At 33.9% G+C, this 57,043-nt stretch carries 64 protein-coding genes and 2 tRNA genes (2 of these 66 cut by a window edge); 29 read left to right on the top strand and 37 right to left on the bottom strand.

What is annotated here, in order from left to right:
* The 5 genes from ACW8TM_RS01805 to ACW8TM_RS01785 form a co-directional block, all read left to right on the top strand.
* A protein-coding gene (locus ACW8TM_RS01805) for a hypothetical protein (RefSeq protein ID WP_491531556.1) crosses the window boundary here: on the top strand, positions 1–242 show its 3' portion. Its footprint begins 145 nt before the window's first position; only the last 242 of its 387 coding nucleotides appear in the window; the start codon falls outside the window, past its left edge; it ends in the stop codon at positions 240–242.
* Entirely contained in the window at positions 217–885 is a 669-nt protein-coding gene (locus tag ACW8TM_RS01800; protein ID WP_491531555.1) for a hypothetical protein, read from the top strand. Before ACW8TM_RS01805 ends, ACW8TM_RS01800 begins: the two co-directional genes overlap by 26 nt.
* Positions 886–1,060: 175 nt before the next feature.
* Positions 1,061–1,585 (top strand): hypothetical protein, encoded by a 525-nt coding sequence (locus ACW8TM_RS01795; RefSeq protein ID WP_491531554.1) that lies wholly within the window; start codon positions 1,061–1,063, stop codon positions 1,583–1,585.
* Entirely contained in the window at positions 1,582–2,250 is a 669-nt protein-coding gene (locus ACW8TM_RS01790) for a hypothetical protein (protein ID WP_491531553.1), read from the top strand. Before ACW8TM_RS01795 ends, ACW8TM_RS01790 begins: the two co-directional genes overlap by 4 nt.
* Positions 2,247–2,669, top strand: coding sequence for a hypothetical protein (locus ACW8TM_RS01785; RefSeq protein WP_491531552.1), 423 nt, complete (start codon positions 2,247–2,249; stop codon positions 2,667–2,669). Before ACW8TM_RS01790 ends, ACW8TM_RS01785 begins: the two co-directional genes overlap by 4 nt.
* Here the strand turns inward: ACW8TM_RS01785 and ACW8TM_RS01780 are convergent, their stop codons facing one another.
* Genes ACW8TM_RS01780 through ACW8TM_RS01760 form a run of 5 tightly spaced genes read right to left on the bottom strand, consistent with a single transcriptional unit; the run spans position 2,670 to position 10,309 of the window.
* Complete coding sequence (locus ACW8TM_RS01780) at positions 2,670–3,095, bottom strand: Hsp20/alpha crystallin family protein (RefSeq protein WP_491531551.1); 426 nt, start codon at positions 3,093–3,095, stop codon at positions 2,670–2,672.
* A gap of 11 nt (positions 3,096–3,106) precedes the next feature.
* Positions 3,107–3,865 carry a proteasome assembly chaperone family protein gene (locus tag ACW8TM_RS01775; RefSeq protein WP_491531550.1) on the bottom strand — a complete coding sequence of 253 codons (759 nt, stop codon included), beginning with the start codon at positions 3,863–3,865 and terminating at the stop codon, positions 3,107–3,109.
* 31 nt (positions 3,866–3,896) lie between these two features.
* Positions 3,897–6,092 (bottom strand): ATP-dependent DNA helicase, encoded by a 2,196-nt coding sequence (locus tag ACW8TM_RS01770; RefSeq protein ID WP_491531590.1) that lies wholly within the window; start codon positions 6,090–6,092, stop codon positions 3,897–3,899.
* Between the two features lie 20 nt (positions 6,093–6,112).
* Positions 6,113–9,754 carry an LAGLIDADG family homing endonuclease gene (locus ACW8TM_RS01765; protein WP_491531549.1) on the bottom strand — a complete coding sequence of 1,214 codons (3,642 nt, stop codon included), beginning with the start codon at positions 9,752–9,754 and terminating at the stop codon, positions 6,113–6,115.
* Positions 9,755–10,309, bottom strand: coding sequence for a hypothetical protein (locus ACW8TM_RS01760; protein ID WP_491531548.1), 555 nt, complete (start codon positions 10,307–10,309; stop codon positions 9,755–9,757).
* 125 nt (positions 10,310–10,434) lie between these two features.
* On the opposite strand from ACW8TM_RS01760, the gene ACW8TM_RS01755 reads away from it, so the two are divergent.
* Complete coding sequence (locus ACW8TM_RS01755; protein ID WP_491531589.1) at positions 10,435–11,403, top strand: replication factor C small subunit; 969 nt, start codon at positions 10,435–10,437, stop codon at positions 11,401–11,403.
* Positions 11,404–11,434: 31 nt separating this feature from the next.
* Positions 11,435–12,697, top strand: a complete 1,263-nt coding sequence (locus tag ACW8TM_RS01750; RefSeq protein WP_491531547.1) for a replication factor C large subunit — start codon at positions 11,435–11,437, stop codon at positions 12,695–12,697.
* Here ACW8TM_RS01750 and truA read toward each other — a convergent pair.
* From truA to ACW8TM_RS01715, 7 genes are all read right to left on the bottom strand, one after another.
* A complete protein-coding gene (gene truA / locus ACW8TM_RS01745) occupies positions 12,692–13,540 on the bottom strand; it encodes a tRNA pseudouridine(38-40) synthase TruA (RefSeq protein WP_491531546.1) in 849 nt (282 codons plus the stop codon). The two genes, ACW8TM_RS01750 and truA, sit on opposite strands and share 6 nt — an antisense overlap.
* The gene (gene moaA, locus ACW8TM_RS01740; protein ID WP_491531545.1) at positions 13,516–14,451 is read right to left on the bottom strand and encodes a GTP 3',8-cyclase MoaA; all 936 of its coding nucleotides are present in this window, start codon (positions 14,449–14,451) and stop codon (positions 13,516–13,518) included. The genes truA and moaA overlap by 25 nt, the downstream gene beginning before the upstream one ends.
* Complete coding sequence (mobB, locus tag ACW8TM_RS01735) at positions 14,451–15,215, bottom strand: molybdopterin-guanine dinucleotide biosynthesis protein B (RefSeq protein ID WP_491531544.1); 765 nt, start codon at positions 15,213–15,215, stop codon at positions 14,451–14,453. Before mobB ends, moaA begins: the two co-directional genes overlap by 1 nt.
* Positions 15,216–15,218: 3 nt before the next feature.
* Positions 15,219–15,662, bottom strand: a complete 444-nt coding sequence (moaC, locus tag ACW8TM_RS01730; protein WP_491531543.1) for a cyclic pyranopterin monophosphate synthase MoaC — start codon at positions 15,660–15,662, stop codon at positions 15,219–15,221.
* On the bottom strand, positions 15,659–15,952 hold the full coding sequence (locus ACW8TM_RS01725; RefSeq protein WP_491531542.1) for a winged helix-turn-helix domain-containing protein: 294 nt from the start codon (positions 15,950–15,952) through the stop codon (positions 15,659–15,661). The genes moaC and ACW8TM_RS01725 overlap by 4 nt, the downstream gene beginning before the upstream one ends.
* Positions 15,945–17,147, bottom strand: coding sequence for an ORC1-type DNA replication protein (locus ACW8TM_RS01720; RefSeq protein ID WP_491531541.1), 1,203 nt, complete (start codon positions 17,145–17,147; stop codon positions 15,945–15,947). The genes ACW8TM_RS01725 and ACW8TM_RS01720 overlap by 8 nt, the downstream gene beginning before the upstream one ends.
* Positions 17,148–17,276: 129 nt before the next feature.
* Positions 17,277–17,792, bottom strand: a complete 516-nt coding sequence (locus ACW8TM_RS01715) for a THUMP domain-containing protein (RefSeq protein ID WP_491531540.1) — start codon at positions 17,790–17,792, stop codon at positions 17,277–17,279.
* 192 nt (positions 17,793–17,984) lie between these two features.
* On the opposite strand from ACW8TM_RS01715, the gene ACW8TM_RS01710 reads away from it, so the two are divergent.
* A complete protein-coding gene (locus ACW8TM_RS01710) occupies positions 17,985–18,173 on the top strand; it encodes a hypothetical protein (RefSeq protein ID WP_491531539.1) in 189 nt (62 codons plus the stop codon).
* 367 nt (positions 18,174–18,540) lie between these two features.
* Here the strand turns inward: ACW8TM_RS01710 and ACW8TM_RS01705 are convergent, their stop codons facing one another.
* The 3 genes from ACW8TM_RS01705 to ACW8TM_RS01695 all read right to left on the bottom strand — a co-directional run bounded on the left by ACW8TM_RS01705 (position 18,541) and on the right by ACW8TM_RS01695 (position 20,123).
* Positions 18,541–19,515 carry an MBL fold metallo-hydrolase gene (locus ACW8TM_RS01705; protein ID WP_491531538.1) on the bottom strand — a complete coding sequence of 325 codons (975 nt, stop codon included), beginning with the start codon at positions 19,513–19,515 and terminating at the stop codon, positions 18,541–18,543.
* Positions 19,512–19,928, bottom strand: coding sequence for a winged helix-turn-helix transcriptional regulator (locus tag ACW8TM_RS01700; protein ID WP_491531537.1), 417 nt, complete (start codon positions 19,926–19,928; stop codon positions 19,512–19,514). The genes ACW8TM_RS01705 and ACW8TM_RS01700 overlap by 4 nt, the downstream gene beginning before the upstream one ends.
* Positions 19,929–20,049: 121 nt before the next feature.
* Positions 20,050–20,123: transfer RNA gene (locus ACW8TM_RS01695), tRNA-Gly, on the bottom strand.
* Positions 20,124–20,521: 398 nt separating this feature from the next.
* Here ACW8TM_RS01695 and ACW8TM_RS01690 point away from each other — a divergent pair.
* Positions 20,522–21,277 (top strand): creatininase family protein, encoded by a 756-nt coding sequence (locus tag ACW8TM_RS01690; protein ID WP_491531536.1) that lies wholly within the window; start codon positions 20,522–20,524, stop codon positions 21,275–21,277.
* On the opposite strand, the gene ACW8TM_RS01685 is transcribed toward ACW8TM_RS01690, so the two are convergent.
* Positions 21,260–22,051, bottom strand: coding sequence for a class I fructose-bisphosphate aldolase (locus ACW8TM_RS01685; protein ID WP_491531535.1), 792 nt, complete (start codon positions 22,049–22,051; stop codon positions 21,260–21,262). The two genes, ACW8TM_RS01690 and ACW8TM_RS01685, sit on opposite strands and share 18 nt — an antisense overlap.
* A 55-nt stretch (positions 22,052–22,106) precedes the next feature.
* Here ACW8TM_RS01685 and ACW8TM_RS01680 point away from each other — a divergent pair, with 55 nt between their 5' ends.
* Positions 22,107–23,117: an alcohol dehydrogenase catalytic domain-containing protein gene (locus ACW8TM_RS01680; protein ID WP_491531534.1), complete on the top strand. Its 1,011-nt coding sequence runs from the start codon at positions 22,107–22,109 to the stop codon at positions 23,115–23,117.
* A 35-nt stretch (positions 23,118–23,152) separates the two neighbouring features.
* Here the strand turns inward: ACW8TM_RS01680 and ACW8TM_RS01675 are convergent, their stop codons facing one another.
* Positions 23,153–24,142 carry a methyltransferase family protein gene (locus ACW8TM_RS01675; protein ID WP_491531533.1) on the bottom strand — a complete coding sequence of 330 codons (990 nt, stop codon included), beginning with the start codon at positions 24,140–24,142 and terminating at the stop codon, positions 23,153–23,155.
* Between the two features lie 165 nt (positions 24,143–24,307).
* Here ACW8TM_RS01675 and ACW8TM_RS01670 point away from each other — a divergent pair, with 165 nt between their 5' ends.
* Genes ACW8TM_RS01670 through ACW8TM_RS01660 form a run of 3 tightly spaced genes read left to right on the top strand, consistent with a single transcriptional unit; the run spans position 24,308 to position 25,034 of the window.
* Positions 24,308–24,562, top strand: coding sequence for a HEPN domain-containing protein (locus ACW8TM_RS01670; protein ID WP_491531532.1), 255 nt, complete (start codon positions 24,308–24,310; stop codon positions 24,560–24,562).
* 5 nt (positions 24,563–24,567) lie between these two features.
* Positions 24,568–24,699 carry a HEPN domain-containing protein gene (locus ACW8TM_RS01665; RefSeq protein ID WP_491531531.1) on the top strand — a complete coding sequence of 44 codons (132 nt, stop codon included), beginning with the start codon at positions 24,568–24,570 and terminating at the stop codon, positions 24,697–24,699.
* Positions 24,681–25,034 (top strand): nucleotidyltransferase domain-containing protein, encoded by a 354-nt coding sequence (locus tag ACW8TM_RS01660; protein ID WP_491531530.1) that lies wholly within the window; start codon positions 24,681–24,683, stop codon positions 25,032–25,034. Before ACW8TM_RS01665 ends, ACW8TM_RS01660 begins: the two co-directional genes overlap by 19 nt.
* Positions 25,035–25,228: 194 nt before the next feature.
* Here ACW8TM_RS01660 and ACW8TM_RS01655 read toward each other — a convergent pair whose 3' ends face one another.
* The 3 genes from ACW8TM_RS01655 to ACW8TM_RS01645 all read right to left on the bottom strand — a co-directional run bounded on the left by ACW8TM_RS01655 (position 25,229) and on the right by ACW8TM_RS01645 (position 27,655).
* Complete coding sequence (locus ACW8TM_RS01655; protein ID WP_491531529.1) at positions 25,229–26,791, bottom strand: sister chromatid cohesion protein PDS5; 1,563 nt, start codon at positions 26,789–26,791, stop codon at positions 25,229–25,231.
* A gap of 226 nt (positions 26,792–27,017) precedes the next feature.
* Positions 27,018–27,425 carry a type II toxin-antitoxin system VapC family toxin gene (locus ACW8TM_RS01650; protein WP_491531528.1) on the bottom strand — a complete coding sequence of 136 codons (408 nt, stop codon included), beginning with the start codon at positions 27,423–27,425 and terminating at the stop codon, positions 27,018–27,020.
* Positions 27,426–27,427: 2 nt separating this feature from the next.
* Positions 27,428–27,655 carry a hypothetical protein gene (locus ACW8TM_RS01645; protein WP_491531527.1) on the bottom strand — a complete coding sequence of 76 codons (228 nt, stop codon included), beginning with the start codon at positions 27,653–27,655 and terminating at the stop codon, positions 27,428–27,430.
* Between the two features lie 288 nt (positions 27,656–27,943).
* On the opposite strand from ACW8TM_RS01645, the gene ACW8TM_RS01640 reads away from it, so the two are divergent.
* Entirely contained in the window at positions 27,944–28,090 is a 147-nt protein-coding gene (locus tag ACW8TM_RS01640; RefSeq protein WP_491531526.1) for a hypothetical protein, read from the top strand.
* 628 nt (positions 28,091–28,718) lie between these two features.
* On the opposite strand, the gene ACW8TM_RS01635 is transcribed toward ACW8TM_RS01640, so the two are convergent.
* Positions 28,719–28,991: a hypothetical protein gene (locus ACW8TM_RS01635; RefSeq protein ID WP_491531525.1), complete on the bottom strand. Its 273-nt coding sequence runs from the start codon at positions 28,989–28,991 to the stop codon at positions 28,719–28,721.
* Between the two features lie 165 nt (positions 28,992–29,156).
* On the opposite strand from ACW8TM_RS01635, the gene ACW8TM_RS01630 reads away from it, so the two are divergent.
* Both ACW8TM_RS01630 and ACW8TM_RS01625 read left to right on the top strand, forming a co-directional pair.
* Positions 29,157–29,897, top strand: coding sequence for a nucleotidyltransferase domain-containing protein (locus tag ACW8TM_RS01630; RefSeq protein WP_491531524.1), 741 nt, complete (start codon positions 29,157–29,159; stop codon positions 29,895–29,897).
* Positions 29,890–30,333: a HEPN domain-containing protein gene (locus ACW8TM_RS01625; RefSeq protein ID WP_491531523.1), complete on the top strand. Its 444-nt coding sequence runs from the start codon at positions 29,890–29,892 to the stop codon at positions 30,331–30,333. The genes ACW8TM_RS01630 and ACW8TM_RS01625 overlap by 8 nt, the downstream gene beginning before the upstream one ends.
* A gap of 559 nt (positions 30,334–30,892) precedes the next feature.
* On the opposite strand, the gene ACW8TM_RS01620 is transcribed toward ACW8TM_RS01625, so the two are convergent.
* Positions 30,893–31,156, bottom strand: coding sequence for a hypothetical protein (locus ACW8TM_RS01620; protein WP_491531522.1), 264 nt, complete (start codon positions 31,154–31,156; stop codon positions 30,893–30,895).
* A gap of 67 nt (positions 31,157–31,223) precedes the next feature.
* Between ACW8TM_RS01620 and ACW8TM_RS01615 the strand changes: the two genes are divergently transcribed.
* Positions 31,224–31,577 carry a winged helix-turn-helix domain-containing protein gene (locus ACW8TM_RS01615; RefSeq protein WP_491531521.1) on the top strand — a complete coding sequence of 118 codons (354 nt, stop codon included), beginning with the start codon at positions 31,224–31,226 and terminating at the stop codon, positions 31,575–31,577.
* A 1,231-nt stretch (positions 31,578–32,808) separates the two neighbouring features.
* On the opposite strand, the gene ACW8TM_RS01610 is transcribed toward ACW8TM_RS01615, so the two are convergent.
* The 3 genes from ACW8TM_RS01610 to ACW8TM_RS01600 form a co-directional block, all read right to left on the bottom strand.
* The gene (locus ACW8TM_RS01610; RefSeq protein WP_491531520.1) at positions 32,809–33,063 is read right to left on the bottom strand and encodes a hypothetical protein; all 255 of its coding nucleotides are present in this window, start codon (positions 33,061–33,063) and stop codon (positions 32,809–32,811) included.
* Positions 33,060–33,728, bottom strand: a complete 669-nt coding sequence (locus ACW8TM_RS01605; protein ID WP_491531519.1) for a hypothetical protein — start codon at positions 33,726–33,728, stop codon at positions 33,060–33,062. Before ACW8TM_RS01605 ends, ACW8TM_RS01610 begins: the two co-directional genes overlap by 4 nt.
* Positions 33,729–34,185: 457 nt before the next feature.
* On the bottom strand, positions 34,186–34,752 hold the full coding sequence (locus tag ACW8TM_RS01600) for a hypothetical protein (protein ID WP_491531518.1): 567 nt from the start codon (positions 34,750–34,752) through the stop codon (positions 34,186–34,188).
* Positions 34,753–35,319: 567 nt separating this feature from the next.
* On the opposite strand from ACW8TM_RS01600, the gene ACW8TM_RS01595 reads away from it, so the two are divergent.
* The 5 genes from ACW8TM_RS01595 (at position 35,320) to ACW8TM_RS01575 (ending at position 40,232) form a co-directional block, all read left to right on the top strand.
* The gene (locus ACW8TM_RS01595; protein ID WP_491531517.1) at positions 35,320–36,888 is read left to right on the top strand and encodes a hypothetical protein; all 1,569 of its coding nucleotides are present in this window, start codon (positions 35,320–35,322) and stop codon (positions 36,886–36,888) included.
* Positions 36,875–38,317, top strand: coding sequence for a hypothetical protein (locus tag ACW8TM_RS01590; RefSeq protein WP_491531516.1), 1,443 nt, complete (start codon positions 36,875–36,877; stop codon positions 38,315–38,317). The genes ACW8TM_RS01595 and ACW8TM_RS01590 overlap by 14 nt, the downstream gene beginning before the upstream one ends.
* Complete coding sequence (locus tag ACW8TM_RS01585) at positions 38,314–38,580, top strand: hypothetical protein (protein ID WP_491531515.1); 267 nt, start codon at positions 38,314–38,316, stop codon at positions 38,578–38,580. Before ACW8TM_RS01590 ends, ACW8TM_RS01585 begins: the two co-directional genes overlap by 4 nt.
* A gap of 341 nt (positions 38,581–38,921) precedes the next feature.
* Complete coding sequence (locus tag ACW8TM_RS01580; protein WP_491531514.1) at positions 38,922–39,521, top strand: hypothetical protein; 600 nt, start codon at positions 38,922–38,924, stop codon at positions 39,519–39,521.
* Between the two features lie 9 nt (positions 39,522–39,530).
* Positions 39,531–40,232: a nucleotidyl transferase AbiEii/AbiGii toxin family protein gene (locus ACW8TM_RS01575; RefSeq protein WP_491531513.1), complete on the top strand. Its 702-nt coding sequence runs from the start codon at positions 39,531–39,533 to the stop codon at positions 40,230–40,232.
* Positions 40,233–40,686: 454 nt separating this feature from the next.
* On the opposite strand, the gene ACW8TM_RS01570 is transcribed toward ACW8TM_RS01575, so the two are convergent.
* The 5 genes from ACW8TM_RS01570 to ACW8TM_RS01550 form a co-directional block, all read right to left on the bottom strand.
* A complete protein-coding gene (locus tag ACW8TM_RS01570) occupies positions 40,687–40,833 on the bottom strand; it encodes a hypothetical protein (RefSeq protein ID WP_491531512.1) in 147 nt (48 codons plus the stop codon).
* Between the two features lie 60 nt (positions 40,834–40,893).
* The gene (locus tag ACW8TM_RS01565) at positions 40,894–41,208 is read right to left on the bottom strand and encodes a hypothetical protein (RefSeq protein WP_491531511.1); all 315 of its coding nucleotides are present in this window, start codon (positions 41,206–41,208) and stop codon (positions 40,894–40,896) included.
* A gap of 229 nt (positions 41,209–41,437) precedes the next feature.
* Complete coding sequence (locus tag ACW8TM_RS01560; protein WP_491531510.1) at positions 41,438–41,632, bottom strand: hypothetical protein; 195 nt, start codon at positions 41,630–41,632, stop codon at positions 41,438–41,440.
* Between the two features lie 22 nt (positions 41,633–41,654).
* Positions 41,655–41,816: a hypothetical protein gene (locus ACW8TM_RS01555; RefSeq protein WP_491531509.1), complete on the bottom strand. Its 162-nt coding sequence runs from the start codon at positions 41,814–41,816 to the stop codon at positions 41,655–41,657.
* Positions 41,803–42,324, bottom strand: coding sequence for a hypothetical protein (locus ACW8TM_RS01550; RefSeq protein ID WP_491531508.1), 522 nt, complete (start codon positions 42,322–42,324; stop codon positions 41,803–41,805). The genes ACW8TM_RS01555 and ACW8TM_RS01550 overlap by 14 nt, the downstream gene beginning before the upstream one ends.
* A gap of 195 nt (positions 42,325–42,519) precedes the next feature.
* Between ACW8TM_RS01550 and ACW8TM_RS01545 the strand changes: the two genes are divergently transcribed.
* The 4 genes from ACW8TM_RS01545 (at position 42,520) to ACW8TM_RS01530 (ending at position 46,959) form a co-directional block, all read left to right on the top strand.
* Positions 42,520–43,779 carry a DNA methyltransferase gene (locus ACW8TM_RS01545; RefSeq protein WP_491531588.1) on the top strand — a complete coding sequence of 420 codons (1,260 nt, stop codon included), beginning with the start codon at positions 42,520–42,522 and terminating at the stop codon, positions 43,777–43,779.
* A gap of 61 nt (positions 43,780–43,840) precedes the next feature.
* On the top strand, positions 43,841–44,800 hold the full coding sequence (locus tag ACW8TM_RS01540; RefSeq protein ID WP_491531507.1) for a hypothetical protein: 960 nt from the start codon (positions 43,841–43,843) through the stop codon (positions 44,798–44,800).
* A gap of 586 nt (positions 44,801–45,386) precedes the next feature.
* Positions 45,387–46,397 (top strand): hypothetical protein, encoded by a 1,011-nt coding sequence (locus ACW8TM_RS01535; RefSeq protein ID WP_491531506.1) that lies wholly within the window; start codon positions 45,387–45,389, stop codon positions 46,395–46,397.
* A gap of 268 nt (positions 46,398–46,665) precedes the next feature.
* Positions 46,666–46,959 carry a hypothetical protein gene (locus ACW8TM_RS01530; RefSeq protein WP_491531505.1) on the top strand — a complete coding sequence of 98 codons (294 nt, stop codon included), beginning with the start codon at positions 46,666–46,668 and terminating at the stop codon, positions 46,957–46,959.
* Positions 46,960–47,150: 191 nt separating this feature from the next.
* Here ACW8TM_RS01530 and ACW8TM_RS01525 read toward each other — a convergent pair whose 3' ends face one another.
* The 5 genes from ACW8TM_RS01525 to ACW8TM_RS01505 all read right to left on the bottom strand — a co-directional run bounded on the left by ACW8TM_RS01525 (position 47,151) and on the right by ACW8TM_RS01505 (position 51,414).
* Complete coding sequence (locus ACW8TM_RS01525) at positions 47,151–47,933, bottom strand: DUF6602 domain-containing protein (RefSeq protein WP_491531504.1); 783 nt, start codon at positions 47,931–47,933, stop codon at positions 47,151–47,153.
* Positions 47,934–48,347: 414 nt separating this feature from the next.
* Positions 48,348–49,427: a hypothetical protein gene (locus tag ACW8TM_RS01520; protein ID WP_491531503.1), complete on the bottom strand. Its 1,080-nt coding sequence runs from the start codon at positions 49,425–49,427 to the stop codon at positions 48,348–48,350.
* On the bottom strand, positions 49,417–49,677 hold the full coding sequence (locus ACW8TM_RS01515) for a hypothetical protein (protein ID WP_491531502.1): 261 nt from the start codon (positions 49,675–49,677) through the stop codon (positions 49,417–49,419). Before ACW8TM_RS01515 ends, ACW8TM_RS01520 begins: the two co-directional genes overlap by 11 nt.
* A gap of 182 nt (positions 49,678–49,859) precedes the next feature.
* A tRNA-Phe gene (locus ACW8TM_RS01510) sits at positions 49,860–49,933 on the bottom strand.
* A gap of 554 nt (positions 49,934–50,487) precedes the next feature.
* Positions 50,488–51,414, bottom strand: a complete 927-nt coding sequence (locus ACW8TM_RS01505; protein ID WP_491531501.1) for a prenyltransferase — start codon at positions 51,412–51,414, stop codon at positions 50,488–50,490.
* Between the two features lie 121 nt (positions 51,415–51,535).
* Between ACW8TM_RS01505 and ACW8TM_RS01500 the strand changes: the two genes are divergently transcribed.
* Together ACW8TM_RS01500 and ACW8TM_RS01495 are read left to right on the top strand one after the other, a co-directional pair.
* Positions 51,536–52,753 carry a radical SAM/SPASM domain-containing protein gene (locus ACW8TM_RS01500; protein ID WP_491531500.1) on the top strand — a complete coding sequence of 406 codons (1,218 nt, stop codon included), beginning with the start codon at positions 51,536–51,538 and terminating at the stop codon, positions 52,751–52,753.
* Entirely contained in the window at positions 52,702–52,950 is a 249-nt protein-coding gene (locus ACW8TM_RS01495; protein ID WP_491531499.1) for a hypothetical protein, read from the top strand. The genes ACW8TM_RS01500 and ACW8TM_RS01495 overlap by 52 nt, the downstream gene beginning before the upstream one ends.
* 1 nt (position 52,951) lies before the next feature.
* Here the strand turns inward: ACW8TM_RS01495 and ACW8TM_RS01490 are convergent, their stop codons facing one another.
* Together ACW8TM_RS01490 and ACW8TM_RS01485 are read right to left on the bottom strand one after the other, a co-directional pair.
* Entirely contained in the window at positions 52,952–54,283 is a 1,332-nt protein-coding gene (locus ACW8TM_RS01490; protein ID WP_491531498.1) for a TldD/PmbA family protein, read from the bottom strand.
* Positions 54,284–54,287: 4 nt separating this feature from the next.
* On the bottom strand, positions 54,288–55,682 hold the full coding sequence (locus tag ACW8TM_RS01485) for a TldD/PmbA family protein (protein WP_491531497.1): 1,395 nt from the start codon (positions 55,680–55,682) through the stop codon (positions 54,288–54,290).
* 680 nt (positions 55,683–56,362) lie between these two features.
* Here ACW8TM_RS01485 and ACW8TM_RS01480 point away from each other — a divergent pair.
* A protein-coding gene (locus ACW8TM_RS01480; protein WP_491531496.1) for a matrixin family metalloprotease crosses the window boundary here: on the top strand, positions 56,363–57,043 show its 5' portion. Its footprint extends 168 nt past the window's final position; the window shows 681 of its 849 coding nt (coding positions 1–681); it begins with the start codon at positions 56,363–56,365; its stop codon lies off the right edge, out of view.

The raw sequence follows: 57,043 nt of genomic DNA, 5'->3' as shown, positions 1-57,043 counted from the left end.
CAGATGCAAATGGTGATTTAACAAGATATGTTTATAATGAAGATTGGGTCAAAGTTGAGAAGTTAATTTTGAATTTAATCCCTTATAATATTAAAATTTTAATAACGATAAAAGATGAATTTGACAATATACTGTACACTGTCAACCATGGTTTAACAGTTAATGAAGACATTATAGTAGTTTCCTATATCTTAATGTTTAGGGGGTCTATTAGAATTGTTATTCTTGAGGCTTCATGGTAAAAAGGGTCAAATAGTAATATTGTTTGCAATTTTATATGCTAGCTTAATACTAAATTTAGTACTTACACTTCCTCGTTATGTAGATGTTCCTCAAAGACCATTTCATCATGTTAGGTTAATTAACTTGATTCTGAAGCGAATAACAGATGCCTCTTTAGCTTGGGCTAATAATGGTGGAAATTTTTCTCAATACTTAACTTGGTGTCTAAGTAGTCTCTCGAATTATTATCCAATTATCGTAAGGGTTTTAAATTATTCATTATCTATGAATGAACTCTCATGTAAGGCTTCAGTAACTTATCTTATAAATTACTTTCCTTTTAATCTGCAATATCGTCTCAAATGTATATCAAGCTTTGGAATTTCAATAGTAGATATAATCTCTAATTCTTCTCCTTCCCCTTCTTTTAAAGCAAAAGTAATTAGATTAAAAGTTTTTTCAGATAACTTTTCTTCTCCAAGCTCGATTATTTTCTCTGCTCTTTATTTTGATGGATCAAGTTGGCATGAGACTTATGCTTCTATAAAGTATACTCAATCAATTTTTACAGTTTCTCTAACTGTCCCTCTAAATGCAACTTTATTAAGATTGATGATAGGTGATTGGCGTGGTATTATCATTAATATTTCGTTTAAAATCTAGTTTGCGTAAGGGAGTTTCTGAAATTTCAGTTAACATTATTGTTAGTTTTATCTTCATCTCTATAATTCTGATGATGTATACTTCAGGATTTAATTATGTCAATTTTCTTTATAGTAAAGGGAATAGGCAATCAACTAAAAGTTTCTCTCTCTTTCTTGCTAATAGTTTGGATGATATGATTTTTGTAGGTGAATCAAGAGTCTTTGATGCTGATAATAACGTCGTAATTTTTCAAGTGAAAAACTATTCACTTCTTTTGATAAATGATAACTATATTTTAGGGGGTTGGAGAGATTTTGAAGTACATATTGTTTCCAGCGTCTATAACCTATCTGGGAATGAATTTATGATTTTATATGGTAGTGGTAATGTTTTTTCATTTAATGATACTGGTTTTCACATTTTATTGAATGCATCTAGGATTATCCTTAAATTTAATATTCAAATTATCCATGTTGGTGAGCATTTATTTGTTAGAGTGTATAGCCTAAAAAACCGGGATAATGTCTTCTTAAATGATAGATTTTCAATTAAGATTTCATCTATTCATCGTATACTGCGTAGGTATTACTTACCCGATAGGTCTTTAAAGTTTTCATTTATTAGCGGCAGCTTCAAAAGGACTTGTTTATTAAGTTTGCCTTTACCTTTAATTTATGTTTTATTTGAAGTTGTTGAATTGGAGGTTGAAGAGATATGAGTATTTCACATGTTGTTGTATTGTCTATAATTATTTCTTCAGTGATCGTAGTTGGTGTTCTTGGAGTGCATCACTATTATGTTAACATTTTATATTCTAGTTCGAAATATGAATTGGATTATGTTAAAAGTCTCTATAAATCTATCTTAAACATTATTTCTATGGGTAGTGCTGAAGTTTTTCATGTTAGGCTTTCTACTGGGAGAATTTTCTTATTGAGTGATGGTTTTATCTTGATTAACTTTAATGATCAGTGTTTGTTTGCAACAGTTAATTATGCTATAACTTATTCTTGCAAGGTTAGACTATATAGTGTTGAGTCATTAATTTCTGAAGGGTTAACTGATAACTTTGCTTTTTCAATTAGAGGTTTAGGTGATAGTGTTTTGTTGCATTTTAGGCCATTAGTAAAAATTTTTAATGGGCGAGTAATTGTTAGTTGTGTTATTTTTTATGAGCCCAGCTTAGATGTTGTTGTCGATGGCTCCTTAATGGTTAAGAGTGAAGTGGAATATTTAGAATATAGATTCTCGTCATTGCAGAGTGGAGTTCACGTTTTAAAAGTTACTTATGGTTCTTCTACTGATGTGTTCAATGTATCTGTATCTCCACATAGACCACTCGTTATCTTTATAAAACTTTTAAAAGTCTGGTGGAATACATGAGGTATATTATCTCACATTTTATTTTGACATTTGCACTTTTTATTTCGCTTAACCTTATTTTATCTGCTTTTTATTTAGTTGTTTCTCCTTATCGTTGTTTAGAGTTTGTGGCTGATGAATCCCTTAATTTAGTATTAAATGCCATATTGAATTCTATTACTTGTATTAAGCATGTTGATTCCCCTTCTTATATGTGTGTTAGAGTAATTCTTCCAATTGAAGTTGAAGGTTCCTCTTTGAAAATTGATGATTCTGGACATTTAATTATAGTTTTTGGCAGTCATATTTTTTCAATTAAATTGCCATCTAGTTTTGATGTAATTTATATTCCATCTGACATCTTTATTTCAAAAAGTGTGGTAAGAGTTGAGGTTTGGAGTGATGGGAAACATGTCTATGTGAAGCTCTCTGATACATAGTTATTCTACTCTTATTTCTTTTCCGCTAACTCTTTTTGGTAGAATTACTTCTAATATTCCTGCTCTAAATCGAGCTCTTGCTTTTTCAGGTATAACTGGTGATGGAAGTCCAATAACTTTTTTGAAATATTTGAATGATGCCTTTCTCCTTATTACTCCTAATCTTTCAATTTTATATTCTTCCCTTAATTTTGCTTCAACTGTCAATGTGTCTTCTGTTGCGTATATTTTTATATCCTCTCTATTTACACATGGCAGATCAATGTTTACTATTATTACGTCTTCAAATTCTCTTATACTGACTAAAGGTTCTAGGCATTTTAAATTGTAATCCCACATAGGTCTTTCTCTTCCCTCATACATTTCATCTATAATTCTTTCAATTTCCCTGCTTATTTCATCAATTTCTCTAAAAATTCTCCACATCTTCCCATCTCCTAGCGATACATGAGGGGTACTTCACTTTCTTGGATTTTCCTCATTGTTTTTAATTGTCTTTGCGTCCTCCTCATTAGTTCTCTTGCCTTTATACGTATCTCCTCTGCTTGTTCTATTAGTTTTTTCGTGTCTATTTTTATCCCAGTTATTTTGCTAAAGGCCTTTAATATCGATGCAGCAGCTGCTGGGTCTGGAAATTCTGTGAATGATTCTGATAATAGAAGTATGGCTGGGACCCCATTTTTTATGCATTCTCTTAATATTAATGCATTAGCTCCAGCAATAAATCCTTCTTGTAGAATTTCAATTTCATTTGCCTCTAAAAGTTTTTTTCCTTCCATATTTGTTGCTACGCCATACACTTTTGGCTCTTCAATATCCATTCGATTTGGTACTCCGAGTCCAGTTAGCATTAAAATGTATTTCCCCTTCTTCTCTTTTACCCATTGTACAATTTTCTTTGATAAAGCTAGAATTATTGGTGTGGAAAGTGCTATTTCAGATATTATTGTTATTACTTTTTCATTTGCATAGATTCTAATTGGTGCCTTTAATTCTCCTTGATGAAGTAATATTACTGGTGGAATTAAGTCGTAGTAGGCGTATCCGTGCTCTGGTAATTTTAGTTCCTTTGTTAGGTGAACCGTTGCTATTGATCCAACTAATCCTATGTCTGGTAGGCCGATGATTGCGATTGGCTCTTCAAATTTTCTGTCAGTATATTCTATAAACTGTATTTCTCTTAAATTGTCTACCATATTTCTCCTCCAAGTTATTTTATTCTTACTGCTATATGTAATCTATGATGCGTTTTTGCTCTTCAATTTTTTCTTCTTCCAATTTTTCTTCTATTTTTTCTCCTAGTTGTTCTTTTATTCTTTTTATTGTTTCAACACCTATTGTGGGTATTCTTAATAGTTCAGATGGTTTAGCTTTTCTTAAGTCTTCTAGTGTTCGATAACCTGCATTATATAGCATTCTGGCTCTTATTCTACCGATTCCTCTTAAATGTATTATTGATAGTAATTCTTCCTTACATCCATATTCAACTCTTAGCATTAGTTTTTGTAGTGGTTTAATATGGTATTTTAGTCCTAATATTTTGCTTAGCTCTGCTGCTGAATATAATAGCCATCTAGCGGTTGATGCTAATGCGTATATGTCCCCAGATCCAATTTCATACTTCTCTATTATCTCGTCTTCTCTAGCTTCATTTATCCAATCTATCAATGTTAATGCAGTTTTTAGCGATGCCAAGAAGTATTCATATTCGTCATATTCTATTGATGAGTCAGGTATTGTTAAAAGAAATTCATTTGATCTAGTTAGCAGTATGCTTGTAAGTTTTTTTCGATCTCCTCTTCTTAAGAAGAGTTTTGGCATGTCTGGTGTTGATGCTATTAAGTGTAGATAGCCTAGGGTTGTGGATTCTCTTGTTTTTTCTAATCCCTCTCTTATGTATACTGCGCTTAATGGGTCAATATATAGTTCTGACACTCTTCTTCCAAGCTTAGTTGCCTTAATCTTATTGTTTTCTCTTTCAACCATTTCATTTATTGTGAGAAAGTTGATTATCCTGTTTAATACTTTTTTGATGTAGGTGCCACTTCCGTATTGATGATAGTAAAATGTATGTCTTAGAAAATCTATTATACCCTTAATGGATCTGGCAAATCCAGTTGCTATAATTGCAAGTATGTGTGACCTTAGTGCAGGTTCTGTTGCTAATTTTGACCATATTCTTTCTGGTGGTGCTTTAACATATTTTTCCATTAAGAATTCTTTTTCGTCTAGTGTTCTTGCAATTAATATTGCTTCTCCATATTTATCATATTTAGGTCTTCCTGCTCTGCCAGCCATTTGATGGAATTCTAGAACTGGAATATTTCTGTATCCCATTCCAATATCATACCTGCGATAATGCTTAATCACTACTCTTCTAGCTGGTAGATTTACTCCTGCTGCTAGTGTTGGTGTTGCGCAAATTACTTTTATTTTAAAGTTTCTGAAGGCTTCCTCAATTATCCTTCTATGCTCATATATTAAACCTGCATGGTGAAATGCTGTCCCACATTTTATACATGATGCTAATTGTTCACTTATTCTTGTCACTTCTCCAGTTTGAAGTATTTCATCTGAAATTAGCTTTAATTCGTTTTTCTCTTTTCTGTTTAGAAGTCTCGAGATTGTTGGAGCTAGTTTTAATGCTAGCCTCATTGCTCTTAATCTTGTATTTGTGAAGATTAATATTTGCCCTCCTTCTTTAATGGTGTTTATTGCGATGGCTTCACAAGGCTCTGAAGTTTTTCTTTTCAGCTCTAATATTTTGTCATCATTAAATATTATTGCTCCTTTCAAGTAAACTCCTTTTCTTAATGGGACGGGTCTCCAATTGCTTTTAATTAATTTTGCTCTAAGCCATTCAGCTATTTCATCAGCATTTCTAATGGTTGCACTAAGTGCAATTATTTGGGCTTCAGGATTTATTTGCTTTAATCTTGCTATTACCATTTCTAAGGTTGGTCCTCTGCTGGGATCATTAATAAGGTGTACCTCATCTGTTACAATGGTTGTTATATCCTCAATCCAATCTGCTCTATGTCTTAATAGACTGTCTGCTTTTTCATTTGTAACTACTATTAAATCGTAATTAGCTAACCAGGGATCACTGCTGTCATAATCTCCTGTGCTCATTGCAACTTTTATTCCTGCCTCTTCATATTTTTTAAATTCTTCATATTTCTCAGCTGCTAATGCTCTTAATGGAACTAAATAGAATGCTTTTCCTCCTCTTTCAAGTATCTGCTTTGTCATTGCTAATTCTGCAACTAGTGTTTTTCCTGCAGCTGTGGGTATTGCTAGAACAATATTCTCTCCTTCTAGTACTCCTGCTCTTATTGCTTGTTCTTGTGGTGGATAAAGCTTATTGATTCCCTGTCTAGTTATTATTTCTTTTACTATTCTAGGTATATCTAGCTGGTCTATGAGTATTTAGTGTCCCTCCGCTATGTAGGCATTATAAATCCTGGTCTCTGCTCATATAGTAATCCATCTCTCAACATTCTTTCTATAGCTATTTGAACAAATTTCCTGTCTAATCCTTCTTTTTCGGCTGTATCAATAATTTCATCAATTTTTACTGCTCCGCCAATCTCTCTTACTTTTTCTCTAATGATATCCATTAATTTTATTAGCCTCTCCCTTTGTGAGAGTGTTTTCCCTGTCATTATTGCGTCTATGTCTATTCGACCTGTTTCTCTATCTATTGCTGTTCTTTCAAGGACATATTTCATTAATCTAATAGCTGCCTCTGCATCTTCCAATGTTACTTCTTCTCGCAATGCCATTTTAGCTCTTGCTTCCGCCATTCTAACTAAAGCTTCTAATTGTCTTGGTGTTATCGGGATAGTTGCAGCTTCACTCTCTCTTCCTAAGCTCCTCATTTCAAGATAAAATTTTCTTATTCTTTCAGAAGCCTCTTGAGTTAATCTTGGAACAATATTTTTCCTTGCATATGAGATGTATTTTTTAAGTAGATCTGGAGGAATTGGAGGGGAACCAGCATAACTTCTTGACTGATGTAATTTCAGTATATGATCTGACATTTGTTCATCGAGTCTTGGTTCAGGCTTATCTTTTATTGTAAATATTAAATCGAATCTTGAAAGTATAGTTATGGGTAGATTTACATTTTCAGCAATGCTTTTCTGTTCAACAAATCTTCCTAAAGCTGGATTCGCAGCAGCTAAAATAGCTGTCCTAGCGTTTAATGTAGCTACTATCCCTGCCTTGGCTATACTAACTGTGTTGTGTAGTACGAGTCCATGACTCATGAAGTTTCTTGTGGGTTCAACTGTAACATCATAAACCCATTCTGTTTCAATTTCATCTTTGTTTTCCAGAATTTCAATTCTTTTTATTCTTAACCATCTGAACCGTTTTAGTCTTTCAATTTTCCTTATAATTCCCTTTGCATACTCAATTTCCTTTAATGCTTCTTTTTTAAACTTATCAAGCATTTTACTTCTTTTTTCAAAGCTATAGCCTCCTCTCTCTAAGTAGTCAATTTTACTTCTTGACACGCCGATTAATTTAGCAACTTTGTTTTGTGAATAGCCGAGTTTTTGTCTTAATTCTTTGAAATTAGTTATCTTCCTAGTAGCATTCTCGCATTCTCTTATTCTGTTTTTAATAATTTCTAGATATCTATCTATGACTTCAATAGTTATTCCATGATTCATTCTAAGGTGTCTGTGGAAGTAGCCATTATAAGGCAGTCCCAATTTCTTAAGACATGTAATTATCATTTTTCCAATATAAGGTGGCAAAACATCATGTTTCCTATTTTTCCTTTCGCTTCTTTCTATTAATTTTCTAACATTATTATTCACCATGAATTCAGGAATTATTGTTTCTACAAATTTTCTCAAACTGTCTCCAGTGATATAGACTTTAAATCGCTGTCTTCGTTTCCCATTTGAAAGTACATAAGTTTCCTTAACTATTCGTGAGTGAATTCCTAGGGTTAATAGCAAGTCTTGATAGTCTTCGGCAAGACCCCTTGAAGATGTCGTATACGCTAATGCCTCACTCTCAATAGATCCATCACCTTCAAAGGCAGCCTTAAGAAATTCTATTCTTTCCTTTTCTTGAAGTGTAAATACCCTTTGAGGTATTCGTTTAAAATTACTTGGCTTCATTGCTTCTGGAAAGTTTTTAGCCATATAATCATAGACGGCTTTTGATAATATTCTTAGGGTTCTGTTTTTGTCTATATAATCTATTGGCTTAAATCCGAAGGTCTCTTGTATGCTTAACTTCATTTTTGAAATTATTTCTTGATTTGTGTTGCTTAATCCAATTTCATTGCCAGTTACGTTGTATGTATAACCTTCCGTTACGAAGTATCCTAAAAATCTTGCAGCAGGCATCCTAATTGTTTGTGGAAGTTTAACTTTTTTCCTACCTTTAGCAACTTTAGTATCGAGTTTAACCATGCCTTTAAACTCAATTTTTCTGGCCGCTGGAACAAAAATTCCGGCCTTTAACTTGTCAGCTCTTATTGTTTTGATTTCCCCTTCTTCAAAAATAAATACTGGATGTTCTGGTGTTACAATTATTTCTCTTCCATTTGAATAAATGATTTTTATGAATTTATTTGGAGACTTATGTCTACTTACTCTATTAACTCTTGTCCTAAAGATCGTATTAAAATCTGTTGTAAGTATTTCAATATTTAAGTCTGATATTGGAAGTATTTCACAGTTTATTCCAATAATTTTTCTTTCAGGAAATTTCTCAAACAATTTATCAACTAATTCTCCGATTTTTACTTTTGTTCCATCTGCTAGTGTTATTTCAAAGGATGGATGATAGGATTGTTGTTCCATCGCTTCATGCATTGCAACTCTGTCTTCGCTTCGCATTTTATCTATTTCATCTACGCATGCTACACCTCCATCTGCTAAGACTAGTGCCCCTGCCTCTAAATAATAGTCTCCTGTTAATTTATCTCTCACAACTGCTGCTGTTAGTCCTGCTGCAGTTGAACCTTTCCCTGAAGTATATATTCCACGTGGCGCTATTCGAGCAACATATTGAAGTAGTTGGCTTTTAGCTGTCCCTGGATCTCCTACTAGTAGTATGTTTATATCTCCCCTTATTCTAACTCCATCTGGAAGTTGCTTTGGCACTCCACCAAAAAGCAGGTATGCTATTCCTTCCTTTATTTCTTCATATCCAAATATTGATGGGGCTATTGATTGAATTATTTTTCTATGTATAAATGGGTCTTTAGCTAATTCCTTTATCATTTCCTCATCTTCTGGTGTTATTTCAATTTCTTCTAATCCCTTTTCAGCTACATCAATTGAATTTATTTCTAATATTGGCCTGTATGTTGATAGTCTTCCTCTGGGAGTGAACTCTGGCCTCGGCTTTAATATTCCAACTACAATTACCCTGTCTCCTGGCCTCGCTACATCCACGATATCTCCCCTTGCAATGGCATCAATTGATCTTGGTAGTTGACCTGGTGGTAATTCTTCTGGTTTTTCTTGTATTGTCAGTCTTTGCCAATCCATGAATATTGAATCTTCAATTAGGAGTGTGAAGTTTCCACGATGTCTACAGTCTGGATTTGTACATCTTTCAGGTGGATTAATTCTACCTTCACCTTCTCTTTTTTCAATTTTCATTATATTTCCACATTTTGGGCATTCAAAGACTCCTATGATTAATTGTTGCTTAACTGATGAAGCTCTAGTTAGTATTCCTTCTATCATTATTAGTTTTCCAAGATGTTCTGCTCTTATTTTTCGAAGTGGTGTTAGCTCTGGTAATCGTCTAAATCTAGCTCTGAACTCTCGAACTTTTCTAGCGTAATTTAAATTTATTATTTTCATTACATCTCCAACTGCATAGGAAGCTGCCTCTATATACTTAGAGGGCTTTTCAATTAATGCCTCTGCAAGTTCATGATCAAATTTCATTAAATCTTCAAAATCTATTAAAAGTGATTTTTCTCCAGTTATGGCCATTTGGCTTAATCTTCGTCTATACTTATATTCACCTTCACTTGTCTGAAAAGATTTAAAGAATTGTGCGAATCTTTCTCTTGGATCTAATTCTATGAGTTCAAAGGTCATTTAATCTTCCTCCAAAGCTAAAATTTGTTTTTTCCATTTTTCTACAATTTGTGAGACTTCCATTAGTAGGCTTTTCTCTTCAATGGTCATTGCCTCTAAAACATTTGGGGGGAGAGCTTCACTTAAGGCTGCTTGAATAATTTTTTGTAATCTGCAACTTATAATGTCTCTTGCTGTAGTTTCAATTTTATGTAATTCTTGGATTAATTCTGGCAATGGTTCTTCTTTACATTTTTCTCTAAGCTTCTTTAAATATGCTCTTAATTTAGGATAGAAGTGAGGGTCAATTATTGTTAAGTTTATTTCTCTAGATTCCTTCCACATGATTCTTAAAAGTTCTCTTAATGATAATTCCTCACTAACTTTTAAGTCAACTATACCTAGTTCCATGAGTTTTAGGGCTATCCATCTTGGAATTTGAATTTCAAATCCAACACTACTCAAATCAATTCTACTTCCAGCCGCTTCAATTGAGGGACTAGCTTCTTTTATAACTGCCCTTATTAAGCTAGTGTCGTAACTTATGTGTGAAGCTTTTATTATTTGTTTGAACATTGGAAACACCGTGCATTTCATTATTACTCTTGGAGGTGTATTAAGTTTTTGCGTGTAGGCAAGTTAAACTTAATATTATAGGTTGAGAGATTTTAGGCTGGTGACGAAATTTGTTAAGTACAACTATGCTAATGCTTTGGACTGAGAAGTATCGACCAAGAAGACTTGATGATATAGTTAATCAGAAGGAAGTTATAGAGCGAGTTAAACAATTTGTGAAGACCAAGAACATTCCTCATATGCTGTTTGCTGGTCCTCCTGGAACTGGAAAAACTACTACAGCTCTCGCACTTGCATACGAATTATATGGTTCGAATTGGAGGCAAAATGTTCTCGAGCTAAATGCTTCTGATGAGAGAGGTATTCAGACTATAAGAGAGCGGGTTAAGGATTATGCTAGAACACTGCCAATTGGAGAAGTTCCATATAAGATAATAATCTTAGATGAAGCAGATAACATGACTGCTGATGCTCAACAAGCTCTAAGGAGAACTATGGAATTATACACTAGGACTTGTCGGTTTATATTAATTGCAAATTATTCAAGTAAAATTATTGAACCAATACAGTCTAGGTGTGCTATTTTTAGATTTCAGCCACTTAGTGATGATGATATTGCGGGTAGAATTAGATTGATTGCAGAAAAGGAGAATGTAGAATTGAAGGAGGACGGATTAAAGGCTATTCTCTATGTGGCTGAAGGCGATTTGAGAAGAGCTATAAACACTTTACAGGCAGCAGCCGCATTAGGTGTAGTGGATGAGAAATCAGTTTACAGAGTTGTGGGTAAAGCTAGTCCAGTTGAGATTAGAGAGATGATGGAGTTGGCATTGAATGGAAACTTTATAAAGTCGAGGGAAAAGCTTAGAGAATTAATGATAACTTATGGTCTTTCAGGAGTAGATATTGTTAGACAAATGCATAGAGAGGTGTTTGTACTTAAAATTCCAGAGGAAGCTAAGGTTAAGTTGGCAGATAAAATAGGTGAAATAAACTTTAGAATGATTGAGGGAGCGGATGAAGAAATTCAATTAAGTGCGCTACTAGCATTCTTCACACTTTTCGGTCAGCAATTAAAAGAAGGTAAGTTATAGTGGTAAGCTTACTGTATTGGGAGGATGACTAATGAGTTCAATTGACCTCTTATGGGTGAATAAGTATAAGCCAAAGAAATTTTCGGAGATAATTGGTAACCGTGAATCTATTTCAGAATTTAGATCTTGGCTTGAAAAGAGACTAAAAGGTGAGCCAGTTGAGAAAGCTGCTTTGCTTTGGGGACCTCCAGGTGTTGGTAAGACATTAACTGTTGAAGTAGCAGCTCTAGAGTACAATTTAGAGTTAATTCAAATGAATGCTAGTGATGTCAGAACTGCTGAGCATGTGAAGCGTATTCTTGGGATGGCTTCTCAATATGCTTCTTTATTTGAAACTAGAGGTAAGATTATATTGGTCGATGAAGTTGATGGTATAAGTAGGACTGAAGATAGAGGTGGTCTCAAGACAATAGTAAGTCTAATCGATGAGGCACTTTTCCCAGTAGTTCTAACTGCAAATGATCCATGGGATCCAGCATTTAGATCTCTAAGAGATAAATGTAAAATGATTAGATATAATAGAATTAGGTCCCCTACTCTAGTTGCCTTTCTGAAGAAGATATGCTTAAGGGAGGGTATTAAAGCCGAGGATAGTGCTTTAAGGTTTATTGCAAGAAGAGTTGAAGGTGATGTAAGGTCTGCGATAAATGATTTACAAGCGGTAGCTCAAGGTAGAAAAGTTTTAACTCTATCTGATGTTCAGTGGCTTTCTATTAGAGATAGACAGTTTGGTGCTTTTGAAGTTTTAAGAGGAATTTTTGCCGCAAGGACATGTAGGGGTGCTAAAGCTGCTTTTGCTCAATCTCTTGTTGACTATGAAATGCTTATGCAATGGATTCATGAAAACTTACCATTACAATATACTTCACCTAAAGAGCTTACAGACGCGTACGACGCATTATCTAGGGCAGATGTCTTTCTAGGTAGAGCTAAACGTTCTCAAGCTTGGACTTTGCTTAGCTATACTATTGATTTGATGACTGCTGGTGTGTCTATGGCTAAAAAGGAAAGATATCGCTTTGTTAAATATCAATTTCCTCAAAAATTGAAACTGTTAAGTCAAAGTAAAGAGGTTAGGGGAGTTAGAAATGCTATATGTACGAGAATAGCTAAGAAGTGTCATGTTTCACGTAGATCGGCGAGTTCCGAGTATCTTCCCTACTTGAAGTTTATATTTGAAAACAATGCTGTTATTGCTGCTGGAATTGCTAAGTGGCTTCGTCTTGACGATTTCATGATTGCTTTTCTAGCTGGAAGCTTTGAAAAGGCTAAGATGATTGCAGCTCACTTATAATTTAAATGTTGTTAATGTTTTTGTAGTTTCTAATAATTTTAAATAAACTTTATTGAATTCCGAGGAAATAAATTTGGATAGAATGTTTTTGTTTATGTTTTCTCTTAAAACTCTATTAATCTTTTTAACTGCATGTTGATTTACTTTAAAATTTAATTGATAGAATACATCTACTAAGAATAGGTTTTTGGCTGGTGCAGGCATAATTCCTCTTGGTGGAGTATATTTTGGGTTCAATAGTTTTGTGAATTCTTCTAAACTCATTTCTCCTAACCCAACACTTATGACTGCAGTAACAGTTTTTCTAATTAATCCACGTGCAAAACTTGCGCCATAAAAATCAAATAATAAGAAACCGTCCTTGCTTCTATTTATAGTTGCAATATAAATTCTCCTAATAGTCGATCTACTTGCTTTATAGCATAAGTTCTTGAAATTATGTATACCTACAATTTTCTTTATGGCTTTTCTTGCATCATCCAAGTTGACTCCAGGGTCTTCAATTACGTATTTATAATGCCTATATACTGCTTCTCTTCTCGCATTAAATTTTAATGGTACTTCTGTATAAGCCCACAGAACTATGTCTGATGGTAATTTGTTATTCATTTTCTCTAAGTCAATTTTCTTATTTGTTGTGAATGCTATTGTTTGTCCAATTGCATGGACTCCTCTATCAGTTCTACTTGCAGCTGTATACTTGAAATTTTCATTTATTAAACTTACTTCCCTAAAAACTTTCATTAATTCCCCTTCAACAGTAGGTACGTCTGGTTGTCTCTGAAACCCAAAATAGTTATCTCCTAAATAGAATACTTTTATGGCGTAACGTTTTTCTTCCAATATGGCTCCCTTCTCTTAGCAGCTTCTAGAAATGTCCTTTTTAATTGACTTTCAGTTGCTCCTTCTCTTATTTTAGATAAAATGTCAACTAGATTGTTATTTCTCATTAGACACGGTTTTAGCTTACCATCTGCAGTTACTCTCATTCTAGTGCAAGCTGCACAAAAACTTCCATTTTCTAGGGGTTTGACTACTTCAACTTCTATATTGCCAGGTAGAAAATACTTCCTTCTATTTTGCATGTTTTTTCTAACTATAATTTTAGATGCTTTCTTTCTAAGTTCTTCTTCAATTCCATCTAAATTTACATGTAATTCTCTAAATTTTTCGTAGCTTATTCCTATAGGTTCCAATTCTATTAGTTGTAGTATCACTTTAAGTTTTCCAGCTAGTTTAATCATTTCATTTATTTCGTTTTCATTTAACTTTTTTAATATAACCATATTGATTTTTATGGGTCTCATTCCATTTTTCATCGCTTTTTTTATGCCTCTTATTATTTTTTTAGGTTTGATATTGGATCCCGTTATTTCTGAGTATACTTCTTTATTTATTGATGGAAGACTTACATTTAATCTTGTGAGTCCTGCCTTAGATAAAGGGGTTGCTTTTTCTTCTAATAATGATGCATTAGTGGTCATGGCTAAATCCTTTATTCCATTTAAACTTGATAGCATCTCTACAATTTCTATTATATCATCTCGTATGAGTGGTTCTCCTCCCGTTAATTTTATTTTGTTTATTCCGAAGCTTGCAGCTATTTTTGAGATTGTGTATATTTCTTTTGGTGTCATTTCCATGGTGGTGAATACTTCTCCCTCTCTATGACAATAGATACAGTTAAAGTTGCATCTATGAGTAACTGTGATTCTCAGGGAGTGTAGTGGTCTTCCATAGCTGTCGTAAATCATTATTGTTCACGCTTTAGTTCTATCCTTATGTTTTTATATTTTTTATTGAATCCCTTTAGTGAAGATAGAAATCCTTCAATATTCTTCCGGCATACTAATTCTACATATGGTTTGATCTTTAATTCTCTTCCATCTATAGTTATTTTTACTCTAATTTTCATTGGGCATTCTTCAAGCTTCTCGCCATATATTACTGCTTCAGCATATTTTATGCATTTACGATATCCACATAAACCACAGTTAAGCTTAGGTAATTTTTCATAGATTTTAGTGATAGCATCTTCCAATATTTTATTTGCAATATAATCAACATCTTTTATCATACATGTCTCTAGGTCTTTATACTCGTCATTTATAATGTCTTTTATTTCTTCATTTTTGCATACTATGATAAATTTTGAGTTCAATTTTTCTATTAATTCAAGGTCATTATAGTCTTCCACTATGATTATTTTAGGATATTCTGACTCTTTGAATCCTTCAATTAGTATTATTCCATGTTTAGGCATGTATTTTTTAATTAACATTTCTATATTTGTTTCCCTTAAAATTAAAGCTGCATCCTGAGGAGACACTGCTAAGGTTATTTTAGCACCCGCACTGAGATGTCTATTGGTGTCCTTTTCAGCTAAGTCTATTCTTTTTGAGCTTTTCTTAACTGTATAGACTCTAATTCCCTTTTCTACTAGTTTCTCTATTATCTTCTCTATTAACTTTGTTTTCCCAATTCCTTTCCTAGCACCAACTACACAGTATACTTGCATTGATTATTTTTTCATTTTTAATTCTACTTTAATGTTTTCTATAACTGTTTCAGGATATTGGCCTTTTTCATCCTTTTCATACTTTTTAACCATATCCCATATGGTTATGAGTGCAATAGCTGTTGAGACTAGTGCCTCAATTTCCACTCCAGTTTTTCCATATGCCTTAACTGTACTTATGACATCTATTTTATCTTCCTTAACATTTATGTTTACTTCTATTTTTGTTAATGGTATTGGATGGCATAATGGTATTAGTTGAGGTGTTTGTTTTGCAGCCAATATTCCAGCTATTTTTGCAGCGGCTATAACATTTCCCTTTTCTATTTCATTACTTAGTATTTTCTTAATGGTAGTTGACTTCAACTTTATAGAGCCCTTAGCTATTGATGTTCTCAATTGATTTTTCTTGCTTGATATGTCTACCATTCTTATTTCATTTTTCATTTTGTTTCCTCCAATAGTTCTTCAATTCTATTAAACATTTCCTTTATGACTTGTGCAATTAAATTGTCTTCATTAAACTTAAATATACGTATTCTCCCAAAGCGTTTTTCAATGACAATCTTTGCTTTACATAGTTCTTCCAGATGCTCTTTAACTGATGTGTGACTTAACCTAGTTTTTCTTGCAATTTCTGAAATATTTAGTTCTCGATTTTTAATTAAGATTCTAAGTACTCTGACACGTCCCTTAGATGAAAATATTTTTTCAATTATGTTTATAGTTCTATGCATTTTCTCTTCCTCCAACAAGCTTTGAGATTTCCTTTTCTATAGTTTCTATTGGTATTTCAGCTAAGCCTATAGCAGTGCTTCTTCCTCTAGGTTTTACATTGAAGACGCTTGCTCTTATTAATCCGAGATTTTTTAGGTTTTGAATGTACTCCCATAACTTTGTATGTCCTCTTGGTTTTTCCTCCATTTCCTCACATACTAGCCTATATGTTTTTTCAACATCACTTATACTTACATAGGGTGTATCCCTTGATTTTAATGTTCTCGCGATGGCTAGCAGCAATATTTTCTCATGGAGTAGAAGATTTTCTAGGACTTCAATTCTAACAAAGGGATGAATATCAGATGCAGCTTTCCTAACATGCTCTAGCAATACCCTCCTATAACCCTCAATTTCAGCATATTTTGCAGCTCTCCAAAGAAGCTCCAATGCATATCTTGCATCTCCAATCTCTGAGGCTATATCTGCAATAAATGTTATTACATTTTCATTGACAACATTTTCTTCAAATGCCTCTTTAATTCTAGCTTCTAAAATGTCTTTTAATTGTTCTCTAGTGTATGGCTCAAATCTAATGATATTATGCATTAATGTGCTTCTAGTACTTCTATCTAAAGCAGGAAGAAATGTTGTTTTCCTAGCAATAAATATAAAGCTAATTCTCTGGGGGAGGTTTAATGTCTCGTCAGACATTCTAGTCAAATCATATAATGATTCTTCTCCAGCTGTTCTAATGAAATAATCAACCTCATCTAATGTTACTAGTGCGTATATGTCTTCTTTTTGAAGATAATCCCAAATTACGTGGAATAGTTCCTGTGCGGAAAGACCTCTCTCTGGAAAGGTTGGTATTAATTTTCTTATTATGCGATTTAAAACCATATATAATGTCCTGTCCTTATGGCAATTAACATGAATATATTCTAAATCTATTTCCCTTCTTTTCACATGTTGTGAGAAAACTTTTCCAAACAATTTGGAGGTTGCAGTTTTACCTGTACCAACAGGACCAATGATCAAGACTTTCTGACATAATCCTCCTGGATTTTCAATCATGAACCTAAAGTAATTGGCTAAAATTTTCAATTCTTTTTCTCTGTGAGGGAGATTGGAAGGAACATAGTCTATTGATAGCTTGCTTTCATCTTTAAATATTGATGGTTTTGAAAGTTCATTTTCAATTATCTTGGACAATATTTCACCAGTCACCTATATTAAATTCTTCTAATTTATAGATTATGTTCATTTAAACAAATTATTAGTAGAGAGATAAGTGAAAGTAATATTGATTAAAACTGCATAATGTCATAGCTTAATCCATTTTTAGCACAAAAATTCCTTTCTTCTCCAAATGTAATTTTTAGGGACTATGCAAATTCCAGTTTCTTCACCTAGGATTTCAAAATCCACAATATATTGGGGATTTTCAATTGATACCTGCCATTTTAATTCGCTAGTCAGTCTTTCTGCTATTCTCCTAATAACTTCACTACGTGACTTTACAACTCTGCCTCGCCTACTTCCTTCAACCCTAAATGTAACCTCCTTTAATTTAAGTTTCCTAGCCAATTTAACACATGCTTCTGCTATGACTTCTGGCGAAGCTTTAACCCATAGTTGAATTGGAACAATTTTATGAGTCAAGCTCACAAAGCATTCTCTCATAATTTCGATAATTTCAAGTGGTTTTAAGCTAGATATGATAACTATTATTCCAGGAAATTTTGTTTTAACATATTCAACATTATTATCATATGGGAATATACAGTCTAAAATCTCTATACCTGCTCTATCCTCCTTAGACACTTCAACTGATGCTACCGCTACGCGTTTCTTCATTTTCTTCGAATATTAGTCTAATAGGTTTTGGATGATTTATATTGTTGCATGGGGTTTTCCTATAAAGTTCTAAAAATATCCTAAAAATTCAGTAGATGGAATAGTCAAAATTAACTTGTTTAAGTAATTTTCATGAACAATTCTCTTTCCTATCTTTTGGTTCTATTTATAGAATTTTCGGAGGTTTATTATATGCCTTCTTCTTTAGAGAATCATCTAGTGTTACGAGTACACCAGTTTATGATTGAAGCTAGATATGTCGGCTATGACATAGTTGGAGAGATTGCGAAGGGAATCAACCTACTATTAATAGTTGTGAAGCACGTAAATATAGTAAGAGTGAGTTTTACTCACGGGAAGTTAAGATTATCAGGAAAGTGATTTTGGAAGAACTGTTAATCCATATAATCCATACGATGAAGTGGGGTAAAATAAAAATTAGTTTGAGAAGATAAGTCAAGAAATTGTTGGTAATTGTAGATGTAATAGGCCTATTATCCAAATTTAAAACGATTCGCACTAATTATACAACTAATCTATATAATTGAGAATTTTGGATGATCTGTTAATATTCACATATCGGGCCTTAATCATTCAGAGATTTTATAAAGGAAGGGTCAGCACTCAAGATCCAAATCATTCTCATGAATAGGTCATAGGGGCCAGAGTCATCATCCCAAACATAGTTTAGCCAGATTAACTAATAAATATGTCCATAAGTTATTCTTGCTTATAGATAGTTACATTTTTATAATGGTGGTGGAGTTATTCTCCTTTTATTTCTTGGGAGTTTTGTCCAGTTAATGAATTCTTTATTGGGACTTTCTTTTTTATATAGTTCTCTTCTTATACTTTCAAGTAGATTATTCTTTTTTCCTAGATACTCGGCTGCTGTTAAAATTTTATTTCCAGTTTGTTTTGCCTTTTTATAAAGTTCTTCAATGTGTTTTTTCCATTCAAGATCTCTTAAGAGATGATGGTCTAATATTGTTATTGGAACTTGATTTAGTATGGTTTTTAGGTTGTCTATTGCTGACTTTAGTATCTCTGGTTTTGCTTTGTATTGTGGTAGATAGGTGGGTGGCCCCCCTATGATTAAGATTTTAGGTGTATTTTCTTGGATGAAGTTTAAGGCTTCTTTTTCTATTGGTCCTTGAACATCTGATGCAAAGATTACTTTATCTCCATTATATTCAACTAGTATCATTAAAACCCATCCTAGAGGTGTGTTGGCTTCGCCATGCCACATAGGTTTGCTGACTTTAATTGTTGTCTCACCTATCTTGAAGGTTTTATTGTCTGCTATTTCAATTTTCCTAGCTAGTTTTCCAACTAGCTTATTGAAGATCCATCCTCTTTTTCTCTGGCTAAAATTAATGTGGTCTCTATAGTCTTTTACGAATAATATTTTGTCTTTATAGATTTCTTTTGCCTCATCTAATATATTCCATGTCCATGTATAGTCTGTATACCCGAGGGGTGTGTAGTGATCAAGGTGATAGTGACTTATAATTAAAATTTCACTTCCTCTAGCATATTTCAAAACTTTTCTTCTCGCGTTAATTAATGCTTTGTATTCCTTTGGATGGGGTAGTAGTCCAAATCTTTTGCCCAGTGATACTCCTGGGTCAATCATTATATTAGTGTTTGGGGTTTCAATGAATGTACACATTGATCTAACGCCTAGGCTTTCGAAGGCTAGTGGTTTAATTTTTACTTTCAAGGTTTAGTCCTACCAACTCTTCCAGAAGTGTCACCTATACTTTTAATTAGTCCCTTTCTTTTTAATTTTCTAATTATTTTTCTAACTTCTTTTGGTTCAATGTTTAGTATTTTAGCTATTTCATTAACAGTTATTTTTGGTTCATTTTCAAGAAGATTAAGAACTTTATCTTCAATGTTATCTTCAATTGTTGATTTTATCTTAATAAACTTAATATATCCAATGGAGGTTCCTGGTATAACTGTTATGGTTTCTTCACTCTCACTATCACTGACTTCTTCTAAAATTACATTTAAGTAGTCTGGATCTACACTGATAATTCTGCCCATAATAATTCTACCGTCAATTAAATGTACTCTAACAAGGGAACCAACCATGCTAGATATTTTTTCAATGTATTCTTCAGCAGGCACTCTACAACCACTCTCCAACTAATCATACTTAACACAAACAAATAAAGAATAGCCTTTTAAACATTATTGTTCTTTTCACTTCTTCGACAATATTGATGTTATTTTAATTGCTGAAAGGTAATGCGGCGGCCGGGATTCGAACCCGGGCTGTGGGCTCGGGAGGCCCATGTCCTGGCCTGGCTAGACGACCGCCGCTTTATTTTGGGGGCTCCTTCTAATGCCTTCCTATCATTATTCATCTTAACTCTGACCAGTCATTGCCCCCTATTACTAAAATACCTTTCAGTTGAATAAGTCTTTCTTTAGTTTTCTCATTATTTCTAATATTTATTTTTACAATGTTTAGGTAGGGTTATGAGTATATGTCCTATAATTGTTATGAATGGAGTAGGTTTTCTATTTATTCAGCTACGTTTTTAGTCTTTTTCAGAGATTTAAATTTCTTTCACATTTGTTGTACTAAGAATTCTTACTATAAGTATTAAGTAAGATTCATTAAAATATATCCAGTTAAGACTCGGTGTAGATCTAGCTAAATAGTTATTTATTAATAGTTTTCTAGAAATGTCTAGGAGTAGGTGGCCTTGGCTTTAATGCTTGAAAATTTAACTTGGAGTGAAGTTGATAAGCTTGATAGGGATAAAAGTGTAATTATTGTCCCGGTTGGGTCTATTGAGCAACATGGTTATCATTTACCCTTAAATATTGATTATATTCTACCATATCGTTTTGCTTTGATGGCTTCAGAAAAAGTTAAGGATTTCAGCTTAATAGTAGTTCCCCCAGTGACCTATGTTTGCTCTCAACATTACATGGCGTTTCCTGGAACTATATCATTGGAGCCTGATACTTTAAAGCTATTGATTAAGGATATTTGTAGAAGTCTAATATCTCATGGGTTTAAGAGAATAATTATACTTAACGGTCATGGGGGAAACGTTGCTCCCCTACAAATTGCGGCGAGGGAACTGAGAGGTGAATTAAAAGCTGTAATTGCATTAGTTAATTGGTGGGAGCTTGTAGCAGATGTTATTAGAGAGGTTAGAGTTTCAAAAATTATGCATCATGCAGGTGAAGTGGAAACTTCAGTTGCTCTGGCTCTTGGATTAAGAGTCATATCTGATAAAATTATCGACTTTATTCCAGAGTCTTTTTCAGATTATTATACTCTTGACTTATTATCTCCACCACCAAGACTGATGGTTTTTGGCTGGTTGAAAAGAAGGAATGGTGGTGGTGTTATTGGTGAGCCTAGTAAGGCTAATAAGGCAAAAGGAGAGCTGATTATAAGTAAAATAGTTTCGAGATTGATTGACTTAGCTGAAAAATTGTTAAGAGTCAAAGTTTAATTCATTTAATGCTTCATCAACACTCATATTTTCATATATTATTCTACCTATTGCTCTAATCATTTCATTTGGATTTTCATGTTGCCATATATTTCTTCCAAGGGCTACTCCAACTGCACCAGCTTTAATTGCTCCTTCAACCATTTCTAAAACTTTCTTTGTATTGTCTATTTTTGGTCCACCTGCTATAACTATTGGAACTGGGCATCCTTTAGTAACTTTCTTAAATGTTTCAGTGCTTCCAGTATAGTATGTTTTTATAATGTCTGCACCCAGCTCAGCTCCAATTCTAGCTGCAACCATAATATACTTTAAATCATATTTATCTTCAATTTCTGGTGCCGGAATCATTTCAGCTAATAGTGGAATATTCCACTCCCTACACTTTGAAGCTATTTTACCGAGAGTTTTAAGTGATTCTTCCTCTTCATTTCCGCCAATATATCCCATTGCTATAACTGCATCTGCCCCGATCTTAACTGCATCTTCAATTTCAGCAATTTGCCTAGTTATTCCCTTACCATATATTGTTCTTGCTCCATCAATCCTTAAAATTATAGATTTTCCATATGTGCCAATTAGGTCAGCGTATAGCTTAGCTATTCCTGGGCACAGTATTATTGCATCAAACCTTTCACTAATTATTTTTTTAATTGTCTCGCCAATGTTAACTATACCTTCAATTGGTCCAGTGAAGTTGCCATGATCCATTGCTACAATAATAACTCTTTTCTTTAATCCTAATATACGGCTTAATCTAAAATTTCCCTTCATTTCCAATCAATGAAGTTATTAAGTTTTAAGCTTAATTTATGCTTTGGTGATTAATTTGAAAGCCGCGCTCCTTTATGGTCCAAATGACATTAAAATTAAAGATATTCCTAAATACAGGGTTAAGAGAAATGAAGTTTTAGTTAGGGTAAAAGCATGTGGAGTATGCCAAGCTGATATAAGACTATATCTAGGTGTGAAAAGTAAGTGGGTTCCCCGATACCCTATAATTTTAGGGCATGAAGTGGCTGGAATTGTGGAAGATATAGGTGAAGATGTAAATAACATCTGTGTGGGGGATAGAGTAGCAGTCGATATGATGATTCGATGTGGAAGATGTCATTACTGTCTAATTGGTAAAGATAATTTATGCGAGAATAGAGGTCCATTTTATGGTGGATTTGCTGAGTATACAAAGGCACCTGAAAGAAACATATTCAAAATTTCTGGCAATCTAACCTTTCAAGAAGCTTCATTAGCAGAACCCCTTGCATGCTGTATAAATAGCGTTGAAAAATTGAATCCACAATATGGTGAAATTTTCCTAATAATTGGAGCTGGTCCAATGGGTCTTCTCCATTTACAGTTATTAAAGTTGAAAGATGTCTCAGTTATAGTAAGTGACCTGATTGATGAAAGATTGAAAGTAGCAAGAAAACTTGGTGCAGATGAGATCGTGAATCCACTCGAAGAAGATGTTAGAAAGAAAATAGAAAAATCAACTAACAAAAGAGGGGTTGATGGGATAATAGTTGCTGTCGGAAGTGAAAAGGCAATAATTCAGAGCATAAGCCTAGCTAGAAAACTAACTAGAATAGTGTTTTTCGGAGCAATATGGCCTAAAACAGAAATCTCTATAGACCCCAATCTCCTTCACTATAAGGAAATAATATTAACTGGAGCACATGGAAGAACATTAAAGCAATTTCTACAAGCAGTAAATCTTCTATCAATAAAGAAGATAAATGCAAGGTCAATAATAACTCATACATATCCATTAGAAAAAATTGAAGAAGCCTTTGAAACAGTAATCAAGAAAATTGGATTGAAGACTGTCATTACCATGTGATTTTGTTAAGATCAAAATTGCTTAACATTATTCTATTATGTGAATGGCCATGAAATCCAACCATAACCTGGAGGCCAATTTAATAGTAAAAATGGAAGTGAGCTTAAAGTCAATATTATAAAGTGAACTAAGAGTATGCAGGCTATTTCCCTAAGATTTTCTGGATGGTCTTTTTTAATTACTAGTTTAACTGGCCAACTTATAATATTTGAAACTTTTTTGGGGAGAGGAATTAAGAATGATGTTCTACTTTGATATTTAAGATAGTCTTCTCCAAGTTTATTTATCATTAATGCCTCTTCTCTTAAAGCTATAGCGATTATTGTTAGAGTCGAGATTATCCAAGGAAGACTTGGCCCTGGATTATAGCCTCCTTTGGGGAATGGTTGGAGAGTGCCCAGCAACATTAAACCATAACTCCAAACTATAAAGCCTAAATATTGAGGGTGCCTTGAATATCTGTAAATCCAGAAGTCAATTAAACTTAAGCCATTGAATTTTCCGTAAAGCCAGGTGGTGAAGCCTAAGGTTAATATACAGTATCCAAGCCCTATCATGATGTATGAAAATAACACTCTAACATCTATTCCAATAAGTGAGAATAAGTAAACTACTACCATATATGGTAAGTAGGCTATATCTCCCAGCATCAAAAGTTTAGGATTATAATCCAATAGCGGTATCCAAATAATTCTCAGAATACCTAAACCAGCCAAAAAGAACATTGAATATGCAAAGCTTCCAAAAACTGGAAGAAACAATGTTAATGAACCTAAAAAAGTCAATCCAGCTTTATCAATTAGAAATCCTAATAAGACTAGAAAAATAACTATAAAGAAGCATAAATAACCTACAGGCCTCACATGCATCATAAACTCTTCAATACGCTCAAATTGAAAACCTAAGTCGGGGAAATAACTAATCAACACTTTGTTTACAATGGTGATTAAACTTAGAGTAGTATAGGTTAGTGCGATAGCAAAAATAATTGAAAAAAGAAATGCAGTCCACACTAACTTATCCATAATTAATCGCCAATAATTACTATGTCAAGTTTAACACTAAATACTATAGCTTCGAACACATATTCAATTAATTAGAACACTCCTTAAACTTTCATATAGTTCTAACTAGAAATTCTACTATAAGTATATCAAATACAAGCGAGTATATTTTGATTGGAGGGATTGATGACAAACTATTACAGAGCTTTCCTAAAAAGAAGGGCACTAGCTTTCTTAGAAAGTGCGAAAAGCGACTTTATGCGAGAAAGTTATGACCTAGTTTTATTTCATGTAGAGCAATTTATACAGTTATACCTTAAATATCTACTATTTAGGAAGATAGGAGATTTCCCTAGAACACATTCGCTAATACATCCCATGAAAGATGTAATGAAAGTTTATGGCGAAAGTCTCCTAAAAAATTTTATGATGAAAACCTAGAGACATTGTATCTACTCAAGGAAGCCTATATAACTTCAAGATACCTACCAAGACAATATGACAGAGAAATAGCTGAAAGAATCCTTAATTTCTCAGAAAAGATTCTAGAGGTGTTTAAATGGCTAGAAAAACATTAATAGACTTAAAACTTGAAACCATGAGAAAATGGAAAAAATATTATATAAATACTAAACTCTACCTAGAAAGAATAAAGAAAATTGTCAAGGAACATGATAAATCAGCAAAGATATTTCTATTCGGAAGCCTAGTAAAGGGGGCTATGAAACCAGACAGCGACATAGATGTATTAGTAGTATCAAGACTAGCAAAAAGTATTAGAAATCGGCTAAAAATAAGGATGGAAATAGCAAGAGAAATTGGAGACTTAACACCCTTTGAAATACACATCATAACTCCTGAAGAATATGAGGGATGGTATAGAAAATTCATAGACAAACAGGTGGAAGTATAAAAATTGAAAACTTAAATTGCAATTTGAATAATTGTACTCATATTTCGATGCTTAAGTTCTTCTCCTAAATCATTATAAATGTTGAAATTGGATAAGCGGCCATTATTGAGGCTACTTAAAGATTCCTTTGTATTGTTATAAACTTTAGAAGGGAGTTTTTTGACTATGAATTAAGAGGTGACTAAAATTTTAGGCTATACTATTTTCCCTAAACTTAGTGCAGCTGTATTCTTCACTCTTTGCTCTCTATCTTCAAGTAACTTTACCAGCCTTGGTAATATGAAATCTCTAGTTTCTGGAAGGTAGTTCACAATTTCTCCTAATAGTGAAGATGCCTCCATTCTGATAAGTCCATCTTTATCCTCTAGGAGTTTTAATATTTTTGGAATATACTTTTTTTCATCCTTAGGGAAGACTGAAACTAAGTTTTTAAGTGCTAGAATTGATCGAACTCTTACATTTGAATCTTTATCTTCTAAGAGTCTAGATACCTCATCTAAAAGATATTTGTCAATATTGGAATAAGGAAAATTGGAGACCATGTGAAGAACAAATGCCGCGCCTCTACGGACATGTATGTTTCCTTCTGCTACTCGATCAGAAACTTCTTCAACTATATCACTTACAATGTCAGGGGCAACCATTGAGACTAAACGAAGACTCATAGCTGCAAATCCTCGTACAACTTTGTTCTTGTCTTCAAGCATCTTAAATAATTTTGGCATTAGCGCTTCAACGTGTTTAGGTGAAATTGTAGCTACATATCTTAGGCTGAGTGCCGCAGCACCACGCACTGTGTCATTTCTATCGCTAATCAGCTTTATTAGTTCAGATGTCAAAGTCTCCGTTAACTCGCTTAAACTATTACATATCCTACCTAGAGATAAAGCTAGAAAGGCTCGTACATAGGATTCTCTGTCTCCTACAAGACTAATCAGTTTAGCTATGTATTTCTTCACTAAATTTGGATGTCTAACTCCTATTTCACCAATCAAGTACACTGCAGATGCACGTGCAAAACCGTTTTTCGAATTCAATAACTCTTCCATATTGGGCAATATTAATTCCTCAGCAAGTTCAGGTGAAACATGAGAAAGTCTAGCTAGTATGAGTGCTATTTCCCAGCTCATTGAAAGATCTTTCACCTTCTTAATGACATTAATCAGTGGAGAAGCTGTATCTCTAAGTATAGCTGGGGAACTGAGACTTATACGACTAAATGAAACTATTAGCTCAGGCTTCTTCTCTAAAAGTTTAACCATAACCGATATCACATCTCTAACTAGGATAGGTGTTCTAAATCCTATTTCCCCAAGAGCAAATGAAGCACCAGCTGAATGAAGTTTATGTTTTCCTTCAAGTAGACTAATAATTTCACTCATTAAAACCTTCAAATGTTCTGGCGCTACAGTGGCAATTCTTCCTAGAAGACCTGCAGCATAAAAAACCATAACTGGATCCTTATGTCTAAGAAGTCCAACAACTTGCTTAACGAGTTCTTCATGATATTCAGGAGAAATTGAAAACAAACCCGAAAGAATGAAGGCACATCTCGTTCTCACGCGTATATTTCGATTATTCAGCAACTTCGGTATTTTCGGGAGAAGGTATTCTCTAATTAGCCATGGAGAGATGGAACATATAGCTGTAATTGAGGATACAGATGACATACTTTCACTCAGGTTTTTAGAAGCCATTAACGAGATATGTTTCTCTAGCTCTTTTTCCTCAGGACTCTTCTTTCTCCTCCAAAGCATTATAATCAACACATAAAAAAGTGAAAATAAGCATATTAACTTATTGTAACAAATCGGATATTATTAAAAGTATAACCTGTACATCAAGTTAGCGTCTAGAATAATTGAAACATCAGACTAAAACTTATGCCGATATAATCAACCTAAAATATACTTCACTTAACCTTTTACTGTCTTTAGTCAACAAAATATTTAGAAGTATAATTGTTAGAGGCTTAATAAAGTTTTAAGATTTGTATTTGGAAGCTAATTCACTACTAGTAATTATTTTTATGTGTTTTGATGCTTTATCTTTAAGTCTTTGATCGTCAGTTACAAGTATAAATTTATTTTCTATGGCAACATGTAAATAAGATGCATCATATATTGTGAGATTTTCTTTAGAAGCTAGATTAAAGACTTCTTTCTCTATACCCCTTATGGATATTAACCTAATTACATTGAATATACTACCTATAATATCTATAAACAACAGCGCAGTATCTTTATCAATTTTCCCTAATAATTGATACTCTTTCCATATGGCATTTAGAGATTCATAAAGGGCTAAGTCAATAGTTGCTCCATCAGCAAACGGTCTAACTACCCCTCTCTTAATTAAATTTATAATTGAAGTGGCATCAAAAAGATACACAGCTACTTTCTCTCCCTATCTTCACGTATAATTTCGACAATCTCTTCATCGGATATGTGAATGACTCTTTCACTTAACTTCTTAGCCTTCTCCTCAACTTCATCAAGCATTCGTCTTTTCACCTCATCCTCTAAAGCTCTCCTGATGATAGGACTAGGCTTAATACCATACTTATCAAGCAATTTCTTTAACTTACGAGGAATCTTAGCAGAAACAGTAACATACCTCACAAGTACCACCTAGAGATATTACATTTAGGTAGACTCTTATAAGGTTTACTGATATTGATAAAATAATCTTGTAATACCGTTTAAACATTCTCAATAACGCTTTCTTCATTACCTCGAATACTTCCTAGTTAATATAGCTTCAACAATATCATTTCTCTCTCAGAGTATGTCTGCTATTGAAAGAACTAAGGCATTATTTGCGGACAATCGTGCTAACAACAAATCAACAATAGTAATATCAACTGGTATAACTTCAAATAAAATTTGACATGTTAATTGTAGATTCAATTGGAGTCTATGATTAATATAGGCTTCATGTATGAGGCTGAGCTCTACGACTTAATTGTAGGTGAGGGTGAAACTGTTCTCTTAATATCTGATGTTCATGGAAGGATTATTGAATCTGGATTCGAGGAGTTTATAAGTTTTATATAAATTTCTCCAACTCATTTGGTCTTGCTTGGCGACTTCTTCGACTTTAAATATGGCGACTTTTCAACTAGCCAGCTAGACTCACAACTCAGGTTGCTTCATGAAATTAACTCAGTTGAGCTTCAACGCAAAGTTAAGGATATTTGGCTTTTAAAGGTGATTAAAAATGTATCTGATTGACACCAACATTTCCTTAAAGTAATGCTTTCAAGAAAGAGAAAGGAGGAATGCAAACTTCTTTTAAGAATGCTCAGAGATGGAAAATTAAAAGGAATTATAACAGATTTCACAATACACTCCATAATAGTCTTGCTAGATCATTTTAGAAAATTAAATCCATTAAAAATTTTTAAGCCTAACAGCCTACAAGGGACTATATATACACTACGTCTTTAATTGATGAAATAAAAGCCATTAAATAGGTCGAAAAACAATATCGACATAGATGATGCAATTCAATACTTCACGCCCAATCAATCAAAGCCAAAGCAATAATATCCTTTGACAAACACTCTGATAACCTAAAAATACCCGAATAGACCAAAACAAATAATTGAATCTCTCTGAATGTATAAACTCACTTAATATCTCTCTTATATTTAAGAATCTTAGCGATATTGTTTATGGATTTTTATTCATAGTACCAGTCATAATATACATTAAAGTGTATGTCGTAGTTTGCTGTAGGATTCCATACTGAATGAGAATAGCGGGCTGGATACGACCAAGTATAACTTGTATCCCAAGCCGGCGTCTCAGAATAAAGGTGGTATACATACCAAATTAATGGATCATCCCAATTCCATAATCCCACACCAATACGAGGAGTATCATTTAACCCACTCACAACATTCCAATATGTAACGCTCTCAAAGACAGAAACACCTTCAATATAAAACTTCATATCACGATGAGCACAGCCTGAGACAATGTTACTTCATATATTGCAATTTAAAAATGCTCAACCCATAAATGAACTAATATTATTCACTCTTAATTGTAAAGTTTACTTTGAGGAAATTGATATTTCAGGTTAACTATTTATATAGGTTAACAATTAGTTTACTTAATGTGGATTCCAAGGTGGCTTGGAGAAGCGTATGCTAAATTATATGTTGAATTTGGTTATAGTCCATTTAAATTTAAGGATGCAAAGTCGATTTTAAATTTAAATGAAGATAGGGTGAAGGTGATTTTAAGTAAACTTCACACTAAGGGTATTTTAACTATATTTGATAGGGGTAGGCCTAGGATTTATAGGTTAATTTCACCTGAAAACTTTCTTTTGCTAGCATCTGGGAAAATTAGGAAGATGGAAATTAGACAGGAGAGATATGTTCCATTAATTTATGAATGTTATAGAGTTTTAAGTGAGACTATTAATTTAACTTCTCTGGTACTATATGGATCTATTGCTAGAGGAGATGCATCTAGGAATAGTGACTTAGACTTACTTGTAATTTCAGATGATTTTGAGGGTAGTTTAGGGAGAAGAGTTGAATTTCTAGTTAGAAGAGTTAAGCCAAGGTTGAGGGGAGAATTAAGTCTTTTAAGGAGATATGGATATAACACTTTCTTAAGCTTTTATCCGTTAAAATGTATTGAAGCTAAAAAATTTCCAATAATTCTGCTCGACATCATATGGGATGGAAAAATAATTTATGATAGGGGTTGTTTCTTCGAGAAATTGGCTCTAGAATTAAAATCTAAGTTGATGAAGTTTGGAGCGAAGAGAATGAAGGTGAAGAAGGGTTGGTATTGGATTTTAAAGGATAAGTATAAGCCATTAGAGGTGATTCCATTTGAGTAAACTCATTAAGCTTGCAAGCTCATTTTTAAGGCAAGCCAAAAGTAGGCTTAAAGATGCAAGGGAAGCCCTAGATGAGGGAAACTATCCATACGCTCTAAGGTTAAGTCAGGAATGCGTAGAGCTATCCTTAAAGGCAGCATTGAGACTTGTAGGGATTGAATATCCAAAGGTTCATGATGTATCAGATGTTTTGATAGAGGTGAGAGATAGATTTCCAGAATGGTTTAACAGAGAGATAGACTTCATGGCTAATGCTTCTACAATACTAGTAGCTAAAAGAGAACTAGCATTCTATGGTGGGGAAGAGGATCTTCTAGCACCAGAAGAAGTAATAAGTAGAGAAGAGGCAGAAGAAGCAGCATCCTTCGCAGAGAAAATTTTCCACCTCTGCGAAAAGCTTCTATCACTCTATAAACGCAGTAATGATTCTTCTTAAGGAGTTTAACTCGCTTTTTCATAGGTCAATATGAACTGGTTAATTAATGATACTTAGGTGATAATATACATGCTGTTTTTGTAAAAATAAAAAGAGGGGAGAAATAGGAGAAAGAAAGTCGAATTAAACAGTAGAGACATCTCTAACATCTATGCTGTAGGGCGGAATTTTAAATGTGCATCAACTATCCACCTCTAAACAGCGAGATCATAAATAGAGAAGCAAAGGTTTTATCAACCATTACCGCCATGGGAGGTAAAGCTAGGTTCTTTAGATTAAGGAAAATCACTAGATATCATCAAGAAGTGATTTTTATGGAAAGATGAAAAAGGAGTTTACCGCATATGCTGTAAAATACTACGCAACCAAAAGAGACTCAAAAAATATTGCATAAAAATTCACAATAATTTCTCAGTTATGAGGGTGGGAGCTCATAAACATCTGTTATCCACTATTTTTCCTTCAAGATAGAATTACTATATAATATTTATACTGAGCATGATGCTTATTGGGAAGAGTTCCTCTTGATGCTCTTAGTTATATTTAATAGGAATGCAAATTAAATTGATTTTATAAATTCTATTACTTCTCTACTTCTTGCTGGATTTAGAGATATTGCCTTTCCCTTCTTATGGAATAAAATATAGCCTTTTCTTACTAAATTTCTCATACATTTTCTCACTCTTTTGCCATTTCTTCCAATTTTTCTTCCAAGAAAATTTACCAAGGTATCCGTTGGAAAGTAATATGATCCCCATCTCCCCTTCTTCACTAAGAATTCTATTATTGCTGCCTTAACCTGTTCATCAGTTAAATATTTCATAGTACACTAATAAAACTTTGAAAGTAAATATTTAAATACCCTAACGTTAAATGCTTATTTGATCTCTATGGCTAAAAAAGTCAAGTATAAAGATATGGATGATTCAATTCTCCTAAAAGTCTTTGGACGGTCACCGAAACTTAGGATACTCGATATATTCCTTACAAATCCATACTTTGACTTCAGTAAAAATGAACTTGTAAGAGAACTTGGAATGAGTAAACAAAACCTCTACAAGAATCTTAAAGACCTAGAAGAACTTGGCATAATCAAAATTTCAAGAAAGATAGGAAGAGCTACAATGTATAGAATAAATAGAGAACACCCATTAGTAAAGAAAATCAATGAACTAATAAATGAAATTTCCATGCAAATAGCTAGATTAGAAGCTGAGAAAATGTATGTTCAAGCAGAAAGTTAATTTTCATTAACTATTATCCTCCTCGCAAGAGGATAGGTTATCTGCGATTACACTTGTAACAATTTTATTATATAAGCCTACTTAAATCCATGGAGTATGTAACGTAGCTCGTAGATACGATATAGATGTAACCCTATGTAAAACCTTCAGGAGAGTAATGAAAGTTTAATAATTATGTTACTCTGGTTCTCCATCTAGTAAGTCTATGTAAATTTCCAGTTAATTTACTATTTCCTCTCGATTGTTTATGCTTTATCCTTAGCATAGTAATCTTAATCCTAAATCTCCTAATGGTTTGAAATGTTTCAAGTTAAATACGTAGAGTTTATCTTCAGAGTTTATAGTGGTAGTAGCTATCATGACATCTGTTCTGCAGATCATCACTCCCTTCTTTTAAGCTTCCATTTCCAGCTTAGCGGCAAGTTCTGCATCCCTCTCCATTTGACTTATCGCTGGAAGTCTAAGACATCTTCTGAGGCCTGATACTCGCACATTTAAGAAGACCATAAAAGTATTTCATATAAATTGATAACTGTAATAGTAAGGCTCTCTCCCCCACTTATTATTCGTTCTAATGCCTCATCATCCCTCCTAGACTTCTTATCAAATCAATTATTGGTTATGAGTTATCTTTAGTAGTAGGTTTAAATCGTTAGTATGCTCCATAAGATCAACGAGAACCCAATAACAATTAGAAAGAGTAGAAATATAATGAAAATGTAATATGCCTTGCCCTAAAAATATATGATTAATCGGCCTAATTGAATTTTAGGGATAGGTCCATAGGTTATGGGTCCAATGCTAATAATCACCTTTTTCGTTTGCGCTATAAATTCTGGTAATGTAAAGATTAATATTAGTACTCCAAGTGTCAATATTGAAATGTTGACTATCATTATTGATTAAACCTCTCACCTTTCTACTTCAATTATATTAATTAAATTGTATTCATAAATATGTTAATCATTCTTAATCTAATAGTGTTTCATATAGTAGAAATTAATCTTATAATAAAATTCCATTGAATTTAAAGGTTAAACTTTGATTAACAGAAAGTTTTTGTTTTCTCCGATAATATTTGTATACGGTGAAATATTCGCCCCTTAAACCCTTAAATTCTGATACAGAAATTCTGTAAATATCTATTAAAACTATATTCTTTTTAGAAGTCTTTTTTCATTGTCTTAATGCTCATTACTTGGTAATTTCATATGCTTCTAGTGCACGTGTTTCATTGTCTTTCCATTTCTTTGTGGATGTTGCTCTGCTTTAAGGTTACTGTTTTAAGAAGTGATTGCCTTATTCTAGGATCTCTCCACATCTCCCTATCTCTCTCGAATGATTCCTCCAGCCACCTATCTCTTATCTCAAACCATTTCTCACCCATTTTCTTAACCATCTCAGCATTCCATCTAGCTTGACGTATAATGTCCTTTAGGTTCCTCTTCCTATCTTCCATTATGCTTCTTCTAAGACTAATTTTCAAGCATGCAGCGCCTCCAAATTCACGTTTAATTCTCTGCACCATTTCTCAAGTTCTTTAAGATTTATTACCTGTTTAAATAGCTCATAAAGGAATACTGCATCACCTATATCCTTGTCTGAGCCCAACCATAGCTTGTATGCTATTTGTAGTTCTAGTTGAGCTATCCTCATCCTGAACTTGTTATTCAGTATTACTGTATGGCTATGCCTAATGCTGTAAAGGTGATGTCTTCCCATCCCAATCTTAAACTCTATGTTTGGCAATATAATATCCTTATATGTAAACCTAATACTATATCCTAGGTGCAAGTACTCCCTGTAAACTCTTCTTAGGGAGCTCTCCAATGAGATTTTTCCTTGAAGTAGCTTGAAGCCCGATTCCCTAAGGTATATGCATATTTCTACGAACTTATCCTCATCTACGTCCTGAACTATAAAATCTATATCATCACTTCTCCTAGACCTACCGAAGAGAATTGCGACGTATCCTGCTACAATACTATAGTTTACATCTAACTTCTCCAGAACAGCGGCAAACCTTGTAGCTATCTTGTCCTCAATTGTGAGGCTCTTTTTTGAGATATAGATCTCCCTAATAGCCTTATTCACCAATATATTCTCACTTATAGGGATAACGATAGTTTCATCCCTCTTCACATCTATCATGTACTCTCTAACCCTCTACTGCAAACCTTTAAGGATTATTTCTACTAAAACTACGGTTGAACTAATATAAATAGACATATCACGTAGTGTTTCATGTACATGAGGTGTTAAACTATTGACAGTTAGTTTTTAGAGAAATTAAAAGATTAATCAAGGATAAAGCTTCATAAGTCCACAGTCCAATAATCAATCTAAAAGTTAGATTTAGTAGGTTTTTACATTTGGATAGATTAGTTGTCGAATTGATTAGATAAACATAGTCAATTATTACAACTTATATCTTGTCTTGATATATCTGTTAAAATGAGAATATATGAAACCTTATTTGAAAATGAATAATCTATCGTCATAAGTGTGTTGGAATTTAAATCAAGATTGCCTTTTAGAATCATCAATTGAATTAACTCTCCTAGACAAAAACGTTATTAAGGCCGGTGGAATTTTGGTGGCTTTCACTCTATTTACTGGTTTTTAGGTTGATTTTATATTCAATTGTTTGTATTGGTAGGTATCCTATTGGCATTAAAGCATATATTTTGAATTTTATGGTTATGGGTAGAGTATATTTTTCTGGTGGATTTTCACATTTAGTTAAATATATTTTTAAGAGTATGTGGTCATCCATATTCCACCAGTAATTAGTTGGATATCCAATGCTAAAATACTTGTCATTACATGATACACCTATTATTTCAATGGTGAATCCAGTCACTATTGGAAGAGAAATATTTTCAGAGACTTTCCCAAGAATTATTGTATATAGATACGGTGAACCCTGCACAAGTTTTGAGGCATTAATATAACCTGGATGAACACCTAAAATCAACCTAAATGATCCAGCATACGTCTCAATAGTTTTATATTCAAAAAACCAAGGATAAAAAGAGTCCATATCTAATAACTTGTCAATTGTACTTTCTCTAATAACATTCAAGCTCCTAGGAGAAAAGTAGTTCCATACGAAAAGAGACATAATAAAAGAAAGTGTTAAAAAACTAGTGAAAATTTTAATGTGTTTTTTCAATTCTCCTACCCCTTTATATTTATGGCGTTGTAACGTTCACAATGATCTGAAAGCTCAACTATTTCTTTTTAATATTATTCAGTACAATTAAATAATATGTATAATTTCTTTGTTTCATAACCATAACTTTCATGAAGAATCATTATGACTAGGTTCTCTATACTAATTGTATAATTAAATGAAAATTAAGTTTTCCTTAGTTTTCTATTATTCATGAGCTTAGCGTCAATATCAGAGTTATCTTTGCTCAAGTAACAATTGTTTAGAAATTAAATATTATTTGTCAGTTATCATATATATGGGAGGAACTATTATTGCTTCCTCTCTGTGATAGAGCTTGTATATACTGTTATTTTAATGTTTTTGTGATTTTGCTGGTAGGAGTGAAGGTAAATATTTATGTACAGGCAACCTTCACTGTAGGGTTAACGGTGACGTATTAGAAACTATTAATAATTGTTCTTTTTCAAAGTCTAAATTTTATTGTTTTGATTTGAATGGAGGTGAGGTTGAGTTTCTACTTGACTGGCTTATGGATGTTAGAGGGTGTGGTGCTAGAAATATTTTTTGCCTAGGTTGGTTCCAATTGTCTCTTTAGAGGATAGAGATTTAATTAAATTTTTAGATGAGTTGGGTGTTGAGGCTGTTATTGTTTCTTTTACTGATCTTTTGAGGCCTAGAATTCTAGATGAGGTTGTTAGGCTTGGTGTTCATGGATTTCTAGGGTTTGATGGCAAGGTTATCCTTTCATCTATAATGCCTGATAGGCTTATTGTTTCTAGGGATGTTTGGGAACTATTCTTTCATGCTGCCTTGGTTGGTGGTTTTGATGCGGTTATTGGTTGGGATGTTCCAGTCTACTTTGATATGCCCTATTATTATTCACGGGTTAACTTGGTTAAGGGTTTGGAGTTGACTTATTGGCTTAGTAGATTGGATTTGCCTGTCATTGCATTAGTTAAGGGTAATACTCCCAATCAAGTTAAATTTAGTCTAGACGCTTTACAGCGTATGGGCTTTAAAAACTATGCTCTACATGCTTCTGAATATTTGATGCGATTTAATTTTGATCCATATGCTAGGAATATTCTTTATAGGATTGCTGGTGAAGTTGACCGCTGGATTGAGAGTTTACTTGTTATTGGTGCTTTGCGACCCGAGTCTTTAAGGTTTATTCATGATGTTTTTATGGATGTTGAAAATTTGAGTTTTGGTGGTTTCAGCTATTTTCTTGATGCTGAGGCTTTTAGGCTTTACTTGGATGAGGGTGTTATTGATGTTTCAAATAGGTTTTTAAATTGTAGGTGTCCTGTCTGTTCACGACTTAAATCTAAGGAGTTTGTTGGGGATGTAAATTTAAGGGCTACTCATAATCTTTATCAGTTGAAGTCTATGCTTAATGGAGGCTTCATGTATGAGGCTGAGCTCTACGACTTAATTGTAGGTGAGGGGGAGACTGTTCTCTTAATATCTGATGTTCATGGATGGACTGTTGATTCTAGATTTAATGAATTCTTAAACTTTATACGTAAAATCTCTCCTACACATCTGGTTTTGCTTGGAGACATTTTTGACTTCAAGTATGGTGATCCATCAACTAGTCAGCTTGACTCGTTGTTCAATTTGCTTGGTGAAGTTAAATGTACAGTTCATTTGGCATGTGGTTGTAGTGATGGTGAGCTGGAAGGTCTTTTAAGAGTTTTGGACAAACTTGTCTTTAAGGGGAAACATAAATCTCTACCCTATATTGAAGATGACTTTGAGAGTGGGCCTCTAATTAAATTCTACAAGCTCTACCGTTCAGTGAAGAGTGAATTGACAATTAAGCTTCCAGATAACAGTATGTTAACTGCTCTTCATGGACATAGGTTAACTTTAAATCCAGCTGAAAAGCTCAGCATTGTTAAGAGTTTAATGCTTGAATATAAGGCTTCAGTTGATGCTGACTGGATAGTTATAGGTCATATTCACAGAGCCTTCATAGACTATGGAAAAGGTTTAGCTTCAACTGGATGCTGGCAACTCCCACCTAGACATCTCCAACGCACAGTAAGCAGAGAAGATCTATTCAAGGCAATCCTAGTTGATGAAGATGGAAACCTAAACCTAGTAGGTGAAGGATTTGGGACAGTATAGCTTCGAGCTAAACTCGAGGCTTTACATAAAGAGGTTAATGAAGCTACAAGAGAAAATATTTAGAGAGAAAGGTATAGTATTAACCTTAAAGGAGCTTGAGAAGAGACTTGAAGAAGAAACGAGAAGAAACCTAGCCTACATGAAGGAAAAGTTGGAGGAAAACCTATACCACTGGTATGACGAACCACCAAACACATTTATAACAGTGAAGTCAAGCAAAATAAAACTAATCCTAGAAAAATTAAAATTCAAGCTGAAAGCCAAAAGCATTGAAGACCTACTATTAAACAAGCTTAAAATCCCAGAGAAGCAAGCGAGAAAATACCTGGAAATCCTACAAAAACCAACAGCAAAAATAAAGGTAAAAGCACTACTACAACTCTGCAAACAGTTAAAGATAAATCCAAACCAACTGGAAATAATAGATGCATTCACAAGGAAATTCCCAGTAAACCTAAAATCACCAACCATAACAAAACTAATAACCCACATGATAAATGAAGGAAACATATCAAAACGCAAAAAACAAAAACATCCAAAAGCAACCTACGAAAACAAAGACCCAACGCTCCACATACACCTAAGAAAACTACTAGAAAAACTAGGAGTCAAATACAAGAAACCACCAACCTACAAGAAAAACGCATATACAACATACATAGACGCAACCACAACAAGAATACTAGTAAAAGCAGGACTAAAACCAGGACAAAAAACAATAACAAACCCAACTCTACCACCACAAATATACACAAACCCAAAACTACGCAAATACCACTTCCAAGCAACACTAACAGAAGAAGGATCAACCACACTAAGAATAAAAGGAAAAAAAGTAGTCATGGAAATAACATGGGACAGATCAATAGACATAACAGACAAACTAACACCAAAACAAAAACAAACACTAAAACAAATACTAGGAAAAGAAAGAAGTGGACCTGTAAAAGAAACGATACATAGAATTAAAGACAAGATTTTAGCGGCTAAGCTCGCAGAAATCATAGAGAATAATTTGCCTATGTTATTAGAAGAAGAAATTGCCCTCCTTAACAAAATATACCAAAAGCAAATAAAACCAAAATTTGTAAGGCCTTATGCGAAGAAAATTCAGATAAGTAAGAATGGTAAATTTACTGTCACATGGCGTGCATATATTGCAAAGCCAGAAGCTGTAGACATTATAGTAAAAGAATATGGAATGCTTCCAAAAACATGGAAAGAAGAGAGATTGAAGAGACAATATGAAATCTATCAAAAATATAGACAGAGGAAGTTGAGCTATAAGGAATTGGAAGAAGTAAAAAATCAAATAAAACAAATACCCAGTAGAATTCCATTGAATTGGATGAAAAAGAAATATGAAGAAATCTGGGGCGAGGATTTAAAATATAGTCCTAAATCTAATAATTTTGAGGAATTATCATGACTAAAAGGGTTGAATCTATAAACTTAAAAGAATTGAAAAAACTTGTTAAAGAACTTTTTAAGCATTATGGACGAAAAGAAGTATACAAAGACGAATTCATTGAATACTTCAAAGCTAAAGGTTTTAGCGAAGAAGATGTGAACATATTATGGGCCCGCATCATAGGAGAAATCAAGAATATAAAATGGGGTGTAGATATAGAAGCAGACCAACTACCACCTAAAAAGATCAAACGCAAACCGTTCATAGAACTAATTAAATAAAACTAGAACTTTTTAAAATATGTCTTTCATTAAATATGTTATTGATTTGATAAGGTGTAAAGCCACTATTTTCAGTTATGTCTGAATATTCTTTAAGATGCTTTCATTTTCTTCATGCAAAATTACAGTAAAGTCGCGATAGCCATGATTGGTCAGCTCTAGCAGAGCTCTCGCGACTTCCAAGTAGCTTAAAGAGAAGCTTGCCAGATCATGGCTTCGATGCTCACTATTAACTTTAGCATTACACAAATTTATAGGCAGCGATCCGATAGTGCAGATAAGTATTTAAATTATTACCGCTATAGTAATAATTAATGTCATACTATGACTTATGGGCTGTATTGTGGAGCTGGAAGAGAGAGTTTACGGTAGCCGAGTTCAAGTCTACATTCCCGAGCCCAAGCCCGAATAAGGTCTTGCACGACATGGTCAAGAAGGGGTTATTAGAAAAGGTGGGCTGGGGCAAGTACAGGGTTAACTCTCCAAGGGAGTACTTGAAGTTGAGGTTTAACGTCAAAGACTCGTATGAGTTAGTTAGGGAAACAGGGATGGATTATGCCTTCACAGGGCCAGACGCGGTCTTCTTCTGGACTAAGGGCGGTTATAACGTGGACCGGTTCTTCGCCTTCTACCCAATTCACTTGAAGGTCAGAAAGGGTGATTTAGAGAGGTGGGAGAGTTTCTTTAAGTCCAAGGGCAGGAGGTTCCACGTGAATGGCGAGCTGGTCAGGAGGACCTTGTTCGGAACCTTCTACGTCTTGTATCCTGAGGACAGCTTCAGGTTTGAGGATGTTGAGGGCTTCAAGGTTATACCATTAAATGAGACCGTCGAGTTCTGCAGGAGAAACATTTACAGCTACGAGCCGGCCTTAGAGATATTGGATGAGATGTACGGATTAGGATTAGGTGCCAAGTACAGAGAGGCTGAAACAAACCTTTAGTGGTAAGCTATGGCCGCTCTCTTCGTCGATAGGGAGAATGAGGTAATCAAAACCATCAGAGGCTTAGCTGAAGCTGGTCTCGAGTTCGTTGTGGTTGGCGGTTACGCTGTAAGCGGTCTTGGGAGACACAGGTTCTCAGTTGACCTCGACGTGGTGATTGACGAGAAGGATTTAGATGCCTTCACTAGAGTTCTCGAGGAGAGGGGGTTTGAGCGGCATGTTGAAAGGGCAGGCTTTGATGAAGTTTACGGGGGCAGATTTGTAAGCTACATCAAGAGGATAGATGGTCTACCGGTGACGGCGGATCTCTTAGTCGGAAGCCTGGTTTGCAGGGCTACAAGAGCCTCGTGGAGCTACGAGTATATAAGGAGGCATTCGATAGTGACGGAAGTGTCTGGAATAGAGCTTTCGGTTAGGTGCAGGGTTCCGAAGAGGGAGCTCCTCATAGCCCTCAAGATTCACTCGGGTAGTCGGGCTGATTTAAGGGACGTAGTTATGCTGATGGAAGGAGCTGACGTCGAGGAAATAGTTAGGCATCTGAGGAGGGGGAATCTAGAGAAGCTTAGAGTCCAGGTAAACAGTATGCTGGAGATGCTCGGCGATCCCAGGCTCGTGGACTCGCTTAAAAGCGTGTTCACCATACGCCAAGACGTTACAGGGGAAATCAAGAGGGCGCGTAAAGCCTTAGAGAAGATTCGGGAAGCGATTTAGGTAAATTCTATCATCTTTTCGACGGCCTCCTCCATCAACTCCCTAACATTGTCACACTTCAAATTGATGGATCTGACCCTGAAAACTTTTTCCCTACCCACTTGTTTAACAAGATGCAGCCGTACTTTATTGCTGTCCATATCCTCGTATTGGTCTTGGATATGAGCTTCCATCTGGCCATTCGCCTCAACTTCTCGAACTCGTCAAAACAATTAAAAGCTCGTCAAGGAGCTCTCTAAGCATTATGGAGAAGAGAAGTTTATGAAGATGAATTCCATAACTATTTTAAAGCTAGAGGATTTCAGACGAAGACATCAATATGCTATGAGTTACTTTAGCATATGATAAGTAACTAGTGATTATTCTTCAATTTTGAAATTTCTACTAGCTCTCTCTTTAACCACTTTAATATTTCTTCAAATTCGGTTAATTTGTTTCTCCAAATATCAATGCTTTAATATGGAAATCTATTCATATAGTTTTCAGGTAATTTGAAGCCTAATTTTATTAATTTATTTGCTAATTCTCTCAGTATTTTACTCCTCAATTTATCTTTAGGTATATGGCCGAAGCTTATCCATAGTCTTCCTTCATCATCCACACCGAATAGGTTTCGGCTTGGATGTAAATGCTTAAAATATACCTTAAAGCTACTGATTTTTCACCTATGCCCCATTTTAACTTCATCTGCATATCTAGTGAATAGCTCATATAGTTTCTCAACTTCTCTTTTATTTTTCTCTCCAATCTTATTTAATGTTGATTTGAAAAAGCTTTTGAAGTCCCATTTCTTCTTAGGTCTTGAAATTAGCTTTTCCATCGATTCTATTTCAAATAGTTTGGGTATAAAGATCTCATATCCCTTTTCAGCTATTAAATATCTCTGTAGTTCTAAGGCGTAAAAGTTGAAGTTGGAAAACTTATTTAGGAATAGGAATAGGATTAATCGCTTTATTTCATCTGTTATCTTGTCCATTACAATTATAAAGTTGAAGTTTGCATTAGTTATGTTTCTTGCTAAATTATCTTTAGTTTGTTTGTCAAATGGTATGGTTTCAGCGCCTAGATTTCTTAAGAATGCATTGATATCACTAGCATATGTAACCCAGAGTGAAAGGGCATAGTCTAGAACTTGTGCAATTATTCTTCTTTTATCAGGGTTTTTGTAGAGTTTAGTTTCGATAATATATATTCTTCCTTGGTCATCAATGCATAGTTATGTCTATTGCTTTAAACTCTTCTTTTATATAGACAATGTTAATGTTTTCGTTGATTTCTCTGAAGGGTATGATTTCATTGGGATTATTCTTAATGTATTGTTGTAGAAATCTTTCCATATCGAAGCCAGTTTCCCTTATTGACTTCATTATTTTGCCATTCTTAGCAATTAAAATGACCATTCTATTACCCCTTTAAATAATCTTATATGCTTTCTTGCTTTGTTTTAGCTATAGCTTTCATAATGGCTTTAGTAAGTTGCTCTACTGTCGGTAATGCATCTAAATCTTCCACATCTATTTGTATGTAAATTTGATTTTCTTCACACTCAACACTTGCTTCACCCAAAAATCTACTCTTCTTCATCCTCCAGTAAAATTTCCTCAATTCTTCCGGCTATCTCTCCAATATGCTCTAATATCCACTTAACATTTGTATTAGGATGCATTTCAGGATAATAAACTGCCAGCATTTGAATTTCACTAGCGTCAATCCATAATGCAATCTCATCAACTAAGTATCGCTCTCCCCATCCTAAACAATCAAACTTTAGAAAATACTTAAATTCAAGAAAATCTAATTGTAAATCCTCAAGAGTATAATCTCCATAAACTCCAAGCTTCTTTAATATAATTTTTATATTTGCATAGAAAAGATCCTTACCACCAATGAAGACCTGTCTAATTAATGAACGAAGTTTATTTTTCCTACTAATTTCTTTTGGCATAACATTCATGGATTCATTTATTGAATTAAATTCAGACGGGAAAAGTAGAACAGCCTCTAATATAGCTTCAACCACTTCCTTATCATTTAAACCAATTTTCTTAGCCACAGTGGCTAAACTTTCTACATAAAAATCATCCTTAAACATGCGAGACTTAAATATAGCATTTAAATAACAATTTAGCCTCAAGATTAAGGGTTTAATACGGATTGTACTTCGGTTGGATGATTTGTATGTGGAGAAGTTGGCAACTTTACGGTCTTAAGTTCTATAATTCTCTTTTACAATATTGTTATATGTGAGATTGGGTGAATTTAATTTGAATGAAGAGGACGATTGACAATGGAACGAAGTATCGTGGAGTTCATTCCTGGCTTTAATATGAAAAATGAAATAAAGGAAATATTTGTAATTTTTAGGAAGCTGGTTAAAGAGATTCCATCAACTACTTATGCTACATTTGCGATTTATAGGTATCCAGCAAAGTTTATTCCACAAGTTATAGCATATGTACTTAAAAAGTACACTAAACCTGGAATGACTGTTTTTGATCCATTTGCAGGATATGGAACTGTTGGTGTTGTTGCTAGGATTTATGGGTGTAATTATGAGTTGTGGGATTTAAATCCAATTTTGAAGGTTATTCATGACACCGCAGTGATGCCGCCGCCTTCTATTAATGTTCAGGAGTTAATTAAAGAACTTAAAAAGTCAGGGGAAGAATTTATTCCCAATTGGTCTAACTTGAACTATTGGTTTCCAGAGGCGTTTATTTCTCTTTTATCCAAGATTTGGGGTTATGTGCATAGCTTAGAGGATAAAAATAAAAAGCAATTAATTTTAATTCCACTGTTAAAGATTACAAGGTATTTCTCTTATAGCGATGAGAAAATTCATAAATTGTATAGATCTAAACGTGCTAAAGAGAAGGTTAAGAGATTACTGAGTAGAGATTGGAAATCATTACTTTTTAGAATGTTAACTGATGAAGTTAAAACTTTACTTTATAAGCTTAGGGAGTATCAGAGGCTGGGACCAAAGAATGTTAATTGTATTGTAAGGGAAGGTGTTGATACATTAACTTTAAAGCTTGAAAGGGAAGTGGATGTTCTAATAACTTCGCCACCATACTTACAAGCACAGGAATATATAAGGTCAACTAAGTTGGAATTGTTTTGGCTTGGTTACAGTGAAGATTATATAAGAGAACTTTCCAAGAAGGAGATACCATATAGAGAGATTGAAAAAATTAAAGTTGAATCAGAAACATACTATAAATTTAGAGAAATGATACATGAAAAGCATCTATTAAAGTTGTATGATAACTATTTCTTTTCAATGCTTAAGGCCTTTACAACATTACAGGAGAAGGTGGCTGACTATCTGTTTATATTTGTGGGTCCTGCGAAAATAAGGGCTATACCTATTCCTATAGATAGAATTATCATTGAACATTTAATTAATTTTGGTTGGAGTCATGAGGTGACTTTTATAGATAAGATAGTTTCTCGTGCAATGTTTGAATCAAAAATTAATCCTGCAACTGGGTTAAAAGATAGTAGAATGAAGACTGAACATCTCATCGTTTTAAGAAGAGTTTGAGGAAAAAATTATAAGTTTACTGAAGAAATTTTTGAACATGATTTTAAGAATCTCCAGGAGATTGCTAAGTAGTCCAACTAGATTTAAAAATAGGTTAATTCCTCACCTTCCCATCATTAAAGATAGGATAATTAGCGATTTGAGCATAAATATAAATAAATATTTCTTTGATGAAGATTTTGCAGAACTTATTCTGTCTGCTTGTAGGACAGGTGATTTTCAAATAGTAGATCGACAGAACTATTTGAATATAGATAATCTTCTATTATGGGTCAAAGAGAAATTGCTTCCAAATACTATAGTTATAAGTATCGATGAAGAGGATATGGTTAGATTACTCATCTTCTCAGTTGAAATGACATATCAAATGTTTTCAGGTGGAACAAGAGCAACAATAACTCAGAGAGGATTTAGAGAAAGAAGAAGAACCTTTGAGGCTATAATGGTGGATCAATTCGTAGGAAAGCTTGGAGAAATAGTGGTTAAGAAACTACTAGAAAGTAAATTTAATGTAAAAATTGAATTGGATTGGGAAATCTCAACCGAAATTGAGCGCTACAAATCTGATATTATAAATGCAAGTAAAAATATAAGCATAAAGACAGCGCAAAGCCTATCAAGCATCTGGGCAGAAGCAGATAAAAATAGAGATTATGGAATCTATGTAAAAGTTTCAAAACCATTACACCCAATCCTTCAATTTTTCATAGAAGTCTGTGGTTTCACAAGTCTCCTAGATTTTGCAGAAAGAAAACTACCACCAGAAGACAGTCGTTTTATGAATTTCATTAAAGACCTACGCCAAAGAGTCTCAGAATATAAATGCGGCGAGTTCAAAACAAAATTTACTGGACATGTCTGTGGATACTTTAAAACATCCGACTATAAACCAATTAAAGAAGGAGTCAACCTACCCTACCTAGGTGTCGTAAGAGAAGAAAGATATCTAGTAAAAATTAGTGAACTAAAATACACCAAAAATGATTGGATACGTTTCCTCAAAGATTGCAACTTAATATAAACATCCTTAAAACTGCCAAAACTTAAACTTAAAAACAAAGGCTAAACGTAAGCAGGAAAATCGAATCACTAAGCATTAAAGAATTTAAAAATCTCATTAGAGAAGTCTTCGAGCACCATAATAGAAAGAAAATCTATAAAGAAGAATTCTACAACTACTTCAAAACATCGACAAAGAGGAGGTTCTCAAAGATGAATTTTTCTAATTCTTCAGGAAAAAGGGTTACAATGACGAAGAAATAGAGGTACTAGGGTTCCCCATAATAAGTAGAAGTGGAGTAGTAAAATTAAGTGTACTTTTTGTAGGTGAATATCTTCCTCTCAAGAAGATTATAAACCGGCTATTCGTCGAATTAATTAAAGCACCATAATAAACAATTCCTTAACCATTATAATCTATTAGGTAATCTCAGTATTCTTCAATTTCAATATAATATGCCTACCCACTTTAATCCCTATAAATAGAATTAACTTGCTTCCATCAGAAGTTACTTCTCAAGTAGTAACTATTTTGTAAAAATTCTTATAGTTATCTTTTTCATAATGAATTTTTGAAATCTTTGAAAAATCAATTTGGAGGGTGTTATTTGGTTCAAGAAGCTTCTTCTATAAAAGTGAAAGTATCAACTATCATCTCAATTATATTCATAATTTCTACAATAATCTTTGGCGTAGCGTATTTCAGTTCCGAATCTAAATATAACAGTCTTTTAAATGAGTACATTCCCCTTAAAGATGATTATAATTCTCTCAAAATGCATTATGATCAACTAAAAATGAATTACGATAATTTAGAAACCGACTATAATCAGCTTCAATCTTCATACAATGACCTTCAATCCATGTTTAATATCATAAACACTAAATATTCAGAGATTGTTAATATTCTAACTTCAATAGACGTAAAGGTAGAAAATATGGAGGAACTAAGAAAACTTTCAGAGGTCATGATTTGTAGAACTTTTATGCTATATGATTATGAGACGGGAGATAGGTGGTATAGCTGGCTCTCAATTAATATGCCATGGTATTTCAGAGAGAGAACAAGGATAGTTCATGAACCAATGACTATTGAGGTACGTATTGATTATGTAAGTAACTTAGTTAGCGAGTATATTGATAATGAGCTAATGAGAAGTGTCGCAGATACTTTATGGGATTGCGCTAATGGCGATCTTGAAAAATATGCGAACTTCGTACTCCAACTTGTTCATCAACTACCCTATAACGAAACACGTTACGCAAAATCGCCAATGGAAACATTTATTGAAGGTACAGGAGACTGCGACAACCTAGCGGTCTTGGCCGCCACACTCCTCGAAATAAAGGGATTAGACACCATAATTATACTTGGAAAAGTACCTGACGGTTATCATGCACTATTAGCAGTACACCTGCCCAATCCGCCAGATGATTTATATGATTATGGTAGAGATAGCTATTGGTACATAAGTCATAATGGGTTAAAATACTACATTGCTGAATGCACATCAAGTGATCCTAGAGACTGGGATGACCCAATGTTCCTTGGCTTCTTTATAGGCGACAACCCATGGGAAGAAGACTTTGAAATAATAAAAACAATTGAAATACCTTAGCAATTCTTAGTTTTTCATTTTTTATTAAACTACATTTTTTCAACTTATTAAAGTGCAAATGCTAGGAGTTAAGTTATTATTTACATTTGAATTTCACTTCTTTGAAGCCGAGTTTTTGAAATGTTTCTTTAATTTATCCTTTGACTTTGCTGAAAACAATCTCATATACTGAGTTATTTCCAACTTCTTCTTCAGCCTGTTCATTACTAACTTTTCAAGATTGCTGGCAGTATTTATAGTAACTCGATATTCTATTGAGAAATCATAAATGGAGGTGTCAAGGGATACGTCAAAGCCTCCATTTGAAGAAGTTTGGAGAAGAATTTTAAAACATGAGGGGGAAACTTTCTATACAAAGACCGGACTACCCTTTACATACACGATAAGGGGGAATTCGCTTATCCCTAACAGAACAAGATACCCATTGCATAAATCTAATTTCGAAACAGCTTATGAACTAGTTCCAATAGATGGACCTGGAAAAATTAATCGAATAGTACGGGGACCTGCTTATATATGGGCCATTCTACATGATCCTAGAATTTCACAAGGAAAATGGTGAATTTTACGGTAATATTAAGAATATAAGAGCTAAAAAGGAAAGTAAAAGAGCCTCTTGTGGCAAAGGGATTGTTCATATGAACTTTAATATTCATCTGTCTTAAGTAGATACGAGATTTTTTAATTTCAGATATTTCTATTCCATTATTGACCGATGTAATTTCTCCAATTGAAGTGTATTTCTCTTCTACTTCATCTATTCTCTTCTTTACAGCCACCTTTTGCAATATTAAGCATTTTTAGGAAAACTTGTAAAGTACTCACAATTGGAGAAAAAATTAATGAAACTTGTGAAAATATCATAAAATAAAGAATTGAATAAGGCTTAGAAATAACTATTTTATCTTCATTAGCCGTTAAGTGTTTTATTATAGGTAACAAAGGATTTGAAATTAGAAGATCTTCAGAAAATATTAACAGTAAATCCCATGAATCCATTCTCTCGCTAAGTAATTCGAATAACAATTCTGAATTTATTTTACTTTCATAGTAAAAAAGTGTCTTTAATGGTCGGTTAACAGAAAAGTCGCCAGTCCAACCAAAACGTTTAGCATATTTAAATAGATTTAGCTTTTGAAATTTTTCGAGGTCATTAATTAAATTGTTTTTATTTAAAGTCTGCTTAACTTCTATTAATAATGCTACGCTATCAAAAGGTATGTATTTGACATCACCAACTTTTAGAACTATTCTAGGTGAAGCAGACTTGTAGGTAGCAATTACATCAAATTCATTTTCGCCATAACTAAAAACTTCAAGAGCTTTTAAATCACTATCGATTAAAGCAGCACGGACATGAAAATCAAGTATACCTCCAAGATATTCCTCAAAAAATTTTGCAACAATTTTCTCATATTCATAACCTTTAGTATTTGGATTAAAATGTTGTCTTCTTATTTCATTAAAACGATTTCTCAATGTAAAATCAATATTATCTAAAATTTTTGTAACTTCAATTTCGACCTTACTCGTCAAACAATCCCCAAAATATCTGATTTATATATGAAATTTTAAATTTAACTCGAAATTATACTATAATTAAATTCATTAAATTCTATCGAGGTATATGTATAATTTCAAACTTCTATATGCACTATAAATTCCTCAGTAAGTAAATAAATCAGGCATGTAATATAATAGTACCTCTAACACTAATACTTCTCAACCAATCGTGAACTAATATAATTTTCATTAAAATTAAGAAAACTCCTTATATAAACTATTATGATCTTATCCTTACCCTTACTTCTCTTCCAAGGGCTAGCTTTACTTGTGGCTATAAGTAGATTAAGAAAACCTAATAGAGAGCAACTCCATACCATACTTGGACTGCCTATGATATAGAGTGCTAAGCTAATGCAATTCATAAACTTATATTAATAGATAATTTTAAGATGTAATTATAGATAATCTTCCAACATAGAGCTTCATTTTAGGTACATCTCTATATTTTCCTTCATATACGTAGTGTTTGCATGTCACTCTTAGTTTCATACTACTTCTCAGTTCATAGACTAAACGATTAGCACATGTAATTCCTGCTGCAACATTTCCACCTGCAGCTAAAACATATATTCTTTCAATGACGCTATAGCGACTAAGTATATGCTTTGCAAACTTGATGTGGGGTTCTAAGAATGCATTTATTTTCTCAGGCCTAGCCACAAGAATGAATGCTACCCTAATATACTTACCATAAACTACTGGTTGTTCAACTTTCTCTCCTCTAGCGAGGTTACACAGTAATTTAATTAATTCTTCTATCTCATTATCAATACTTGGATCACGTTGTGGATAACGGATTTTGGCTATTCTAATTAATTCTGGGACTAATACTCTAGAAAGCAATGACTGGTCATCTATGTCAATGAGAGCTTCAGCCAATTTCTTAAAATTATCTCTTTCAGAGTAAAATCGAATTACTTTATTTATTGAAGTAACTACCGTTGGATATTCACTAGCTATGTTTCTAGCTATGTGTGCTGATAGTAAGTCGAGGATCTCCTTTGCATAAACTGCCTTCATCTCTGGTGCCAATAAATCGGGAATGCATGCAATTAACGCTCTTGCTAAATTTTCATAGCGGTCATGCTTTCCTCTCAATATTATTATCAATTTACCTTTCTTAATATCGTAGATAACTTTCTCTTCATCACTCCATTCAATAGCTATCTCAGGAACTTCGCTTAACTCAAAATTTTTAACAAATCTTGTGAAGACTATATACTTTACTTCCTTACTTATAGCTCTCTTTTCATAAGCTCTGCTAATGCGAGATAGTAACCAAGAGATGTGAATTGCTATTTTTTCAAATTTCTCTGGAGCGCGAATATACATTATCAAGGTAAGCAAGATTACCATCAATATGGGACCAACATAAGACCAAAAATTTTTCCATATTTCATATATTTCTTCAAGCTTCTGAAATGTAAAGGCTAGGAAAATGAAGAGAGCTGTATTAGTGTTCAAATCTCTCAGCACTCATCTTAGCTGCTTTAAGTAAGCATATTGGACTACTGCATATTATTCTAATTTCACCATCAATTTCCATTAAACCACCAAGATTGTCCATAGAGATTTCTCCACCACAAAAATAACACTTAGCCTTTCTCTTAGCAATCACTTCATATAATCCAAGCCTTCTTAAAATTGGTTCAATCTCATCAATATGGATAGCTGTGATAGGCATTTTTCTTTTCACAATAGCTTTAGAAACCATAAAACATCACACCGAACAACAATTACTAAATCCATGCTATATTTTTTACTGTAAACTGTAAACACTAGAAGCAAAAATATCATTATGACAAAACCAGATAAGAAACTATCAAATTTAAATCGCCCAAAATTTTCTACTCCCCCATTAAATAGTTACTTCCATAATACTATCCCACAAAATGATGCCGGGGGCGGGACTTGAACCCGCGGCAATCCGGTCTTCAGCCGGACGCTCTCCCAGGCTGAGCTACCCCGGCTTTCTTCTGGTGGTCTATTTATTTTTGTTGTGTTTTTTGTATTTATGTTCTTCGCGTCTTGGTTGTTGGTGTGTTTTGTTATTTATTTTTGGATTTTTGGGTGGTTATGGTTTTGTTGCTCTTGGTTTGAGTTTAGTGTTGGTGGTTTTGATCTTTATTGTGTGACTGTTGCTGTTAAGGGTGGTGTTTCGAGTGGTTTAAGGGTTTGGTAGTGCTTTTCATTTTGCTGATAATTTTACTGTTGTTGGTTTGGGTGTTTTGCTTCTTATGATTATTTTGTTGATATGTTGTGTATTCATGTTTCATGTATGTTTTGGTTGGTGTTGCTATTGTTGTGGGTGGATTGAAGGCTAGAAGCTTTATTAGGGGTTGGTTATTTTTGGTGTAGTTAAGTGAGGATAACAGATAAGGTTTCAGGTGAATATTGAAAAGTGTCTTCTAAATTACTAGTGTATGGTTTATTAGGCTTGGTTGTATAGGGTTAGTAGGATTGTTATAGATTAATAGACTATGAGTTTTCAAATGCAAGTTAGGTTTCACTATTTAAGTTTAAGTTAAATTGGGGGTATATCTCCTAAAATATATCCTACTGATAGGAGGAGGGTTGCTGAAATGAAGAGTAATATTGTTCCTTTCATTGTAGGGATAAGCTCTTTAGGTTTATTATAGTATTTTCTTGCTGAGGCTATGTTTTTATAGGTTAGAGGTAATGTTCCAAGTATGATTAGGGTTGTTGATGGTAAAAGTTTGGATATGATTCCCAAGACTGTTACTAGGTAGGGTGTGGTGAGAAGCAAATTATATATTTTAATAGATTTTTCTCTTCCTATTCTTACAACAAGATTTCTTTTTCCAGTTTCCTTGTCGGCATGGTAATCTGGAAACTGGTTTATCCATATTACAGCAGTTATGAATAAGCCGGGTATTAGTGAGGATAGAAGTGTAGTTTCTAGTGGTGGGTTTGGAAGTTGAATATAACAGCTTCCAAATGTTATGAGTGGCCCGTAGGTTAAACCAATTAGGAATTCACCTAAACCTCTATAAGCCCATTTAAATGGTGGAGATGTGTAGAATGCACCAGTGAAAAAACCTGCTAAGGCTAGCATTAATATTGGTAGTCCTCTCATAAATGTCAGATAAACTCCTATTATGAAAGCAAAAATCCAAAAAACAATACCAACTTTAAGTATAGAGGAAGGCTTCATTAAGCCTTCAGGAAGTACACGGCTTCCAGCACTAAATGGAGTTATATCTTCCTTTCTAACAATCATATCTACACCGCTTTTAAAATCAAAGTATTCGTTAAATGTGTAACAGCCAATCATAGCAAATATAATGCCAAAAAATGTTAATAGGAAGCAGGTTGGGTTAAAAGTTTTGGCATGATACCAAGCAATAACTGTTCCAAGGACTATTGGCGGTATACCTGCTAACCAAAACTTTAACCTTACAGCTCTAACCCAAACCTTAAAGTTAGCCATCCTTAGCCCATAGAATTTTTTACAAGTCAACTTAAAATTTTTGATACTTCAAAGTTCCAGTTAGTCTTCAGCTTTTAACATTTATAATTAGTAAGACCATTAAGGTTTTGAGGGATAGAATGTGAAAACTAGAGTTGAAGAAGGTTCCTACTTTTCAAGAAAAAGGTTCTCACCCCAACTTGTCATAAGGCAAGGTCTTACTGCTTTAGTTTTTAAGGTTGCCACTGGTTGGAGATTTGAGGGTAGATGGCTTAAATTTTTAGGTAGGATGCTCAGGGTTGCTGCTGGTGCAAAGGCTGCAGGATGCTTTGGCTATGAACCTCACCCAGTATTAGAGGTGACTGGGCGTTGTAACCTAAAATGTCCTCATTGTGAGGTTAGGGGAGGTGAAATCAATGTGGATCCACCTTTAACACAGGTTTATAGGATGATTGATTCTATTGCAACTGTACCAGAATTTAAAATGCTGGTTTTAACGGGTGGAGAACCCCTCCTTAGAAAGGATATATATGAGATAATTAAGTATGCCAAAAATAATGGTTTTGAAGTGACAATAGCAACAAATGGAACCCTAATATCTAAGGAAACCGCTAAAAAACTTTCCTCACTAGAAGTTACAGGTGTTGCTGTAAGTTTAGACTTTATAGAGCCAGAACTTCATGATAGGTTCCGTGGGATGCCTAAAACATGGGAAAAAGTAATGGAGGGAATAAAAAATACTGTAGAGGAGAATCTGTATTTACAAATAAACATAGCTCTATCAAGATTAAATCTTCATGAACTTTCACAACTTTTAGAGTTGGCTGATAAACTTGAATCACATGTTGTACTCCTATATCAGTTTCAACCTTATGGAAGAGGCTCCCTAATAGAAAACTTAGCTTTAACTTCATTAGAATTTTTTAGGGTGATAAAAGAAACAGCAAAACTTCAAAAAGAACTTAAAACACTTATAGTGCCAGTAGGGCTTCCAGAATATTTTGCATATCTATCAGCTAAAACTCCAATATTAAGCAGAATGTTTAAGGGATGTATTGCTGGGAGAGGAATGTTCTATGTTAAATGGTATGGTGATGTTTGGCCTTGTGTTTTTCTACAGCTAAGTATCGGAAATGTGTTAGAAGAAAAAGCAGTTAAAATATGGGAAGAAAATGAATTGTTAAACAAGCTTAGAAACAGGAATAATCTACAAGAACCTTGTAAATCATGTAGGTATAGAGAGAACTGTGGAGGTTGTAGGTCAAGAGCGTATTTATTAACGGGAAATCCATTAGCAGCAGACCCTATATGTCCATTCAACAACCTCAACCAACAATCTCTTCTAGGAAAAAATGGTTAAGGGAATTCAAAAGTTTCAGTGTTACTGGTGGTGAAAATGATGACTCTCTTGTTCAAAATGTTGATGCTAAATTAGCTGTTATCGGTGTTCCTATGAAGTATTCTCGTTCACTTGTTGAGTGTATTAGTTTGAGGAATTTGAAGAGCCTTATCGAGCCTTTATGTAGAGTTGTTGAGAGGATTGGAGAGCTACTGTAATTTATTTGCCTGCAATGGTTAGCTTGGCTATCTTAACTGTTGGTGTATAGATGTTTCGACTGTTTTCAAGGTCTTTTCCAATGATTTCGATTTCCTCTTTTAATATTTTGTAGAAGTCTCCTGAAACTACTATTCCTTTGACTTGACTTGCTATTTCTCCATTTTTGATTAGGTGGGCGTGTGTTACTGTGGCATTTAGATTTCCACTTACCGGATTGGATAGCCATTCACCTATGGTGTCAATTATGTATAGTCCACGTTTTGTTTCTTCAATTATTTCTTCTATGCTTGATGTTCCTGGTTTTAAAATTAGGTTGTTTGGTGCTGGTGTTGGTGGTTGACCATATCTTCTATAGGCATTTCCAGTTGAGTTTACTTTGTCTTTTAGGGCTGTGTATGTGTCGTAAATATAGTTTCTAAGTATTCCCTTCTCAATTATTGGTGTTATCTGTGTTGGATAGCCTTCATCATCGAAGGGTCTAGTGTTCCATCCACCGTTCATTATTCCATCATCTATGATTGTTATTTTCTCATCTGCTACTTCCTTGCCAATCTTGTCTGCTAATGGTGACCTTCTTTTTTGAACCCATTCTGCAGTTATTGGTCCGCTTAACATTACTCCTAGAATATTAGCGAAGACTTTGTTTGATATTATTACTGGCATTTCACCACTTTCGATTGGCTTTGCCCTTAGGAATTTAACTGCTTTTTCAGCTGCCTTGACTGCTAGTTCTTCTAGGTTTATTTTATTCCATGCTCTGGCTTCTACATGTTCAGTTCCAGTTCCCTTTAATCCATTTTCTTCAGCTTTAGCTCTAAGCCATGCTGTGACTCCAGTTTCCCTTCTCTCCCCGCTTTCCCCATAATTGTTCACTATTAGTGTTTTTGAAGTTCCTAGGGTTACTAAGCCTCTTGTAGGTTTAACTCTCTTGTCATAGTCTATCATTCTTCCTATAGCAACCTTAATTGCCTCTACAACTTCTTCATAATCAATTTTCTCTATTTTTTCGTCATAATAACCTTCAGCCTTTGATTTATCAAACTTTTTATTTAGATGATTCCAATCTGGGTCTTCAGGGGAGGCTTTAGCTATTTTAATTGCCTTTAAAACTGCCCTTTCAACTTCATCTTTACTGGTTAAAGTGGTTGAGTATATGGCTGTCTTCTTGCCTATAACTACTCTTAATCCTAATCCTATCGAGTCTGAAGTTTTAAAGCTTTTTATTTCTTCTTCAAATTCAATTTTAACACTCCTATTTTGCCATAAGTATACCTCTGCTTCTGTTGCCCCCCTCTTCAATGCCATTTCAATTATACCTTCACATGAAATCATAATTTCACCTTCCTCCAACAGTCATTTTCCTAACTCTAACATGTGGACCGCCGAATCCAACTCTAACTGTCTGACCCATTTTACCACATCCTCCAAAAACGCTTGTTCTAATTTTCAAGTCTTTTCCAACTGCATCTATGGTTTTTAATGTCTCAAGTATTAATCCGCTTATTACTACTCCTCTAACTGTTTCGGCTAATTCTCCCTTTCTAATCATCTTTGATGGTCCTACACCGAAGGTGAATGTGCCCATACCTACTTCAACCTGTCCTCCTCCACCACCTTTCCCTCTAATGTATATGCCGAAGTCTATGTCTTCAATTAGTTCTTCAAAGCTATAGTCTCCTGGAGCCATGTAATAGTTGGTTTGCCTTACTACTGGTAGGTTTTCAAAGTCTTGGGCTCTGCCATTACCTGTGGGTTTAGCTCCGAGAAGTGTAGCTGAAGTTATGCTATGTAGATAGCTTCTCAAAATTCCATTTTCAACTATAATTGTTTTCTCCTTCTTTACACCTTCATCATCATAAGGGTGGAAGTATCCATCTTTAACTATACCTTCATCAATAATAGTTACAAGTTCACTGGCCACCTTCTTACCCAGCATGCCGTGCAGCACTGATTCTCCAGAAGCTACCAAGTCTCCTTCTGATGCATGTCCAAAGGCTTCATGAAGCATTAATCCTATTACATCTGGATCTACAACAACCGTGTAGGTGCCTGGTGGAGGAGTTTTAGCATTAACTGCTTCTAATGCTAGTTTTGAAATATCTGCTGTAAATTTATTCCAATCTTTCTCCTCAATAAATTCGAATCCTGCACACTTTGAATTGCTATAAGATACTCTTTCCATTCTTCCATTTACTCTAGCTACACTTCCATGAGAAACTCCAATAATGGTGGTTTCTATCTTAACTTTAGACCCTAAAGACGACATGAAAAGTCTAGAATCTCTTGCGATTCCAAGTGCCGTCTGGATGTTTTTAATTTCATCACTAACTAAGGCTGCCTTATTCGCCTTTAATGCAATTGATACTTTATCGTCAGAATCAATTTTCAGTGGATCTACCTTCACAGGAGAAGTTGCCTCAACTTTTTCAGCTCTTCCTTCACCTAACCCTCTCACTTCTATGCCGGATACTCTAGCTATTTTTATTGCTTCCCTAAGTGTTTGCTCTAATGATTCATCACTAATTTTGCTTGTAGATGCATAACCCAATGATTTTCCAACTATTACCCTAATTCCAATTCCACTACGTTTTCTAGAGGTATAACTTTTTAGAGCTCTGTTTTCTACAAGAATTACTTCACTCTCACTGTCTTGACATCTTACATCAGCATATGAGGCTCCAAGTTTCAATGCTTCTTCAATCAATTTTTCCATTAAATCTTCAATCAACATTCTCACCACTCAAATTTCAAATTATTACCTAACTCTATATGGAATTTTATTCAGTTTAAATTTAAAAATTAAGCATGTCTATTTTTAAGTTCCATCTAACTAAATGGAAAAAAATTAAATATCTAAAAAAGGAAATATGTGGAGGGTTTTCAGTAGTGAAGAAAGAAGATAAATTAGCTTTTATACTTATAGTTGTATTATTGATATCAATAACTTTCTCACCAATCAATGTCTTAAGCAAAGAACGTTTTAACAGGTTTTTCAAAAACAATTTAACTTTAACAGAATATTGGGAGCATGTTTTAAACGATTCATCCACACATATTTTCACTGGAATCGTTAATTCTATTAACGCAAAGTGGATAAATTCAACTCATAGAAAAATGATATACAGTTTCACCAATGTAACTGTAATTAAATATTTCAAGGACACGAGTGATTAGGAACTTGACCATATAATACTCGTCTATGAAGGAGGAGTTGTAGGTAATGTTAGTATACTGGTTTTCTACAATCCATGGGGGCCAATAGAATGCAGGGCTGGAGATATTATTAACGTTTAGGCAATAAGAGATGCTAAAAATAAAAGTCAACTTAAAGCTCTAAGAGTTCAGCTTGTTAAATCTTTAATCCAAGCAACATCATTTGAGAATATTAAGGAAATACCAGAAGAGTGTGGTGTGGGTTTTTCTTTTAGTGGCTACCACTGGGATATAAATAATCTTCCAGTAGCTTACTATATCAATGTAGATGGAACTGCTGATATCCCTGGAACCACCGAGTTTCAGGCTGTAATTAACAGTTTTCAGACATGGGAAAGTGATGAATTATCAATTATTGATTACGTGTACAGTGGGACAACATCAAAAAAAGATGTTGATGGTAATAATGTTATTTGTTGGAAAGATTTAGGAGGAGCTATTCCAGTTGCCTACACGGTGATTACCTATATTTCTAATACTAAGGAGATAATTGAATTTGACATAGTGTTCAATGATTATTACACTTGGGGCATTGATGAGGCTGATAAGTGGGATGTACAAAACGTTGGTACTCACGAAGTTGGTCATACCCTTTGTCTAGATGATTTATATCTTGATGAAAATAGTGAACAAACTATGTACTACGCTGGTTCTCAAGGTGAACTTAAAAAGAGATCTCTTGAAGAAGGTGATATAGCTGGAGTTCGTTACATATATCCAAAATACAGTAAACCTTTAGTATTTATTTTAGATCCAGCAGATGGTGAAACAATAGATCCCTTAGTTACTCCTACAGTTAGAATAAAAGCATCTGCTAGCAGTGAATATGGAATACAAATTGTAGAATATAAAGCGAAGAGTACCAATGTAAACTATGAT

Source organism: Candidatus Culexmicrobium sp. (genome assembly GCF_058356305.1).
Note: the sequence above shows the minus strand (reverse complement) of the source record. Positions and strands in the feature narration are given on the sequence as shown.

Bases quoted from the DNA above. Each gene is read 5' to 3' on its own strand.
- moaA (WP_491531545.1), bottom strand. From the start codon at position 14,451: ATGATTTACGACAGCTATGGAAGACCACTACACTCCCTGAGAATCACA.
- ACW8TM_RS01605 (WP_491531519.1), bottom strand. From the start codon at position 33,728: ATGATAGATGTGAAGAGGGATGAAACTATCGTTATCCCTATAAGTGAG.
- ACW8TM_RS01675 (WP_491531533.1), bottom strand. From the start codon at position 24,142: ATGGATAAGTTAGTGTGGACTGCATTTCTTTTTTCAATTATTTTTGCT.
- ACW8TM_RS01490 (WP_491531498.1), bottom strand. From the start codon at position 54,283: ATGATTTCATGTGAAGGTATAATTGAAATGGCATTGAAGAGGGGGGCA.
- ACW8TM_RS01795 (WP_491531554.1), top strand. From the start codon at position 1,061: ATGATTTTTGTAGGTGAATCAAGAGTCTTTGATGCTGATAATAACGTC.
- ACW8TM_RS01485 (WP_491531497.1), bottom strand. From the start codon at position 55,682: ATGTTGATTGAAGATTTAATGGAAAAATTGATTGAAGAAGCATTGAAA.
- ACW8TM_RS01725 (WP_491531542.1), bottom strand. From the start codon at position 15,952: ATGCATAGAACTATAAACATAATTGAAAAAATATTTTCATCTAAGGGA.
- ACW8TM_RS01560 (WP_491531510.1), bottom strand. From the start codon at position 41,632: ATGGTCATTTTAATTGCTAAGAATGGCAAAATAATGAAGTCAATAAGG.
- ACW8TM_RS01630 (WP_491531524.1), top strand. From the start codon at position 29,157: ATGTGGATTCCAAGGTGGCTTGGAGAAGCGTATGCTAAATTATATGTT.
- ACW8TM_RS01780 (WP_491531551.1), bottom strand. From the start codon at position 3,095: ATGTGGAGAATTTTTAGAGAAATTGATGAAATAAGCAGGGAAATTGAA.
- ACW8TM_RS01750 (WP_491531547.1), top strand. From the start codon at position 11,435: ATGAGTTCAATTGACCTCTTATGGGTGAATAAGTATAAGCCAAAGAAA.
- ACW8TM_RS01620 (WP_491531522.1), bottom strand. From the start codon at position 31,156: ATGAAATATTTAACTGATGAACAGGTTAAGGCAGCAATAATAGAATTC.
- ACW8TM_RS01505 (WP_491531501.1), bottom strand. From the start codon at position 51,414: ATGGCTAACTTTAAGGTTTGGGTTAGAGCTGTAAGGTTAAAGTTTTGG.
- ACW8TM_RS01760 (WP_491531548.1), bottom strand. From the start codon at position 10,309: ATGTTCAAACAAATAATAAAAGCTTCACACATAAGTTACGACACTAGC.
- ACW8TM_RS01710 (WP_491531539.1), top strand. From the start codon at position 17,985: ATGCCTTCTTCTTTAGAGAATCATCTAGTGTTACGAGTACACCAGTTT.
- ACW8TM_RS01575 (WP_491531513.1), top strand. From the start codon at position 39,531: ATGGCCGCTCTCTTCGTCGATAGGGAGAATGAGGTAATCAAAACCATC.
- ACW8TM_RS01555 (WP_491531509.1), bottom strand. From the start codon at position 41,816: ATGAAGAAGAGTAGATTTTTGGGTGAAGCAAGTGTTGAGTGTGAAGAA.
- ACW8TM_RS01670 (WP_491531532.1), top strand. From the start codon at position 24,308: ATGACAAACTATTACAGAGCTTTCCTAAAAAGAAGGGCACTAGCTTTC.
- ACW8TM_RS01685 (WP_491531535.1), bottom strand. From the start codon at position 22,051: ATGAAGGGAAATTTTAGATTAAGCCGTATATTAGGATTAAAGAAAAGA.
- ACW8TM_RS01550 (WP_491531508.1), bottom strand. From the start codon at position 42,324: ATGTTTAAGGATGATTTTTATGTAGAAAGTTTAGCCACTGTGGCTAAG.
- ACW8TM_RS01565 (WP_491531511.1), bottom strand. From the start codon at position 41,208: ATGGACAAGATAACAGATGAAATAAAGCGATTAATCCTATTCCTATTC.
- ACW8TM_RS01660 (WP_491531530.1), top strand. From the start codon at position 24,681: ATGGCTAGAAAAACATTAATAGACTTAAAACTTGAAACCATGAGAAAA.
- ACW8TM_RS01635 (WP_491531525.1), bottom strand. From the start codon at position 28,991: ATGAAGTTTTATATTGAAGGTGTTTCTGTCTTTGAGAGCGTTACATAT.
- ACW8TM_RS01545 (WP_491531588.1), top strand. From the start codon at position 42,520: ATGGAACGAAGTATCGTGGAGTTCATTCCTGGCTTTAATATGAAAAAT.
- ACW8TM_RS01585 (WP_491531515.1), top strand. From the start codon at position 38,314: ATGACTAAAAGGGTTGAATCTATAAACTTAAAAGAATTGAAAAAACTT.
- ACW8TM_RS01775 (WP_491531550.1), bottom strand. From the start codon at position 3,865: ATGGTAGACAATTTAAGAGAAATACAGTTTATAGAATATACTGACAGA.
- ACW8TM_RS01530 (WP_491531505.1), top strand. From the start codon at position 46,666: ATGGAGGTGTCAAGGGATACGTCAAAGCCTCCATTTGAAGAAGTTTGG.
- ACW8TM_RS01765 (WP_491531549.1), bottom strand. From the start codon at position 9,754: ATGACCTTTGAACTCATAGAATTAGATCCAAGAGAAAGATTCGCACAA.
- moaC (WP_491531543.1), bottom strand. From the start codon at position 15,662: ATGAAAAATGAAATAAGAATGGTAGACATATCAAGCAAGAAAAATCAA.
- ACW8TM_RS01715 (WP_491531540.1), bottom strand. From the start codon at position 17,792: ATGAAGAAACGCGTAGCGGTAGCATCAGTTGAAGTGTCTAAGGAGGAT.
- ACW8TM_RS01655 (WP_491531529.1), bottom strand. From the start codon at position 26,791: ATGCTTTGGAGGAGAAAGAAGAGTCCTGAGGAAAAAGAGCTAGAGAAA.
- ACW8TM_RS01495 (WP_491531499.1), top strand. From the start codon at position 52,702: ATGTCCATTCAACAACCTCAACCAACAATCTCTTCTAGGAAAAAATGG.
- ACW8TM_RS01785 (WP_491531552.1), top strand. From the start codon at position 2,247: ATGAGGTATATTATCTCACATTTTATTTTGACATTTGCACTTTTTATT.
- ACW8TM_RS01515 (WP_491531502.1), bottom strand. From the start codon at position 49,677: ATGGTTTCTAAAGCTATTGTGAAAAGAAAAATGCCTATCACAGCTATC.
- mobB (WP_491531544.1), bottom strand. From the start codon at position 15,215: ATGCAAGTATACTGTGTAGTTGGTGCTAGGAAAGGAATTGGGAAAACA.
- ACW8TM_RS01755 (WP_491531589.1), top strand. From the start codon at position 10,435: ATGCTAATGCTTTGGACTGAGAAGTATCGACCAAGAAGACTTGATGAT.
- ACW8TM_RS01790 (WP_491531553.1), top strand. From the start codon at position 1,582: ATGAGTATTTCACATGTTGTTGTATTGTCTATAATTATTTCTTCAGTG.
- ACW8TM_RS01690 (WP_491531536.1), top strand. From the start codon at position 20,522: ATGCTTGAAAATTTAACTTGGAGTGAAGTTGATAAGCTTGATAGGGAT.
- ACW8TM_RS01615 (WP_491531521.1), top strand. From the start codon at position 31,224: ATGGCTAAAAAAGTCAAGTATAAAGATATGGATGATTCAATTCTCCTA.